Origin of the sequence: Yokenella regensburgei ATCC 49455 (assembly GCF_000735455.1) — a bacterium.
Classification (GTDB): domain Bacteria; phylum Pseudomonadota; class Gammaproteobacteria; order Enterobacterales; family Enterobacteriaceae; genus Yokenella; species Yokenella regensburgei.
This window is the reverse complement of record NZ_JMPS01000023.1, coordinates 56,584-113,331: the sequence shown is the minus strand read 5'-3', so window position 1 is coordinate 113,331 and position 56,748 is coordinate 56,584. Positions and strand designations below refer to the sequence as shown.

56 protein-coding genes (2 of these 56 cut by a window edge) are annotated in these 56,748 nt (G+C 55.7%); 25 read left to right on the top strand and 31 right to left on the bottom strand.

Going from position 1 to position 56,748, the window contains the following annotated elements; translation table 11 throughout:
• The 5 genes in view from secF to queA are tightly spaced (at most 56 nt apart) and all read right to left on the bottom strand, a layout consistent with a single transcriptional unit that may run on beyond the window.
• A protein-coding gene (gene secF, locus GYRE_RS07395) for a protein translocase subunit SecF (protein WP_006818752.1) crosses the window boundary here: on the bottom strand, positions 1-649 show its 5' portion. The gene continues 323 nt to the left of window position 1, outside the view; only the first 649 of its 972 coding nucleotides appear in the window; its start codon is at positions 647-649; the stop codon falls past the left edge of the window.
• 10 nt (positions 650-659) lie between these two features.
• Positions 660-2,507, bottom strand: coding sequence for a protein translocase subunit SecD (secD, locus tag GYRE_RS07390; protein ID WP_071777516.1), 1,848 nt, complete (start codon positions 2,505-2,507; stop codon positions 660-662).
• Between the two features lie 27 nt (positions 2,508-2,534).
• Entirely contained in the window at positions 2,535-2,867 is a 333-nt protein-coding gene (yajC, locus tag GYRE_RS07385) for a preprotein translocase subunit YajC (protein WP_006818750.1), read from the bottom strand.
• Positions 2,868-2,889: 22 nt separating this feature from the next.
• A complete protein-coding gene (tgt, locus tag GYRE_RS07380) occupies positions 2,890-4,017 on the bottom strand; it encodes a tRNA guanosine(34) transglycosylase Tgt (protein ID WP_006818749.1) in 1,128 nt (375 codons plus the stop codon).
• Positions 4,018-4,073: 56 nt separating this feature from the next.
• On the bottom strand, positions 4,074-5,144 hold the full coding sequence (queA, locus tag GYRE_RS07375; protein ID WP_038254217.1) for a tRNA preQ1(34) S-adenosylmethionine ribosyltransferase-isomerase QueA: 1,071 nt from the start codon (positions 5,142-5,144) through the stop codon (positions 4,074-4,076).
• Between the two features lie 91 nt (positions 5,145-5,235).
• Between queA and acpH the strand changes: the two genes are divergently transcribed.
• Together acpH and GYRE_RS07365 are read left to right on the top strand one after the other, a co-directional pair.
• Positions 5,236-5,817, top strand: a complete 582-nt coding sequence (acpH, locus tag GYRE_RS07370; RefSeq protein WP_038254215.1) for an ACP phosphodiesterase — start codon at positions 5,236-5,238, stop codon at positions 5,815-5,817.
• A 168-nt stretch (positions 5,818-5,985) separates the two neighbouring features.
• The gene (locus GYRE_RS07365; RefSeq protein ID WP_006818745.1) at positions 5,986-6,588 is read left to right on the top strand and encodes a peroxiredoxin C; all 603 of its coding nucleotides are present in this window, start codon (positions 5,986-5,988) and stop codon (positions 6,586-6,588) included.
• Between the two features lie 102 nt (positions 6,589-6,690).
• Here the strand turns inward: GYRE_RS07365 and GYRE_RS07360 are convergent, their stop codons facing one another.
• From GYRE_RS07360 to GYRE_RS07350, 3 genes are read right to left on the bottom strand one after another with little or no spacing between them, the layout of a single operon-like run.
• Positions 6,691-8,559 carry an amidohydrolase gene (locus GYRE_RS07360; RefSeq protein ID WP_038254214.1) on the bottom strand — a complete coding sequence of 623 codons (1,869 nt, stop codon included), beginning with the start codon at positions 8,557-8,559 and terminating at the stop codon, positions 6,691-6,693.
• A 21-nt stretch (positions 8,560-8,580) separates the two neighbouring features.
• Complete coding sequence (locus GYRE_RS07355) at positions 8,581-9,126, bottom strand: antibiotic biosynthesis monooxygenase (protein ID WP_038254212.1); 546 nt, start codon at positions 9,124-9,126, stop codon at positions 8,581-8,583.
• A 58-nt stretch (positions 9,127-9,184) separates the two neighbouring features.
• Entirely contained in the window at positions 9,185-9,826 is a 642-nt protein-coding gene (locus tag GYRE_RS07350) for a hydrolase (protein ID WP_006818742.1), read from the bottom strand.
• A gap of 260 nt (positions 9,827-10,086) precedes the next feature.
• On the opposite strand from GYRE_RS07350, the gene GYRE_RS07345 reads away from it, so the two are divergent.
• Positions 10,087-10,989 carry a LysR substrate-binding domain-containing protein gene (locus GYRE_RS07345; protein WP_006818741.1) on the top strand — a complete coding sequence of 301 codons (903 nt, stop codon included), beginning with the start codon at positions 10,087-10,089 and terminating at the stop codon, positions 10,987-10,989.
• On the opposite strand, the gene malZ is transcribed toward GYRE_RS07345, so the two are convergent.
• The 5 genes from malZ to phoB all read right to left on the bottom strand — a co-directional run bounded on the left by malZ (position 10,980) and on the right by phoB (position 17,935).
• A complete protein-coding gene (gene malZ, locus GYRE_RS07340; protein WP_038254210.1) occupies positions 10,980-12,590 on the bottom strand; it encodes a maltodextrin glucosidase in 1,611 nt (536 codons plus the stop codon). The genes GYRE_RS07345 and malZ overlap by 10 nt on opposite strands.
• Positions 12,591-12,735: 145 nt before the next feature.
• Positions 12,736-14,121, bottom strand: a complete 1,386-nt coding sequence (gene proY / locus GYRE_RS07335) for a proline-specific permease ProY (protein ID WP_006818739.1) — start codon at positions 14,119-14,121, stop codon at positions 12,736-12,738.
• A 77-nt stretch (positions 14,122-14,198) separates the two neighbouring features.
• Positions 14,199-15,518 (bottom strand): branched-chain amino acid transporter carrier protein BrnQ, encoded by a 1,320-nt coding sequence (brnQ, locus tag GYRE_RS07330; protein WP_006818738.1) that lies wholly within the window; start codon positions 15,516-15,518, stop codon positions 14,199-14,201.
• A 410-nt stretch (positions 15,519-15,928) separates the two neighbouring features.
• The gene (gene phoR, locus GYRE_RS07325) at positions 15,929-17,224 is read right to left on the bottom strand and encodes a phosphate regulon sensor histidine kinase PhoR (RefSeq protein ID WP_038254208.1); all 1,296 of its coding nucleotides are present in this window, start codon (positions 17,222-17,224) and stop codon (positions 15,929-15,931) included.
• A 21-nt stretch (positions 17,225-17,245) separates the two neighbouring features.
• On the bottom strand, positions 17,246-17,935 hold the full coding sequence (phoB, locus tag GYRE_RS07320; protein ID WP_006818736.1) for a phosphate response regulator transcription factor PhoB: 690 nt from the start codon (positions 17,933-17,935) through the stop codon (positions 17,246-17,248).
• A 186-nt stretch (positions 17,936-18,121) separates the two neighbouring features.
• Here phoB and sbcD point away from each other — a divergent pair, with 186 nt between their 5' ends.
• On the top strand, positions 18,122-19,321 hold the full coding sequence (sbcD, locus tag GYRE_RS07315; protein WP_038254206.1) for an exonuclease subunit SbcD: 1,200 nt from the start codon (positions 18,122-18,124) through the stop codon (positions 19,319-19,321).
• On the top strand, positions 19,318-22,458 hold the full coding sequence (sbcC, locus tag GYRE_RS07310; protein WP_038254204.1) for an exonuclease subunit SbcC: 3,141 nt from the start codon (positions 19,318-19,320) through the stop codon (positions 22,456-22,458). Before sbcD ends, sbcC begins: the two co-directional genes overlap by 4 nt.
• A 96-nt stretch (positions 22,459-22,554) precedes the next feature.
• Here the strand turns inward: sbcC and mak are convergent, their stop codons facing one another.
• The gene (gene mak, locus GYRE_RS07305; RefSeq protein ID WP_038254201.1) at positions 22,555-23,460 is read right to left on the bottom strand and encodes a fructokinase; all 906 of its coding nucleotides are present in this window, start codon (positions 23,458-23,460) and stop codon (positions 22,555-22,557) included.
• A 94-nt stretch (positions 23,461-23,554) separates the two neighbouring features.
• Between mak and rdgC the strand changes: the two genes are divergently transcribed.
• Positions 23,555-24,466, top strand: a complete 912-nt coding sequence (gene rdgC / locus GYRE_RS07300; protein ID WP_006818732.1) for a recombination-associated protein RdgC — start codon at positions 23,555-23,557, stop codon at positions 24,464-24,466.
• Positions 24,467-24,504: 38 nt separating this feature from the next.
• Here the strand turns inward: rdgC and ppnP are convergent, their stop codons facing one another.
• The 3 genes from ppnP to aroL all read right to left on the bottom strand — a co-directional run bounded on the left by ppnP (position 24,505) and on the right by aroL (position 26,349).
• The gene (gene ppnP / locus GYRE_RS07295; protein WP_006818731.1) at positions 24,505-24,792 is read right to left on the bottom strand and encodes a pyrimidine/purine nucleoside phosphorylase; all 288 of its coding nucleotides are present in this window, start codon (positions 24,790-24,792) and stop codon (positions 24,505-24,507) included.
• 76 nt (positions 24,793-24,868) lie between these two features.
• Positions 24,869-25,546, bottom strand: a complete 678-nt coding sequence (locus GYRE_RS07290; protein WP_006818730.1) for an AroM family protein — start codon at positions 25,544-25,546, stop codon at positions 24,869-24,871.
• A 278-nt stretch (positions 25,547-25,824) separates the two neighbouring features.
• Entirely contained in the window at positions 25,825-26,349 is a 525-nt protein-coding gene (gene aroL / locus GYRE_RS07285; protein ID WP_038254300.1) for a shikimate kinase AroL, read from the bottom strand.
• A 348-nt stretch (positions 26,350-26,697) separates the two neighbouring features.
• Between aroL and GYRE_RS07280 the strand changes: the two genes are divergently transcribed.
• Positions 26,698-27,399, top strand: coding sequence for a DUF2076 domain-containing protein (locus GYRE_RS07280; RefSeq protein WP_038254198.1), 702 nt, complete (start codon positions 26,698-26,700; stop codon positions 27,397-27,399).
• Here the strand turns inward: GYRE_RS07280 and GYRE_RS07275 are convergent.
• Positions 27,396-27,854 (bottom strand): YaiI/YqxD family protein, encoded by a 459-nt coding sequence (locus GYRE_RS07275; protein ID WP_038254196.1) that lies wholly within the window; start codon positions 27,852-27,854, stop codon positions 27,396-27,398. The two genes, GYRE_RS07280 and GYRE_RS07275, sit on opposite strands and share 4 nt — an antisense overlap.
• A 76-nt stretch (positions 27,855-27,930) precedes the next feature.
• Here GYRE_RS07275 and proC point away from each other — a divergent pair, with 76 nt between their 5' ends.
• Entirely contained in the window at positions 27,931-28,740 is an 810-nt protein-coding gene (gene proC / locus GYRE_RS07270) for a pyrroline-5-carboxylate reductase (protein WP_006818726.1), read from the top strand.
• 60 nt (positions 28,741-28,800) lie between these two features.
• Here proC and GYRE_RS07265 read toward each other — a convergent pair whose 3' ends face one another.
• From GYRE_RS07265 to GYRE_RS07250, 4 genes are all read right to left on the bottom strand, one after another.
• Entirely contained in the window at positions 28,801-29,148 is a 348-nt protein-coding gene (locus GYRE_RS07265) for a PsiF family protein (RefSeq protein ID WP_006818725.1), read from the bottom strand.
• Positions 29,149-29,242: 94 nt separating this feature from the next.
• Positions 29,243-30,673 (bottom strand): alkaline phosphatase, encoded by a 1,431-nt coding sequence (gene phoA, locus GYRE_RS07260; protein ID WP_006818724.1) that lies wholly within the window; start codon positions 30,671-30,673, stop codon positions 29,243-29,245.
• Between the two features lie 73 nt (positions 30,674-30,746).
• Positions 30,747-31,007 carry an anti-adapter protein IraP gene (iraP, locus tag GYRE_RS07255; RefSeq protein ID WP_006818723.1) on the bottom strand — a complete coding sequence of 87 codons (261 nt, stop codon included), beginning with the start codon at positions 31,005-31,007 and terminating at the stop codon, positions 30,747-30,749.
• Between the two features lie 234 nt (positions 31,008-31,241).
• Entirely contained in the window at positions 31,242-32,441 is a 1,200-nt protein-coding gene (locus tag GYRE_RS07250) for a multidrug efflux MFS transporter (protein WP_006818722.1), read from the bottom strand.
• A gap of 143 nt (positions 32,442-32,584) precedes the next feature.
• Here GYRE_RS07250 and ddlA point away from each other — a divergent pair, with 143 nt between their 5' ends.
• Positions 32,585-33,679 carry a D-alanine--D-alanine ligase gene (ddlA, locus tag GYRE_RS07245; protein ID WP_038254192.1) on the top strand — a complete coding sequence of 365 codons (1,095 nt, stop codon included), beginning with the start codon at positions 32,585-32,587 and terminating at the stop codon, positions 33,677-33,679.
• Positions 33,680-33,696: 17 nt separating this feature from the next.
• On the opposite strand, the gene GYRE_RS07240 is transcribed toward ddlA, so the two are convergent.
• Positions 33,697-33,909: a DUF2754 domain-containing protein gene (locus GYRE_RS07240; protein ID WP_038254190.1), complete on the bottom strand. Its 213-nt coding sequence runs from the start codon at positions 33,907-33,909 to the stop codon at positions 33,697-33,699.
• 221 nt (positions 33,910-34,130) lie between these two features.
• Between GYRE_RS07240 and GYRE_RS07235 the strand changes: the two genes are divergently transcribed.
• Positions 34,131-34,433 carry a DUF2755 family protein gene (locus GYRE_RS07235; protein WP_006818719.1) on the top strand — a complete coding sequence of 101 codons (303 nt, stop codon included), beginning with the start codon at positions 34,131-34,133 and terminating at the stop codon, positions 34,431-34,433.
• Here the strand turns inward: GYRE_RS07235 and GYRE_RS07230 are convergent.
• A complete protein-coding gene (locus tag GYRE_RS07230; protein ID WP_006818718.1) occupies positions 34,430-35,527 on the bottom strand; it encodes a DUF1615 domain-containing protein in 1,098 nt (365 codons plus the stop codon). The two genes, GYRE_RS07235 and GYRE_RS07230, sit on opposite strands and share 4 nt — an antisense overlap.
• A gap of 12 nt (positions 35,528-35,539) precedes the next feature.
• Positions 35,540-36,769, bottom strand: coding sequence for a peptide antibiotic transporter SbmA (gene sbmA / locus GYRE_RS07225; protein ID WP_038254188.1), 1,230 nt, complete (start codon positions 36,767-36,769; stop codon positions 35,540-35,542).
• A gap of 369 nt (positions 36,770-37,138) precedes the next feature.
• Here sbmA and ampH point away from each other — a divergent pair, with 369 nt between their 5' ends.
• Entirely contained in the window at positions 37,139-38,296 is a 1,158-nt protein-coding gene (gene ampH, locus GYRE_RS07220; RefSeq protein WP_038254185.1) for a D-alanyl-D-alanine-carboxypeptidase/endopeptidase AmpH, read from the top strand.
• Positions 38,297-38,309: 13 nt separating this feature from the next.
• On the opposite strand, the gene GYRE_RS07215 is transcribed toward ampH, so the two are convergent.
• Together GYRE_RS07215 and GYRE_RS07210 are read right to left on the bottom strand one after the other, a co-directional pair.
• Positions 38,310-38,936: a helix-turn-helix domain-containing protein gene (locus GYRE_RS07215; protein WP_038254182.1), complete on the bottom strand. Its 627-nt coding sequence runs from the start codon at positions 38,934-38,936 to the stop codon at positions 38,310-38,312.
• A gap of 70 nt (positions 38,937-39,006) precedes the next feature.
• Positions 39,007-41,814, bottom strand: coding sequence for an autotransporter outer membrane beta-barrel domain-containing protein (locus GYRE_RS07210; RefSeq protein ID WP_038254180.1), 2,808 nt, complete (start codon positions 41,812-41,814; stop codon positions 39,007-39,009).
• 404 nt (positions 41,815-42,218) lie between these two features.
• Between GYRE_RS07210 and hemB the strand changes: the two genes are divergently transcribed.
• Together hemB and olsF are read left to right on the top strand one after the other, a co-directional pair.
• Positions 42,219-43,193: a porphobilinogen synthase gene (gene hemB / locus GYRE_RS07205; RefSeq protein ID WP_038254178.1), complete on the top strand. Its 975-nt coding sequence runs from the start codon at positions 42,219-42,221 to the stop codon at positions 43,191-43,193.
• A gap of 113 nt (positions 43,194-43,306) precedes the next feature.
• Positions 43,307-45,007, top strand: coding sequence for a bifunctional ornithine lipid synthase OlsF (gene olsF / locus GYRE_RS07200; RefSeq protein WP_038254177.1), 1,701 nt, complete (start codon positions 43,307-43,309; stop codon positions 45,005-45,007).
• On the opposite strand, the gene tauD is transcribed toward olsF, so the two are convergent.
• The 4 genes from tauD to tauA are packed head-to-tail and all read right to left on the bottom strand — an operon-like array spanning position 45,004 to position 48,413.
• A complete protein-coding gene (tauD, locus tag GYRE_RS07195; protein WP_038254175.1) occupies positions 45,004-45,852 on the bottom strand; it encodes a taurine dioxygenase in 849 nt (282 codons plus the stop codon). The two genes, olsF and tauD, sit on opposite strands and share 4 nt — an antisense overlap.
• Positions 45,849-46,676, bottom strand: a complete 828-nt coding sequence (gene tauC / locus GYRE_RS07190; RefSeq protein WP_038254174.1) for a taurine ABC transporter permease TauC — start codon at positions 46,674-46,676, stop codon at positions 45,849-45,851. Before tauC ends, tauD begins: the two co-directional genes overlap by 4 nt.
• Complete coding sequence (gene tauB / locus GYRE_RS07185; RefSeq protein WP_038254172.1) at positions 46,673-47,440, bottom strand: taurine ABC transporter ATP-binding subunit; 768 nt, start codon at positions 47,438-47,440, stop codon at positions 46,673-46,675. Before tauB ends, tauC begins: the two co-directional genes overlap by 4 nt.
• 10 nt (positions 47,441-47,450) lie before the next feature.
• Entirely contained in the window at positions 47,451-48,413 is a 963-nt protein-coding gene (gene tauA / locus GYRE_RS07180; RefSeq protein ID WP_038254171.1) for a taurine ABC transporter substrate-binding protein, read from the bottom strand.
• A 492-nt stretch (positions 48,414-48,905) separates the two neighbouring features.
• Here tauA and GYRE_RS07175 point away from each other — a divergent pair, with 492 nt between their 5' ends.
• The 12 genes from GYRE_RS07175 to GYRE_RS07120 all read left to right on the top strand — a co-directional run.
• Positions 48,906-49,274 (top strand): DUF3302 domain-containing protein, encoded by a 369-nt coding sequence (locus GYRE_RS07175; protein ID WP_006818706.1) that lies wholly within the window; start codon positions 48,906-48,908, stop codon positions 49,272-49,274.
• A complete protein-coding gene (locus GYRE_RS07170; RefSeq protein ID WP_006818705.1) occupies positions 49,274-50,416 on the top strand; it encodes an HlyD family secretion protein in 1,143 nt (380 codons plus the stop codon). Before GYRE_RS07175 ends, GYRE_RS07170 begins: the two co-directional genes overlap by 1 nt.
• Positions 50,417-50,674: 258 nt before the next feature.
• Positions 50,675-51,064: a lipoprotein gene (locus GYRE_RS07165; protein WP_006818704.1), complete on the top strand. Its 390-nt coding sequence runs from the start codon at positions 50,675-50,677 to the stop codon at positions 51,062-51,064.
• A 66-nt stretch (positions 51,065-51,130) separates the two neighbouring features.
• Positions 51,131-52,189: a methyltransferase gene (locus GYRE_RS07160; protein ID WP_038254170.1), complete on the top strand. Its 1,059-nt coding sequence runs from the start codon at positions 51,131-51,133 to the stop codon at positions 52,187-52,189.
• A gap of 20 nt (positions 52,190-52,209) precedes the next feature.
• On the top strand, positions 52,210-52,935 hold the full coding sequence (locus GYRE_RS07155; RefSeq protein ID WP_038254168.1) for a beta-ketoacyl synthase chain length factor: 726 nt from the start codon (positions 52,210-52,212) through the stop codon (positions 52,933-52,935).
• The gene (locus GYRE_RS07150) at positions 52,932-53,744 is read left to right on the top strand and encodes a lysophospholipid acyltransferase family protein (RefSeq protein ID WP_038254163.1); all 813 of its coding nucleotides are present in this window, start codon (positions 52,932-52,934) and stop codon (positions 53,742-53,744) included. Before GYRE_RS07155 ends, GYRE_RS07150 begins: the two co-directional genes overlap by 4 nt.
• Complete coding sequence (locus GYRE_RS07145; protein ID WP_023245908.1) at positions 53,725-53,982, top strand: phosphopantetheine-binding protein; 258 nt, start codon at positions 53,725-53,727, stop codon at positions 53,980-53,982. Before GYRE_RS07150 ends, GYRE_RS07145 begins: the two co-directional genes overlap by 20 nt.
• Positions 53,983-53,995: 13 nt before the next feature.
• Positions 53,996-54,247 (top strand): acyl carrier protein, encoded by a 252-nt coding sequence (locus tag GYRE_RS07140; protein WP_006818699.1) that lies wholly within the window; start codon positions 53,996-53,998, stop codon positions 54,245-54,247.
• 4 nt (positions 54,248-54,251) lie between these two features.
• Entirely contained in the window at positions 54,252-54,833 is a 582-nt protein-coding gene (locus GYRE_RS07135; protein WP_006818698.1) for a COG4648 family protein, read from the top strand.
• The gene (locus GYRE_RS07130; RefSeq protein WP_038254155.1) at positions 54,830-56,188 is read left to right on the top strand and encodes an AMP-binding protein; all 1,359 of its coding nucleotides are present in this window, start codon (positions 54,830-54,832) and stop codon (positions 56,186-56,188) included. Before GYRE_RS07135 ends, GYRE_RS07130 begins: the two co-directional genes overlap by 4 nt.
• On the top strand, positions 56,178-56,531 hold the full coding sequence (locus tag GYRE_RS07125) for an ApeI family dehydratase (protein WP_038254153.1): 354 nt from the start codon (positions 56,178-56,180) through the stop codon (positions 56,529-56,531). The genes GYRE_RS07130 and GYRE_RS07125 overlap by 11 nt, the downstream gene beginning before the upstream one ends.
• Positions 56,522-56,748, top strand: partial view of a glycosyltransferase family 2 protein gene (locus tag GYRE_RS07120; RefSeq protein ID WP_038254151.1) — the start only. 1,465 nt of this gene lie beyond the right edge of the window; the window shows 227 of its 1,692 coding nt (coding positions 1-227); its start codon is at positions 56,522-56,524; its stop codon lies off the right edge, out of view. Before GYRE_RS07125 ends, GYRE_RS07120 begins: the two co-directional genes overlap by 10 nt.

The following is a 56,748-nucleotide window of genomic DNA, read 5'->3' as shown; positions in this document are numbered from 1 at the left end:
CCACGATGCTGTCGTTCAGCGAGTAACCGATGACCGACATCAGGGATGCCACAATCGTCAGGTCAATCTCAATATGGAACAGCGACAGTACGCCGAGCGTGATGATAACGTCGTGCAGCAGCGAGATAACAACACCTGCCGCCAGACGCCACTCAAAGCGGAAACCGACGTAGACCAGGATAGACAACAGCGCTGCCATCAGCGCCATCGCACCGGTCTGAGCCAGGTCTGCCCCAACGCTCGGGCCGACAAACTCAATACGCTTAACGACAGCGTTCTGGCTGGTAGACTCGTTAATGACGCTCACCACTTTGCTGCCAAGAACCTGGCTGCCGTTTGCATCATGCTCCGGAGGCATACGAACCATGATGTCGCGGCTGCTGCCAAAGTTCTGCAGCTGCGGCTCAGCAAAGCCCGCTTTCTGCAGGGCTTCACGCATCTGGTCCATATCCGCTGGTTTTTCCAGCGTAATTTCGATAACCGTACCACCGGTGAAATCGAGACCCCAGTTAAAACCGCGTACGCCCATCACGATGATAGCCAGTACCAGCAGCAAACCTGAGATGCCGAAAGCCCAGTAGTCCCAGCGCATAAAGTCCCAGACTTTACGGCCGTGGTTCAATTGTTCAACAGTATATTCCTGTGCCACAACGCACTCCTCAGATAGACAGCTTTTTAACGCGCTTGCCGCCGTACACCAGGTTCACGATGGCACGGGTACCCACGATTGCGGTAAACATCGACGTCGCCACACCGATACCGGTGGTGATAGCGAAGCCTTTGATAGCCCCGGTACCCACAGCGTACAGGATGATGACTTTAATCAACGTGGTGATGTTCGCATCGAAAATCGAGCTGAACGCACCGCGATACCCTTCGTCGATAGCCTGCTGTACCGTACGCCCGTTGCTCAATTCTTCTTTGATACGTTCGTTTATCAGTACGTTAGCATCGACCGCTACCGCAAGGGTTAGCACGATACCCGCGATCCCAGGCATACTGAGCGTCGCACCAGGCAACAGCGACATGATGCCAACAATCAGGACCAGGTTAGCGATAAGCGCACTGGTAGCGATGAGACCAAACTTCTTGTAGAAGAAGATCATGAACAGAATTGAGACCACCAGACCCGCCAGACAAGCTTCGAGGCCCTGCTCAATGTTCTGCAGACCCAGGGTCGGGCCAATGGTGCGTTCTTCAACAATCTGAATCGGCGCAATCAGCGCACCGGCACGCAGCAGCAGAGAGAGCTGACGCGCTTCGGTCGGGTTGCTGATCCCAGTGATACGGAAGCTGTTACCCAGACGAGACTGGATATTGGCGATGTTAATCACCTCTTCTTCTTTCACCAGCACCGCACGGCCGTTGGCGTCTTTCTTACCGCTGTCTTTGTACTCCACGAACAGGGTCGCCATCGGTTTACCGATGTTGTCCTTGGTGAAGTTAGACATCATGTTACCACCGGCGCTATCGAGCGAGATGTTAACCTGCGGCTGGTTGTACTCGTCCTGGCTTGAGGTTGAGTCGGTGATGTGGTCACCGGTCAGGATCACACGCTTGTACAGCACAACCGGCTGGCCTTCACGAGTGTATTTGACCTCAGAGTCGCCCGGTACGCGGCCAGACGTGGCAGCGGACTGATCGACGTTGGTGTTCACCAGACGGAATTCCAGGGTCGCAGTAGCGCCCAGAATCTCTTTCGCACGCGCGGTATCCTGGATACCCGGCAGCTCAACCACGATGCGGTCAGCACCCTGACGCTGCACCACCGGCTCGGCAACGCCCAGCTGGTTCACACGGTTACGCAGAATGTTGATGTTCTGCTGAACGGCGTATTCACGGGCTTCTTTCAGACGTTCGTCGGTCATCACCGCGCGCAGCTGGTTGCTGCCCTGGCTTGAAATCACCAGGTCACGGTGACGCGGGGCCAGGTAATCAATCGCCTGGGTACGCGCATCGCCGTCGCGGAAAGTGATGCTCAGGCCGTAGTTAGCCTCTTTGCGAACGGTAGTATATGGAATGCCTTTTTCGCGCAGTTCACTGCGCAGGCTATCGATATTTTGTTCCTGCAGCTTACCGAGCGCGGTATCCATGTCGACTTCCATCAGGAAGTGAACGCCACCACGCAGGTCGAGACCGAGTTTCATCGGTTCGGCGTGCAGCGCGGCGAGCCAGCGCGGGGTCGCAGGAGCAAGGTTCAGCGCCACGACGTATTTATCACCCAGTACGCCCACCAGCGCTTCACGAGCACGGAGCTGGACGTCAGTGGAGTCGAAGCGCGCAAGAATAGCGCCCTCTTCCAGTGCCACAGACTTAGCGGTAATTTTTTCTGCGTTTAAGGTGTTCTGGACCTGGATCAGCGTTTGCTCACTGGCGGCGACACCGCGCGCGCCAGTGATTTGAACAGCCGGATCCTCACCATACAGGTTGGGAAGTGCGTAAAGCAGGCCGACGAGAATAACGACGACCAGCATGATGTACTTCCACAAAGGATAACGGTTTAACACGGCAGTTCCCTTTGGGAAAACGAAAGATTACAGTGCCTTCATGGTGCCTTTCGGCAGAACGGCAGCTACGAAGTCACGTTTGATAACCACTTCAGTGGTGTCGTTCAGTGCGATAACAACATAGCCGGTTTCAGCGACTTTAGTTACGCGACCGACCAGGCCACCGTTGGTCAGCACTTCGTCACCTTTAGCGATGGAGTCCATCAGCTTCTTGTGCTCTTTAGTGCGTTTCTGCTGTGGGCGCAGGATCATGAAGTAGAAAATCAGACCGAACACCACCAGCATCAGGATCAGAGACATCGGGCTGCCCTGGCCCGGGGCACCGGTTGCTGCTACCGCATCAGAAATAAAAAAGCTCATTCAAATTCCCTCATTATTAAAATTAATCAACGTTCAAAGGTGGAACCGGTCGACCCTGACGTTGGTAAAAGTCCGTCACGAAGCTCTCTAATTTACCCTCTTCGATAGCCTTACGTAAACCAGCCATTAAACGCTGATAATAGCGTAGGTTATGAATGGTATTGAGACGCGCGCCCAATATTTCGTTGCAACGGTCAAGATGATGCAAGTAGGCACGTGAATAATTGCGACAAGTGTAGCAATCACACTCCGCATCCAGCGGGCTGGTGTCGCTCTTATACTTCGCATTACGGATTTTTACGACGCCGTCGGTCACAAACAGGTGGCCATTACGGGCATTTCGCGTCGGCATGACGCAGTCAAACATATCGATACCGCGACGCACGCCTTCCACCAGATCTTCCGGCTTACCGACGCCCATCAGGTAACGCGGTTTGTCCGTTGGGATCTGCGGGCAGACGTGCTCAAGGATGCGATGCATATCTTCTTTCGGCTCGCCGACAGCCAAACCGCCGACAGCGTAGCCATCAAAGCCTATCTCTACCAGACCTTTAACAGAGATATCACGTAAATCTTCGTAAACGCTGCCCTGGATGATACCGAACAGCGCATTTTTGTTACCCAGGCCGTCAAAACGGTCACGGCTGCGCTTCGCCCAGCGCAGGGACATTTCCATTGAGCGCTTGGCGTAATCCCAGTCCGCCGGATACGGCGTACATTCATCGAAGATCATCACGATATCGGAGCCGAGATCGTACTGAATCTCCATGGATTTTTCTGGATCGAGGAAAATCGGATCGCCGTTGATCGGGTTACGGAAGTGCACACCCTGCTCGGTGATCTTACGAATATCACCGAGGCTGAACACCTGGAAGCCGCCGGAATCGGTCAGGATCGGACCTTTCCACTGCATGAAATCATGCAGATCGCCGTGCAGTTTCATGATCTCCTGACCCGGGCGCAGCCACAGGTGGAAGGTGTTGCCGAGAATGATTTGCGCGCCGGTCGCTTCAACTTCTTCCGGCGTCATACCTTTAACGGTGCCGTAGGTACCGACAGGCATAAAGGCTGGCGTTTCCACTACGCCACGATCAAACACCAGGCGGCCGCGGCGCGCGCGTCCATCGGTGGTATCCAGTTCAAATTTCATCTAAAACTCCTGCGTCAGAAAAACAGTCCGACGTTTTAAACACTCATGCCAGGGATTTACTCCCCGACACGCTCAGAAATAGCCTGCGGATTGTACGTGATAAACATGGCATCACCGTAACTAAAAAAGCGATATTGTTGTTCTACCGCAGCCTTGTAGGCATTCATGGTGTGCTGATACCCCGCGAAAGCGGAGACCAGCATAATCAGTGTTGATTCAGGCAGATGGAAGTTGGTCACCAGCGCATCAATCACCTGATACTGATAGCCCGGAAAAATAAAGATCTGCGTGTCGCCAAAGAATGGAGCAATCAGCGCGTCTTTGGCGGCCTGCGCGGCGCTCTCAAGCGAACGCACTGAGGTGGTTCCTACCGCAATAACCCGACTTCCGCGCGCTTTCGCCGCCAGCACCGCATCAACCACGTCCTGCGGCACTTCGGCATATTCAGAGTGCATGATGTGGTCTTCGATAGTATCAACGCGCACCGGCTGGAAGGTTCCCGCCCCCACGTGCAGCGTCACGAACGCCATCTCAATGCCTTTTTCACGAAGCTTCGCCAGCAGCGGTTCATCAAAGTGCAGCCCGGCGGTTGGCGCCGCAACGGCACCCGGTTTCTGGCTGTAGACGGTCTGGTACAGCTCGCGGTCGGCGTCTTCGTCCGGGCGGTCGATGTACGGCGGCAGCGGCATATGGCCGATGGCATTCAGGATGTCCAGCACCGGACGCTCGTCATTAAACTCGACTTCAAACAGCGCGTCGTGACGGGCAACCATTGTTGCGTTGATGCTTTCGTCATCCCCGAGCAGCAGTTCAGCGCCCGGCTTCGGCGCTTTAGATGCGCGAATATGTGCCAGAATACGTTTATCATCGAGCATACGTTCGACCAGGACTTCAATCTTGCCGCCGCTGGCTTTACGGCCAAACAGGCGCGCCGGGATCACGCGAGTATTATTAAAGACCAGCAGATCGCCAGGGTTGAGCTTGTCGAGCAGATCGGTGAAAGTACCGTGCGTCAGCGCGCCCGTTGGCCCATCCAGCGACAGCAAGCGGCAACCGCTGCGTTCTGGCTGTGGATAGTGGGCAATCAGGGAATCTGGCAATTCAAAAGAGAAATCGGCAACGCGCATGACTTATACTCGTGACTTAAAAACAGGCGGCTTAGTCTAGTGCCCGCGCCCCTTCGCTGCAACACTTAGCCACCACCGGACCGATGAACACATGAATTTTCTTGCTCATTTACACCTCGCTCACCTGGCTGACAGCTCCCTGTCAGGAAATTTGCTGGCCGACTTCGTGCGCGGGAATCCTGATGCGCTGTACCCGCCAGCCATCGTAGACGGCATTCATATGCATCGGCGCATCGACGTGCTCACCGATAATCTTCCGGAAGTGAAAGAAGCGCGAGAGTGGTTCCGCCCGCAAACTCGCCGGGTGGCGCCTATCACGCTTGATGTCATGTGGGATCACTTCCTCTCCCGTCACTGGGAAAGTATTTCCCCCGACCTGCCGCTTGATGAGTTCGTGCGCTACGCCCACGCCCAGGTCAGTGAGATCCTGCCGGATTCTCCGCCGCGCTTTGTCAATTTAAACGACTATTTATGGTCTGAACGCTGGCTTGAGCGCTACCGGGAGATGGCGTTTATTCAGCGCGTGTTGAACGGTATGGCAAGCCGCCGACCGCGCCTGGAAGCCCTTGGCGACTCGTGGCACGATCTCGATGCCCACTACGAACAGCTGGAAATTCGCTTCTGGCAGTTTTACCCGCGGATGATGGATCAAGCGCAAAAGAGAGCACTATAAGACTTGCGGTTTATCACAGAATCGCTATCTTAGGAGGGCTTTTTAAAAGCTATTGATAGGTGAAAACTATCTCATTGATTGTCAGCATCACGTTGAGCTTAGCCGTACCACTCCCTATACTGGCCCGCGTTGCGTTCCATTAACCTTATAAATGTAAAGGAGAACCCCATGGTTCTGGTTACTCGTCAGGCTCCAGACTTTACCGCTGCAGCAGTTCTGGGCAACGGTGAAATCGTTGAAAAATTCAACTTCAAACAGCACACCAACGGTAAAGCAACCGTTCTGTTCTTCTGGCCGATGGACTTTACCTTCGTTTGCCCGTCTGAACTGATCGCGTTCGACAAACGTTACGAAGAATTCCAGAAACGTGGCGTTGAAGTTGTCGGTGTTTCTTTTGACTCCGAATTCGTCCACAACGCATGGCGTAACACCTCCGTCGACAAAGGCGGCATCGGTGCGGTGAAATACGCAATGGTTGCTGACGTTAAGCGTGAAATCCAGAAAGCATACGGTATCGAGCATCCGGAAGAAGGCGTTGCACTGCGCGGTTCCTTCCTGATCGACAAAAACGGCGTTGTGCGCCACCAGGTTGTGAACGACCTGCCGCTGGGCCGTAACATCGACGAAATGCTGCGTATGGTTGACGCGCTGCAGTTCCACGAAGAGCACGGCGAAGTGTGCCCGGCTCAGTGGGAAAAAGGGAAAGAAGGCATGAACGCGTCTCCGGACGGCGTTGCTAAGTACCTGAGCGAAAACGTTTCCAGCCTGTAATCTACGGCAAGCAAGAATGCAAAACGGCAACCTTATGGTTGCCGTTTTTTGTTTGCCTCTCTCCCTGTGGCAAGGGCAGTGCTCACAACACGCACTGTCTGTTTAAAACGAGAAGCACGAGCACCCGAGTACGCCCCAGAAGGCCCGATCGTCTGATACCGGGATCCCTGACTGACGCGCGATATCGTGGGCGTGTCCGTGAACCCCGCAGCTACCAATGCACTGGTGCATCTGCACCACCGCGCCCACTTTACTGGCAACCGGCGGTGCGGAGCGGTAATGTCCAGGCACTTTCACCACCGGCGACCAGTCTGGTAATACCGGAATCGGCGGCGGTGCCAGCGGACTGAAGTGCCCGGCGGCATACACGACCTTGCCATCAACCACCGTCAGCACAGACTCAATGCCTTTGATTTCTTCTTCCGGTACGCTGAAGTAATCCTTCGACAACACCACCAGATCGGCAAGCTGGTCCTTCACGATGCGCCCCTTCTTGCCCTGCTCGCTGGAGAACCATGCGCTACCGGCGGTCCACAGCTCAAGGGCGACGTCACGCGGCAGGCGGTTATTGTCGTCATACATCGACAACCCACCGACGGTACGCCCGGACACCAGCCAGTACAGCGCCGTCCACGGGTTGTAGCTCGCGACACGGGTGGCATCGGTACCTAAGCCGACCGGCACGTCCAGCTCCAGCATCTTAGCCACCGGCGGCGTATGTTTAACCGCGTCTTTGCCATAGCGGTCGACAAAGTACTCGCCCTGGAACGCCATACGGTGCTGTACCGCAATACCGCCGCCCAGTGCCTTCACGCGCTCAATATTGCGCTCGGTGATGGTCTCAGCGTGGTCGAAGAACCAGTGCAGGCCGTTAAACGGAATATCGCGGTTTACCTTCTCAAAGACGTCGAGCATCCGGCTGATGGATTCATCGTAGGTCGCATGCAGACGGAACGGCCAGCGATGCTCGACCAGGTGGCGTACTACGCGCTCAAGTTCGTCCTCCATCCCTTTCGGCAGGTCCGGGCGCGGCTGGAGGAAATCCTCAAAGTCAGCCGCCGAGAAGACCAGCATCTCCCCCGCCCCGTTGGCGCGGTAGAAATCGGTACCCTGGCCCGGCTTCAGCATATCGGTCCAGCGTTCGAAGTCGGCGAGTTCCTGCTGTGGTCGCTGGGTAAACAGGTTGTAGGCAATGCGCACCGTCATCTGCTTATTGGCGTGAAGCTGCTCAATGATTTCGTAATCTTCCGGGTAGTTCTGGAAGCCGCCGCCGGCATCGATGGCGCTGGTTAAGCCCAGACGGTTCAGCTCACGCATAAACTGACGGGTGGAGTTCACCTGCAGCTCCAGCGGCAGCTTCGGCCCTTTCGCCAGCGTTGAGTAGAGGATCATGGCATTCGGTTTTGCCACCAGCATCCCGGTTGGGTTGCCGTTCGCATCGCGGACTATCTCACCGCCTGCAGGATCCGGCGTTTCTTTGGTGTAGCCAACCGCTTTCAGCGCCGCGCGGTTGAGCAGCGCACGATCGTAGAGGTGCAGCACAAACACCGGCGTATCCGGTGCGGCTTCATTCAGCTCTTCAATCGTCGGCATCCGGCGTTCGGCAAACTGGAATTCGCTCCAGCCACCGACCACCCGCACCCACTGCGGTGACGGCGTTCGCGCCGCCTGGTCTTTCAGCATTCGCAGCGCATCGGCAAGTGACGGAACACCTTCCCAGCGCAGTTCCAGATTGTAGTTGAGCCCCCCGCGGATCAAATGCAGGTGGGAATCGTTGAGCCCCGGGATCACCGTGTGACCTTTGAGATCGACGATCTGTGTGCCGTCGGCGGCATAGCTCATTATCCGATCGTGAGTCCCGGTGGCGATAATTTTTCCGTTGGCGATAGCGACCGCTTCCGCCAGCGGAGTCGTACGGTCCAGCGTGTGGATCTGACCGTGAGTGAGGATCAGAGAAGCAGTTTGAGACATAGCAATCTCCTGATAGCCGGATCAGGCCTTCTTCAGCCATCCGGCAAATAGACGGGTTACGATGGGCATCCAGAGCCAGACGACCAGCGCAACCACACAGGCATCGTTAATCAGATGCAGCAGCAGGGAACCTTTGAGCGAAGGCAACAGCATTCCGGTTACCCACGGCACCAGATTGGTGCTGGGGAAAATCACCAGCAAGGTGATGAGGAACTGCTTCCAGCGCTTCGGCTGGCGCACATGCGCCGTCGGAGGAGTGAACCAGAATGCCGCTTCGGTGCGCACTTCGGTATGGTCGCCCTCGGTCAGCAGCGGCGTAATTTCATCAACCAGCTGTTTGCGGGTTTCCGACTGCGTCCAGGCGTATAAATGATCAAGCGTGTCGAAGCGGATAATTATGTTCCACAGGTTCTGCCCCACCCCCGGGCGAATCACGTTCGCGCCAAGGTGCCCAGGAAATTCCGCCGCAATGGGCATGATTTTTCCGAGCCACGCCTCATAGCGGTCTGCATCTTCTGGATTCAGGGCATGGGTGATAACCAACGTGACATGTTTCTGTTGCGTCATGATGAGGGGTTCCTTGCGCCAGGCATCAGGCGGGATTGCTCCCGCCTGCACTTCATCTTCAGGCTTTACGCTCTGGCGCGCCGTGCACCATGGTGTAGGCGTAGTCCACACCCATACCGTAAGCGCCGCTATGTTCACGCACCAGATCCATCACCGCGTCATAGGTCTCTTTACGCGACCAGTCACGCTGGTACTCAAGCAGCACCTGCTGCCAGGTCACCGGTACGGCACCCGCCTGCACCATCCGGTCGATGGCACGTTCATGAGCGTCAACGGAAGTACCACCAGAGGTATCAGTGACCACGTAAACCTCGTAACCGGCTTCCAGCGCCATCAGGGCCGGGAAAGTCAGGCAGACTTCAGTCCACAGTGCTGAGATAATCAGTTTTTTACGCCCGGTCGCTTTTACGGCATTCACAAACCCGGCATCTTCCCAGGAATTCATGGAAGTACGTTCGATAGGCTTGACCTGCGGATGTACTGCCAGCAATTCCGGCCAGATATAGCCACTAAAACTTTTGGTTTCTACCGAGGTATAAATAACCGGTACGTTGAAAATCTTCCCGGCTTTCGCCAGCGCAACGGTATTATTTTTCAGGGTCTGGCGGTCAATATTGGCAACACCAAAGGCCATTTGCGGCTGATGGTCAATAAAGATAAGCGCCGAGTTAGATGGGTCAATTAATTCCCGAATAGACATAATACACTTTCCTAATCAACAGGTTAAATGGCAACGGTCGATGACTGTTGTGAACAATTGGATCCTGACGGAGAAAGCCTGTTGAGTATAGCCAGAAATTTCTAACGAGTTATTAAAGAAATTTTTCCATTTAAAGACAGCCGTGCATCATTTTTATTTCTGTCAAAAAATCAGGTCTAAGCGTTCTGAATTATTCACTGGCATTGAATGAAGGCATTGGTTAAAAAAGAGTATAAATTTCCCGATGATACGCAGGCACTATGCGAATTAATCTTGATGTATTACTGATCCTCGACGCGCTGGAAAAGCACGGTTCTTTTGCCACCGCGGCAGAATCGCTGTTTAAAACCCCGGCCGCGCTCAGCTACATGATCCAGAAAATGGAAAGCGATCTGAATATCACCCTTCTCGATCGTTCCGGACACCGGGCAAAGTTTACCGATACCGGCCGAATCGTGCTGGAAAAAGGCCGTCTGCTGCTGAGTGCAGCGAAAGATCTTGAGAAACAGGCGGTGCAGCTCAGCTCCGGCTGGGAAAAAGAGCTCGCCATCGCCCTTGATGACTCTTTCCCGTTCGCCGCGCTACTACCCACGATTAACGCCTTTTATGCGCTGAACAAACAGACGCGGCTCAATTTTACGCACCACACGCTGGCGGGTTCATGGGAGGAGCTTACCCACAACGGCGCAGACATTATTCTTGGAGCCATCAACGAACCGCCAACCTCTGCCGCCTGGTCCTACAATATGCTTGGCACGCTGGATAACGTGTTCGTCGTCGCCCCTTCACACCCGCTGGCGCTGGTGGAGCAACCGCTCAGTAACGAACAGCTATGCCTGCATCTGGCGGTGGTGATTAGCGACAGCGCGCGCAGCTGTCACCCGATCAATAGCAACCTGATGGATGAACAGCCGCAGCTGCGAGTGGATGATTTTCACAGCAAGCTGACGCTGCTGCGCGCCGGAATGGGCTGCGGATTTCTGCCACGCCACATCGCCCGCCCCTGGCTTGAAAACGGCGAACTGGTGGAGAAAGAGGTGGTTTCGTTTCGCCAGAAAGATGTCGCCTATATGGCGTGGCGCAACAGCGATGACGGCCTGGCGCAGCGCTGGTGGCGCCAGGCGTTGCTCGAAAGCGAAGCCATTCGCGATATCTACCGCTGACGGCCGCTCCACACCGTGGCCGAAATCGCCGGTAGCGTCAGGACACCGTCGTGCAGGCTGCCGTGCCCCTCAACGCACTGGAGCGACGCTACCGTCAGCAGCGGCGAATCGTCGAGCACCACTTCGCAGGCTTCGCCGCGGTTAATAGCGACCAGCACGCGCTGCTGCTGCCAGACACGGACAAACACCACCACGTTATCTTCGGCATAAACCACCTGGCAGCCGCCGTGACGCAGCGCCTGCTGGCGCTGACGCAGGTGCGCCATCCGCTGATACAGCGCCAGCAGCGCCGTATCCTGTTGGCTGCTCTCCCACGGGAACGGCTTACGACAGAACGGATCGTTGTTCCCGTCGAGCCCCACTTCATCACCGTAATAAATGCAGGGGACACCGGGCCAGCTGAACAACCAGACCACTGCCAGCGGCAAACGCGCCACGTCTTTACCCAGTAAAGATTTAAAGCGCGCAGTATCGTGGCTGTCGAGCTGGTTAAACATCCGCAGCTGCTGCTGATGGGAAAGGCCGGCGCGATAGTTCTCCATCCACGCCATGCAGGTGCGGGCATCAATATGCTGCGGATCGTAAGAGATATCGGTATTAGCCAGGAATCCCCACAGCGGGAAGGTAAAACCGCGATAGTTCATCGCCGCATCTTCGGCATCAACCTGCAGCCACTGACGTGCGTCGCCAAAGTGTTCACCAACCACATAGGCCTCGGGCAGAGTCTCTTTTGCCGCGCGGGTAATGCCGGTGACGTGCTCGAGGTTATGCTTCGCCCCGCCGCTCTCACCGAGCATATGCACCACATCGAGTCGCCAGCCGTCCATGTTCCACGGTGCTTTCAACCAGTGGCGCACAATACTGTCTTCACCACGGTAAATCTCATCGACCAGCCCTTCAGCACGGTAGTCCAGCTTCGGCAGGCTGGAATACCCCAGCCAGTCCAGCGCCTGACCTTCAGCCGAGAAGCTGTACCACTCTCTCGAAGGCGAGGCGGGATGATGGCAGGCTCCCTGCCCACTCTGGTTGTGCCGGTCAAACCACGGATGGGTATCGCCGCTGTGATTGAAGACTCCGTCGAGGATCATGCGCATCCCCAGCCGCTGGGTATTGTGCCGCAGACGCAGCAGCGCAGCATCGCCGCCAAACTGCGGGTCGACGTGGCGGTAATCTTCGGTATCGTACTTATGTACGCTGGGGGCAAAACGATCGGGGAAAATCTGGTAGAACACCTGATCCGCCACCCACTGCGGTCCGCTGTCCGGAAAATCTACGGCAAACTGCTCAAGCTTTGCGGGGGGAAAGCGGTTAAAGCCCTGCGGGGTGAACCACAGCTGGCGGTTATCCCACAGCAGCTTAAAGCTGTAGCGACGGCGCGGCTGGCCCTCAGCGAGCGGAATATCCCCGCGCCAGACCGTCACATCGCCTGTGCCGGTGTTGCGCTGGCGCTTCATGGCAATGCCCAGCTCTTCGTTGTCCTGCTCGATACGCAGCACGACTCGCTGCGGCAGCACATCGCCGCGCAGCCACAGGGTGACCGACAGTTTGTCTTGACGGTGTTTAATAAATGGGGCAACCGGAAGGTGCCAGGCATTCAGCATAACGCATCCCTCAGAACATAATGACGACACCTTGCCATAGCAGGGCACAGTATGACTCATCATCAGAACATTTATTGGGGGAGGATAACGGGGGAGGAGCGATTCCCCCCTCTCCTGTCAGGAGAAGGGGTATACTCGTCATACTTCAAGCTGCAGGCGCGTTGGCGCTTGCCAGTTGGCGGTCGCGACGGCGCTTAAACGCCCAGCCAATCAGCAGCAGCACGATCCACGCGAAGCCGACGTACAGCGAAATACGGGTATCCGGGTGGTAGCCGATAAGCGCAATGATAAATACCAGGAACACCACGCCTACGCTTGTCGTCACCACGCCGCCCGGGACTTTAAACTTCAACGCTTTGGCTTCTTCCGGCGACAGACGACGGCGGAAGGCAATCTGCGAAACCAGGATCATTATCCACACCCACACCGTCGCGAACGTCGCCAGCGATGCAATCACCAGGAAGACGTTCTCCGGCATGATGTAGTTGAGGTACACCGCCAGCAGCAGCGCCACCGTCATCACCGCAACGGTCACCCACGGCACACCACGGCTCGAGGTTTTAGCGAATACCTTCGGTGCACTGCCCTGCTCTGCCATACCGTGCAGCATACGCCCGACGCCGAAAACATCGCTGTTGATCGCCGAAAGCGACGCGGTCAGTACAACGAAGTTCAGGATACTGGCGGCAAACGTAATGCCTAAATGCTGGAAGGTCAGGACGAACGGACTCCCCTCGGTACCCACCTGGTTCCACGGGTAAATCGACATGATGACGAACAGCGTGCCCACATAGAACACCAGAATACGCATCGGCACAGAGTTGATGGCGCGCGGAATGGATTTCTCCGGGTCTTTTGCTTCCCCGGCGGTAATACCAATAATCTCGATACCGCCGTAGGCAAACATCACCATCTGCAGCGACATCACCATGCCTATCCAGCCGTTACTAAAGAACCCGCCGTTGCTCCACAAATTATGAATACCGGTAGGCTCGCCGCCGTTGCCAATCCCCCAGATGATGATACCGAAACCGGCAACGATCATGATGATGATGGTGGCGACTTTAAAGAACGAGAACCAGAACTCCAGTTCACCGAATACCTTCACGCTCATCAGGTTGATGGCGCAGATGAGCAGCACCACGCTCAGCACCCACACCCAGTGCGGTACCGTCGGGAACCAGACGCCCATGTAAATACCAAAGGCGGTCACGTCGGCAATGGCAACGATCAGAATTTCAAAACAGTAGGTCCAGCCGGTGATGTAACCCGCGAGCGGGCCAAGGTTGTCCTGCGCATAGCGCGAGAAAGAACTGGCGGAAGGGTTATGGACTGACATCTCGCCGAGGGCGCGCATAATAATGTATGCCGCCACGCCGCCGATGATATAGGCCAGCAGCACGCTGGGGCCAGCCATCTTAATTGCATCGGCTGAACCATAAAAGAGGCCGGTGCCGATAGCCGAACCGAGCGCCATAAAGCGGATGTGTCGGGCGGTAAGCCCGCGCTTTAGCTTGTTATTACTTTCCATCGTTCTCTGCCAAATTGTACAAAAACAAAAACCACGGGGTTCGTCACCCCGTGGTTAAATTTGTCACCGCGCACTAATTAATGTGCGTTCGATGCAACCTGACGACCGGCAGCGCGATCCCAGATAATAGCCAGAACCGCCATCACAATCGTCGGCATCAGCCAGGCAAGGCCCTGCTCCGCCATTGGCAGACGAGCCGTCCAGCCCGGCAGAATATCCGCAAACGCTGATGCTTTAACGCCGTCAAGGATACCAAAAATCAGGCTGATAAACATCGCCGGTGCAATAACGCGGGAAGAATTATGCCACCAGCCGCGGGTGAAGCTTAATACCACCAGTACGATACATGGCGGGTAAATAGCGGTCAGCACCGGGATGGAGATTTGAATCAGGTGGCTCAGGCCCAGGTTCGACACCGCCATCGAGAACAGGCCGAGAACGAAGACCAGCGTGCGGTAGGAGAACGGCAGATACTGCGCAAAGAACTCCGCACAGGCACAGGTCAGACCCACCGCTGTAACCAGACAAGCAATGAAGATCAGCGCCGCTAACAGGAAGCTACCCGCGCCACCAAAGGTATGCTGAACATAAGCATGCAGAATAGCAGCACCGTTGGCAGATTGATCCACAAGCGTCGCGCTATCGGAGCCCAGACGGAACAACGCCAGGTACAGCAGCGTCAGACCCACGCCCGCCATCAGGCCAGCAAGAACGGTGTAGCGAGTCAGCAGACGCGCTTCGGTTACGCCACGAGAACGCGCGGCGTTGACGATTACAATACCGAACACCATTGCACCCAGCGTATCCATGGTCAGATAGCCGTTGACGAAGCCGTTAGAGAACGGAGCTGTCTGGTAAGCCTCCAGCGCGTGGCTGATAGGGCCAGCAGGCCAGACAACCGCAGCAACAGACAGGATCACCAGCGCAATAATTTTCAGCGGTGCCAGGAAGTTACCCACGGTATCCAGCAGTTTGCCCGGATAGAGAGAAACCAGCATCACCAGCGCAAAGTAGATAACGCTATAGATGAACAGCGGCATCGCGCCATCACCGGTCAGCGGCGCAATCCCCACTTCAAAAGAAACGGTCGCGGTACGCGGCGTCGCGAACAGCGGGCCAACGGCCAGGTAGCAGACGGTCGCTAACAGAATACCGGCCACTTTACCGATAGGCGTGCTCAGGCTGTCGACACCACCACCCACTTTTGCCAGGGCGACAACGGTCAGCACCGGTAGGCCTACGGCGGTGATCAGGAAGCCGAACGCAGCGGTCCAGACGTGTTCGCCGGCCTGCAAGCCAACCATTGGAGGGAAAATGATGTTACCGGCGCCAACAAACAACGCAAAGGTCATAAAGCCCAGTGCGATGATGTCGCGAGATTTTAACTGATGGGTCATATCGTTCTAACTGCCTGTGGATGTGGTGTTGTCATTCGAATAAATTCGCGTTCACCCTGACGGGATGATACAGCGGTAAGGTCAGCTGACTCAGCGGGATATTCTCCCGGATACGCGTAGCGAAGCATTGTTTTTGGTATTACTACGCGAATGCAGTTGGGATAAACCAGCATGAGGCGCAATTTAAACGCTTATAACGTTTTAAAGCAAGGAGGGATCGTAAAACCAGATGATTATGCTAATACTAATTTTCGCAATGGGATTATCTACCAGTTTTACAAAAAACATGTGGCTAATCATGCGAACAAAAAACAATCAGACGTTCATAAATACAGCGCTAAAAAATGAACTGCAAAGCAAACAGACCAGCCGAAGCTGGTCTGTGGAAAGTTAACCTGACAAGCATCGATTCAAGCGCTGTTTTTGGCAATTAAACGTTCCGGAAGCAGGAAGCTAAAACGCGTCCCCTTGCCCAGGGTACTTTCAATTTCCAGGCGACTGTCGTGATGATTTACCGCATGTTTCACTATCGCCAGCCCCAGACCGCTGCCCCCGGTTTGCCGCGAACGCGCCTTATCAACCCGGTAGAAGCGCTCGGTCAGGCGCGGAATGTGCTCCGGCGCAATCCCCGGGCCGTTGTCCTCCACGCTAAACAGCGCGCCGTGCGGTGCCCGCTGCCAGCGCACGGTTATCTCCGTGCCCGGAGGCGTGTGATTGATAGCGTTATACACCAGGTTGGATACCGCGCTACGCAGCTGCTCGTCGTTGCCCATCACCCGCAGGGAATCATCAATCTCAAAATGCAGCGTATGCTTTTTCTGACTGAGGGTCTGGGCTTCACGCTCCACCACCCGCAGCATCATCGGCATATCAATACGATCGCTCAGCGCCATCATCGGTGCCGCTTCAATTTTTGACAGAGTCAGCAGTTGTTTAACCAACCCTTCCATCCGGTGAGTCTGTTCACGCATGGTATGCAGCGCTTTTTCACGCGTTGCACCTTCCAGCGTTTGCTCCTGCATCATCTCCAGATAGCCCTGTAATACGGTCAACGGCGTACGCAGCTCATGGCTGACGTTGGCAAAGAAGTTGCGCCGCGCACCTTCCAGCTGGTGCATCTGGGTCACGTCACGCGCCACCATCAGCCACTGATGCTCGCTGTACGGCATCACGCGAATTTCCAGATGACGACCATTATTCAGAACCAGATTCAACGGCTTTGAGAAATCACGATGTTTGAGGTGCTGAGCAAATTCCGGATAGCGCAGCAGGTTGAGGATATTTTGTCCGTTATCGTCCGGCCAGCGCAGCCCCAGCAGCTGCTGGGCCAGTCCGTTACACCAGAAGATAGCGCCTTCTCCGTTAGTCAGTACCACCGCATCCGGCAGCGACTCGGCGCCGCTACGAAAGCGCTTGATCAGACTCCCCAGCTCGCGGCGACGTTTTTTGTTACGCATCTGCATCTGATGCAGACCGTACAGCAGTGGCTCCCAGCTGCCTAGTCCCGGCGGCGGCGTCATGCTGCGATCAACCCATAACCACCAGGAAAGACGTAATAAATTCCAGAAATGCCAGATAAGCAGCCCGGTTACCGCCGCCAGTAAAAACCACGGCAAATAACCAAAAAATGCCCCGAGAATAAAGGCTGGGATACAACATAAGCAAAGCTCAAGCGCCAGCCTTCTCCATGACAGCCGTTCCAGCACGGGTCATACTCCTGTCAAATTTTAGAAACGGGCAGAAAAACGATATCCCGTACCGCGTACAGTTTGCACCATACGGTCGTGGCCGCTGTGCTCCAGCGCCTTACGCAGGCGGCGAATATGCACATCAACCGTTCTGTCTTCGACATACACGTTCGTTCCCCAGACGTGGTTCAGCAGTTGTTCGCGGCTATAAACACGCTCGGGATGCGTCATAAAGAAGTGTAATAACTTAAATTCTGTCGGCCCCATGTCCAGCGGATTTTCACCGGTCATGACGCGATGCGAAGTGGGATCGAGGCTCAGCCCCTGCATCTCAATTACCTCTTCCACCGCCATCGGTGAAATGCGGCGCATCACGGCTTTAATTCGGGCGACTAACTCTTTCGGCGAGAACGGTTTGGTAATGTAGTCATCCGCTCCGGTTTCCAGCCCCCGCACACGATCCTCTTCTTCTCCGCGCGCGGTCAGCATCATCACCGGAATATCACGCGTCATGGCTTCACGCTTGATATGTTTGATGAACTGTAACCCCGAACCACCCGGCAACATCCAGTCGAGCAGAATCAGATCTGGCCAGGGCTCATTGAGTTGATTCACGGCACTGTCATAATCTTCTGCTTCAACGGGTTGAAAGCCATTTTGCTCCAGAACGAAGCACACCATTTCGCGGATTGGAGCCTCATCTTCAACGACCAGAATTCGTCTCGCCATTATTTACCCTGTGATTTTTTAGTAGCAATTATAGAGTGCGGCGCCATTATGCGTCAGATTTGTGACAGATTTATGAAAAAGATGACCGACAGATGATACCTCTGCGGAGGCTTTATGACAGCCATCGACCCCACCGTATCTGAATGTTTATAATCTCCTTTATGCTTTTTTTGCTACGGAACCGCTATGCGCATCATTCATACCTCTGACTGGCATCTGGGCCAGAACTTTTACAGCAAGAGCCGGGCTCCAGAACACGAGGCCTTCCTCGACTGGCTGCTGCAAACGGCCGAAGCCCGTGAGGTGGATGCCATTATTGTGGCAGGTGACATCTTTGATACCGGTTCGCCGCCAAGCTACGCCCGCGAGCTGTACAACCGTTTTGTCGTCAAGCTGCAGCAAACCGGCTGTCACCTGGTGGTGCTGGCGGGTAACCATGATTCCGTCGCCACGCTCAATGAATCACGCGATATTCTCGCCTTCCTTAATACGACCGTTGTCGCAAGCGCGGGCTGTCCACCCTGTGAGCTTATCCGCCGCGACGGCAGCGTGGGGGCCATTCTCTGCCCGGTGCCGTTCCTGCGCCCGCGCGATGTGGTCGTGAGCCAGGCCGGGCATTCTGCCCAGGAAAAACAGCACACGTTGCTTGCCGCAATCACCGATTACTACCAGCAACAATATGAGGCTGCGGTTGTGCTGCGCGGCGACCGCACGCTGCCGATTATTGCCAGCGGCCACCTGACCACCGTCGGTGCCAGCAAAAGTGACGCGGTACGCGACATCTATATAGGCACTCTCGATGCCTTCCCGGCGCAGAACTTCCCGCCGGCGGACTACATCGCCCTCGGGCATATTCACCGGGCGCAGAAAATTGGCGGCAGCGAGCACATTCGCTACTGCGGCTCACCGATTGCGCTGAGCTTCGACGAAACCGGCAAAAGCAAAAGCGTGCATCTGGTGAACTTCGACGCGGGTAAACTTGCCAGCGTCGAGACCCTTGACGTGCCGGTCACCCAACCGCTGGCGGTGCTGAAAGGTGATTTCGCCAGCGTCAGCGATCAGCTCGCCCGCTGGCCAGAAACGTCGGGAGCCGTCACCTGGCTTGATATCGAAATCAACAGCGAAGAGTACCTGCACGACCTGCAGCGCAAAATTCAGGCCCAGACGGAGGCACGTGCGGTTGAGGTCCTGCTGATCCGCCGCAGCCGCGAGCAGCGGGAGCGCATTATCGCAGGCGAACAGCGCGAAACCCTGAGTGAACTCAAAGTTGAAGAGGTCTTTGCCCGCCGCCTCGCACTGGAAGAATTTGACGACGGTCAGCAGGGTCGCCTGCACCAGCTTTTCGACGATACCCTGCAAAGCCTCTCCGGGGAGGAAAACGTATGAAAATCCTCAGCCTGCGCTTAAAAAACCTCAACTCGCTGAAAGGCGAATGGAAAATTGATTTCACCGCCGAGCCGTTCGCCAGCAACGGTCTGTTTGCTATCACCGGCCCGACCGGGGCCGGAAAAACCACATTGCTCGATGCTATCTGCCTCGCGCTGTACCATGAAACACCGCGTCTTAATACCGTCTCACAGTCGCAAAACGATCTGATGACCCGCGATACCGCCGAGTGTCTGGCCGAGGTGGAATTTGAGGTGAAAGGCACCGGCTATCGCGCCTTCTGGAGCCAGAACCGGGCGCGTAACCAGCCCGACGGCAACCTGCAGGCACCGCGCGTTGAGCTGGCGCGTACTGAAGACGGCAAGATCCTTGCGGATAAAGTGAAAGACAAGCTGGAGCTTACCGCCACGCTCACCGGGCTCGACTACGGTCGCTTTACCCGCTCGATGCTGCTGTCGCAGGGGCAGTTTGCCGCTTTCCTCAATGCCAAACCGAAAGAGCGCGCCGAGCTGCTCGAAGAGCTCACCGGAACCGAAATCTACGGACAAATTTCGGCGATGGTGTTTGAAAAGCACAAAACCGCCAAAACCGAGCTGGAGAAGCTGGAGGCGCAGGCCTCCGGGGTGATGCTTCTGAGTGAAGAGCAGAAACAGGCGCTTGTGCAACGTTTGCAGGTACTTACTGACGAAGAAAAAGCGTACCTGGCGCAGCAGCAGCGTCTGCAAAGCTGGCTGCAGTGGCTGGAGCGTGAACAGGAGCGCCAGCAGGGGCAACGACAGGCCCAGCAAATGCTTGATCAGGCGCAGCAGGCGCTCGACGAAGCCAGACCGCAGCTTGAAACCCTGGCGCTGGCGCAGCCTGCCGAACAGCTGCGTCCGTTATGGCAGCGGGTACAGGATCACCACAGTGAAGTGACCCAGGTTCAGCAGCAGAGTGAAGAAGTAAATACTCGCTTACAAGCCAGCCTGCGCCAGCGTGAACAGATCCGCACAGCCGCGGATGCCCGCCATGCTGCTCTCACTCAGGAACTGAGTACCCTCAGCGCATGGTTGAAAACCCATGACCACCTGCGTCAGTGGCCGCAGGCACTTGGCGGCTGGCGTGCTGACTTTGCCCAACAGGCGCAGAACGCCAGCCGGCTACAGACGCTCACACAGCGTGAGCAGGCGCTTAGCCAGCAGTTGAACGCGCTCCCTGCCAGCACACTGACGCTTGAAAGCGACGACGTGACCGCAGCGCTGGCCCGGCATACGGCGGCCAGACCGCAGCGCCAGCAATTACACAGCCTGTACAGCAGCGCTGCCCCGCTGGAAAAACGCCGCCGGCAGTTGCAAACGGCACTCGACCAGCGTCAGCAGGATGTCGCCAGACAGCGCGCCGAACTTGACCTGCGCCGCCAGCAGTATAAAGAGAAGCAGCAGCAGTTGACCGACGTCCGGGCGCTGTGCGAAATGGAAGCGACCATCGTGCGCCTTGAGGCCGAACGCGCCCGCCTGCAGCCCGGTGCGCCCTGTCCGCTATGCGGTGCCACCGATCATCCGGCGGTCGCCGAGTATCAGGCGCTGCAGCCCGGAGTCAACCAGACCCGCCGGGATGCCCTCGAGCTGGAGGTGAAAAAGCTGGCGGAAGATGGTGCCAGCCTGCGCGGCCAGCTTGAAGCGCTGGATAAGCAACTGGCAAATGAACAACGCGAGCTGCAGAGCATCCTTGAGCAAGAGCAGGCGCTTACTCTGCAATGGCAAACGCTGACCGCCGGGCTACAGATCTCGCTGACCCCGAACGACGACATCCCCGGCTGGCTGAGTGCCCAGGACGAGCACGAGCAGCAGCTCTACCGCCACAGCCAGCGCCTGAGTCTGACCCAGCAAATAGCAGAAGTAGCCCGCGAGCGCAGCGCGTTGATGCAGGAAAGCGAAGAACGGCGCACTCGCCTCGAAACGGCGCTCACCGCTTTCGGCCTGACGTTACCGGCAAGCGGTGAAGAAAACGCCTGGCTTGCCGGACGTGAACAGGAGAGCCAGCAGTGGCAGCGTCAGGGCGAAGTGCACCATCAGCTGGAGCAGCAGCTCGCCCAGCTTCAACCATTGCTGGATACCCTGCCGGCGGCACAATCGGATGAGGCGGCAGCATCGACAGACCTGAGCCGATGGCAGCACGTGCACAGCGAGTGCGTCTCCCTGCAAAGCCAGTGGCAAACTCTGCAGCAGCAGGCGCAGCAGATCCAGCAGCGCCTTGGACAGGCGCAAGAGAGCTTTGATAACGCGCTGGTGGCAAGCCAGTTCCGCGATCGCGAAGCGTTCCTCGCCGCCCTGCTGGATGACGCCGAACGCCAGCGTTTACAGACGCTTTCGCAGACGCTTGAAAGTCAGTTACAGCAGGCTCAGGCGCTGGCTAACCAGGCCCGGCAGGCGTTGAAAACCCATCTGGAACAGCGCCCGACAGACCAGGAAATGCCTGCCGATCGCCTGGTGGTGCAAACGCAGCTTCAGCAACTGGCGCAGCAGATCCGCGATAACAGTGCCAGCCAGGGCGAACAACGTCTGCAGTTAAAACAGGATGAGGAGCATCGCCAGAAACAGCAGGCGCTACACGAAGCGATCGCCCGCGCCGCCGAGACGCTGGAAGACTGGAGCACCCTGAACGCACTGATTGGCTCCAAAGAGGGTGATAAATTCCGCAAATTCGCCCAGGGGCTCACCCTCGACAACCTGGTGTGGCTGGCAAACCACCAGTTAACTCGCCTTCACGGGCGCTATCTGCTGCAACGCAAAGCCAGCGAAGCGCTGGAGCTGGAAGTGGTCGATACCTGGCAGGCCGACGCCGTGCGCGATACCCGCACCCTTTCCGGCGGCGAAAGCTTCCTGGTGAGCCTCGCGCTGGCGCTGGCGCTCTCCGATCTCGTCAGCCATAAGACACGAATTGACTCGCTGTTCCTTGACGAAGGTTTTGGCACCCTGGATAGCGAAACGCTGGATACGGCGCTGGATGCGCTGGATGCACTGAACGCCAGTGGCAAAATTATTGGCGTGATAAGCCACGTGGAAGCGATGAAAGAGCGCATCCCGGTGCAGATCAAGGTGAAGAAAATTAACGGACTGGGCTACAGTCGCCTGGATAAGGCGTTTGCCGTCGAGTGACAGGCGCTACGCTTTTCCAGGCCCGATAAGCAATGCGCATCGGGCACAAGCCGGATGCGGCTGCGCCTTATCCGGCCTACAATACAGCCCCGAATACTACAGCGGCCACAACCATGCGGCGCCGCGCACGCCGCTGGAATCGCCATGCATGGCTTTGCGAATCGGGGTTTCGCACTCGCCGCCAAACACCCAGTTTTTCACAAGCTCTGGCACCGTCTGGTACAAACGATCGACGTTGCTCATCCCACCGCCGAGCACGATAACGTCCGGATCGAGAATATTCACCACGTGCGCCAGCGACTTCGCCAGTCGCTGCTCGTAACGGCTCATGGCCTGCTCTGCCAGCAAGTCTTTCGCCTCGACCAGGCGCATAATCTCACTCCCGGCAAGCGGCTGGCCGCTAAGACGCTGATAGTCCGTCGCAAACCCGGTACCGGAGATAAAAGTTTCAATACACCCTTGCTTACCGCAGTAACAGGGAACCTCTGCGCGATAGCGCAGTTCATCTTCATCCATCCACGGCAGCGGGTTGTGCCCCCACTCACCGGCGGTGCCGTTACCACCGATATGCGCGCGACCGCCAAGCGCCACGCCCGCTCCGCAGCCGGTACCAATAATGACCGCAAACACCGTCTGTGCCCCGGCGGCAGCGCCGTCAACGGCTTCAGATACCGCAAGACAGTTGGCGTCGTTCGCCAACCGCACTTCCCGGTTCAGACGACGGCTCAAATCCTTGTCGAACGGCTGACCGTTAAGCCACGTAGAGTTGGCATTTTTAATCACCCCGGTATAGGGAGAAAGCGACCCGGGGATCCCCACGCCGACCGTCGCGCGCTCGCCTACGGTGGTTTCTGCCATTTCGACAAGCGTTGCAATCGTTTCGATGGTGTTGTGGTAGTCCTCACGCGGCGTCGGCAGACGGTGCCGGTAAAGCTGTACGCCTGCGTTGCTGAGCGCAATCACCTCAGTTTTCGTGCCGCCTAAATCAATCCCAATTCGCACAGATAGCCCCTCTGAACCTGATTAACAATGCAAGCATACCGACAATTCGCTATCATGCCCGCAGGATTTAACGACAAAGCCGTGGAAAAATATCATGCTGTGGTTCAAAAATTTAATGGTTTACCGTCTCAGCCGCGACATCACCCTGCGCGTTGAAGAGATGGAAAAACAGTTAGCCGGGCTGACATTCACCCCGTGCGGTAGTCAGGATATGGCGAAAACCGGTTGGGTACCGCCGATGGGCTCACACAGCGATGCGCTGACCCACGAAGCCAACGGGCAAATCATCATTTGCGCACGCAAAGAAGAGAAAATTCTGCCTTCTCCGGTCGTTAAGCAGGCGCTGGAAGCCAAAATTTTCAAGCTGGAAGGCGAACAGGGCCGTAAACTGAAAAAGACCGAAAAAGACGCCCTGAAAGACGAAGTGCTGCACTCTCTGCTACCGCGCGCGTTCAGCCGCTTCAGCCAGACCATGATGTGGATTGACACCGTCAATGGCCTCATCATGGTGGACTGTGCGAGCGCCAAAAAAGCGGAAGACACCCTGGCGCTGCTGCGTAAAACGCTCGGCTCACTGCCGGTCGTGCCGCTGGCGATGGAGAACCCAATTGAGCTGACGCTGACCGAATGGGTACGCTCTGGCGACGTTGCCCAGGGCTTCCAGCTGCTGGATGAAGCCGAACTGAAGGCGATTCTTGAAGACGGCGGCGTTATCCGCGCCAAGAAACAGGATCTGGTCAGCGACGAAATTGCGGTGCACATTGAGGCCGGGAAAGTGGTCACCAAGCTTGCTCTCGACTGGCAGCAGCGCATTCAGTTTATGCTTTGCGACGACGGTTCCCTGAAGCGCCTGAAGTTCAGCGACGAACTGCGCGATCAGAACGAAGATATTGACCGCGAAGACTTTGCCCAACGCTTTGATGCCGATTTCATCCTGATGACCGGTGAACTGGCAGCGTTGATTAAGAGTCTGGTTGAAGGGCTGGGCGGCGAAGCCCAGCGCTAAGCAGCTTAGAATAAAAAGCCCGGCGATTGCCGGGTTTTTTATTTCAGATAACGGCAGAGATAAGAGGTCGGCTCTGCAACCTGCAGATGAAACTCGCTGCTGCCAGGTACGTTAAAGCTCTGACCCGCGTTATACACCTTCCACTCCGTTTCCCCCGGCAGTAAAACGTTTAACGCGCCGCTGACCACCGTCATCTCTTCCGGTTGTGCGGTACTGAAGGTGTATTCACCCTCTTCCATAACCCCTACGCTGGCTTTGCCCGTGCTGCTGCTGGTAAACCCGATAGACTTCACTTTACCGGAAAAGTATTCGTTACTCTGAAGCATAGACTGGCCCTTTTTTTCATATGGTTAGCCTTCAATATAGGGGGCAGTGACGACCGCTGTCACGCAATATTATTGCTTAAACCAGCAGCTCAGAGGCCAGCCGGGCCACCAGCATGTTCGACAGTAAAACCGGGACATCCAGCGTCTTTTGCAATAGATCACGATGCTTTTGGCTATAGCCCATACAGTCGAGCATTAAGACGTCAGCACCGCGCGCAATCAACTCGCGACCAGCCGCAACAAAATGCGCATCGCTGTCCTCCCGTGGGTTGGCAAGCGCATAGTGCGGCGTATGCTCAAGGGTCTGCCATTTTTGCTGTTGCGAAGGGATAAGTTCCTCTGCCGGCACCATGACCCCCACCTGATGTCCGTCAACAATAGAGGCCACCAGCGGTGGGATAATCCGTAAAGGTTCCAGAAGTATGGCGTTGTGTGCCACCAGCCCGCGGATAGGGGCGGTGCTCATGAACAGGATCACGTCGTAATCCTGGTTGTCGAGGACCTCAATCACGGCCTGCAGATCGCGTTCGACCTTCATTCTTGAGACCTGGGCAAGGTCGTTGTCATTGAGAAGCGTCAGAATCGTCTCCTCACCGGGTTCTACCGCGTAATCTTCCATAACGTCGTCACGCGCCATCTTCCCCAACAGACTAATATGGGTGATTTGGTCTTCCCTGATATGCTCAGTTAAAAACGGCATTGATTCACTGACTGGCACCACGCCAATCGTCAGGATCGCCAGACTTGCACTCATGTTATGTACCTTCTCACTACGACTGCTTCAACAACAGGCTACCGCTGACTCCCGCCCCCCTGATGGCAAAAATACAACCGTTCAAAAGCGTAGCAGCTGCATCGTCCTCCGATATGTAAAGATTCCAAATGCTTCCCAAACGCCCATGATATATCTTCATATTAACCTTTCATTAACACTTTAATTAAGTCAAAAGTGTGATGAAGGTAGAAAGTTTGCCGAAGCGAAGGAAAAAACAGCCTGAAGGCCCCACAAAGCCTGCGGGGCATAGAAAGGTATTAACTGGCGCGGGCGACCTGCAGTGCGGTCAGGATCTCATTCACCACCTGCTCTGGCGAGCCGGAGGCATCAACAATATGGTGCGCCGTTTCGCGGTACAGCGCATCGCGCTGCGCCAGCACTTCACGCACCTCTTCACTGATCGGCTTGCCGGTGAGCGTTGGGCGTTGCGCATCTTCTGGAAACGCCTCCAGCCTTCCGGAAAGCACAGAAACCGCCGCTTTCAGGTAAATGACAACCCCGTGACTGCGCATAAACTCCCGATTACAGGCCGCCAGAATAATTCCGCCGCCGGTCGCAATCACGGTGGAAGGATGAGTGACCGACTGTAAGGTTGCCGTTTCCCGTGCCCGGAAACCCTCCCAGCCCTCCTGCGTCACGATATCCGCCACGGACATCTGCGCACGTGCCTGTAAAACCTGATCGGTATCGACAAAGGCAAAACCGCAGGCGCGAGTGAGCGCTTCGCCAACGGTCGTTTTCCCGCAACCGCGGGCGCCAATAAGAAAAATAGGTTGAGTCATAACCATAACCTGGGGATCCCCCTGGTACCGCAATGTGCGGAACATACGTTCAAAGAATAGTGTACCATCAAGCGAGTACATCGCAACGTGTCAATAAACGGTTACAACACTGCTTCATTGCTGATTAAAGTGGTTCACAAATAGCGCTATGAGCGCCAGAAAGAGTGTAAAGTTTTTATGTCACTCAGTGTTGCGCCAACCTTACATTAAACAATTACCTTTTGACAAGCTTCTGTCTGCTGCAATCGGTAACACATTTATGCGTAGCTTTACGCTCAACACATTTACACGGCGAATAATTCAGACAAACTACAAAGGTAGATTCACACTGTTACAGAGGGATGTACCATGCAATCTGAAGAGCAACGCCTTATTGATGGGCTGTTTTCACGACTGAAACAAGCCGAGGCTAACAGCGCACCGCGCGATGCTACAGCCGAGGGCGTTATTGCGCAACATGTGAATGCGCAACCTGCGGCGCCGTACTATATGGCGCAGACTATCCTGATTCAGGAAGCTGCCATTAAGCAGCTCAACGATCGTATTCAGGCGCTGGAAAGCGAAGTCTCGCAGCTTCAGTCCGCAAAACAGAGTAGCGGTGGCTTCCTGGCCGGTCTTTTTGGCGGCAGTAATGCCAGCCCGCAGCCTCGCGCAGCGGATCCGATCCCAGGAGCAGATCAATACGCACAGCAATATGGCCAGCGTGCGCAAAACGCCGCGCCAATGGGCCAGAACTATGCCCCTGCGCGCGGTGGCAGCGGTTTTATGGCGGGTGCTCTGCAAACCGCAGCCGGTGTGGCCGGCGGGGTGGTGCTGGGTAACGTGCTGATGAATATGTTCGGCGGCTCGCATCCGCAGGAGATAGTCAACATCATCGAAGAACCGCAGCAAACGCCGCAGACCGATACCGCGCAAGCGGCGGATAACAACTTCCAGAACGACGACAGTCAGACCTGGGCGCAAAACGATAACGGCCAGGACGACTCGTTCTTCGACAACAATGATTTTGGTGGTGACGACTACAGCAACGATGACGACAGCTGGGTTTAACCCTGCTGGCGTTTCACCTGCAGCAGCCACTTTTCCAGCTCGGCAGCAAACTGTTGTCTGTCGCGCTGGGACAAACTGTCCGGGCCACCGGTCTGAATACCGCTGGCCCGCAGCGTATCCATGAAATCACGCATCGTCAGCCGCTCACGAATGGTCGCTTCGCTGTAGCGCTCACCCCGCGGATTCAGCGCAACGCCTCCCTTAGCCAGTACTTCTGCCGCCAGCGGTATATCCGCGGTGATCACCAGATCGCCCGCTTCGCAAAGGCGCACAATTTCGTTATCGGCAACGTCAAACCCGGCAGGTACGCGCATTGAACGGATAAATCGTGAAGGAGGAACGCGTATATTCTGGTTAGCGACCAGCGTCATCGGTATCTGCGCCCTGTCGGCGGCGCGAAAGAGAATTTCTTTAATGACGTTCGGACACGCGTCCGCATCTACCCAGATTGACATGGTAACCTCTGATTTCTGCACAACATGATAAGCTATATCCTGAATAATACAGAACAACGAGCTGAGGGAGAACGAGATGGACAAGAAGATCGGTTTTATCGGCTGCGGGAATATGGGGAAAGCGATTCTCGGCGGGCTCATTGCCAGCGGTCAGGTGCTGCCGGGTCAGATCTGGGTCTATACCCCATCACCGGATAAGGTCGCAGCGCTCCAGCAGGAATACGGTATCAACCCGGCGGAAAGCGCGCAGGAAGTCGCACAGGTAGCCGACATCGTCTTCGGTGCGGTAAAGCCGGGTATTATGGTTAAAGTGCTGAGCGACATCGCCTCCAGCCTGAATAAAGACTCTCTGGTGGTCTCCATTGCCGCCGGGGTTACACTGGAACAGCTGGCACGTGCGTTGGGACACGATCGTAAAATCGTACGCGCCATGCCGAACACCCCATCTTTAGTGAACGCCGGGATGACCTCGGTGACGCCGAACGCACTGGTCACTACGGAAGACATCGCTGACGTGCTGAACATTTTCCGCTGCTTTGGTGAAGCCGAAGTCATTGCCGAGCCGATGATCCACCCAGTGGTGGGCGTCAGTGGTTCAGCGCCAGCCTACGTATTTATGTTTATTGAAGCGATGGCAGACGCGGCGGTGCTGGGCGGAATGCCGCGGGCGCAGGCCTATAAATTTGCCGCTCAGGCGGTGATGGGATCGGCCAAAATGGTGCTGGAAACCGGTAAGCATCCGGGTGAGCTGAAGGATATGGTCTGCTCCCCTGCCGGTACCACGATTGAAGCCGTGCGCGTGCTGGAAGAGAGAGGATTCCGTTCTGCGGTTATCGAAGCGATGACCAAATGTATGGAAAAATCGGAAAAGCTCAGCAAGTCCTGATTCGTGCCCCAAAAAAAAAACGGGTGAAGTCAGCTAGCTTCACCCGTTTTAGCGTCTGGCTTATTTTTTCTTCAGACAGTCGCTCATAAAGGTCTTACGCGCATCACCTTTCAGAGCTTTTTTGGAAGCTTCTGCGTTACAGGTGCCCATCTTTTGCTGCTGCGGGGTCAGGCTTTTTTCGTTAGACGGAGAGGAGCCATTTTTCAGGCAGTTGCTCATATACGTCTTACGCTCATCACCCTTCATGCTTTTCGCCGTCGCCTGCTGGTTACAGCTGGTCATGCGCTGCTGCTGCGGGGTCATCGTCTTCTCTGCCGCCGCAGGTGCCGCAGCGGTGGTTTGCGCCGCTTGCGCGGTAGCCATACCTGTCATCCCAACCAACAGAGCTGCCAGTAACATCATTTTCATAGCACAATCCTTTTATAAGTTATTCCCGTTAATTCTGGACGTTTATGGGAAAAAAACCACCCGACAGGCACGATTTTCCTGTCGGGTCAGAGGATTATTTCAAACCCAGCGCATTTTTCATGGTGAAGAACAGATCGGTCTGATCGGTTAATCCCACTACGTTTGCCGCCTGCGGGCCGTAAGCCGCAATGCGCAGCTGCGTGCCGGTATGCTCCATGGACTCTTCTTCCGAGTTACCGTAGCTCATCACCATGACCGCGCCGTCTTTGGTGTTCAGCGCCTGGGTCAGGCCCGGAGCTTTAGTTTCCGGCGGAATAATCTGGCTGGCGTGGGCGTGGTCAGCGGTCACGATAACCAGCGTGTTGCCATCTTTTTTGGCAAATTCCAGCGCTTTCTGTACCGCCTCATCGAGGTCGACAGTTTCGCCAATCTGGCCACATGGGTTTGCCGCGTGGTCTTGTTTATCAATAGACGCGCCTTCTACCTGCAGGAAGAAACCTTTCTCGCCGTTACTAAGCAGTGAGATAGCCTTCTCGGTCATCTGGGCAAGCGTCGGTACGCTGGCATCGCGTTTCGGGTTTGGCGTACAGGTGACGGCAGCTTTATCGATATTGCCGTGGTAAGAGGCTTTTGGCCCTTCCCAGCGGACCGGCATGTTGCCGTCAGAAAACAGCCCGAGCAGCGGTTTGTCCTGGTTAGCATCGGTGATGGCCGCCAGCGTCTGGGCGTTATCAACCAGCTGATAGCCGCGAGCCTGCGCCTGCTCACGCAGGGTTTTCCCCGCCCAGTCACCTGCCGTCGCCGTTTCGGCGAAGGTTTTCGCGCCGCCACCTAACGTGACATCAGGACGCGCATTCAGCAGTTGCTCGGTAATCGAGCCTTTACCGCCCTTCTCCAGCGCATTGCTCGGGCATTTTTCACTGGTTACGCTCGGGCCATAGCATTTACGTGAGGTCACATGAGAGACCAGCGCCGCCGGGGTGGCATCCTGCAGTTCGGCGGTTGAAACGTTACCGGTTTTCAGCCCCGCCGCCTTCGCCATTTCGAGGATGGTCACGTGGTCTTTTTCGTGAATATCAACGCCCAGCGCGCCGTTATAAGTTTTTACCCCGGTACTCCAGGCGGTTGCCGAGGCGGCAGAATCCGTCACGTAATCCGGCTTACCGGTTTTTTTATCCAGCGCATAGTGGGTGTACTGACCGGTGAGCGGCAGTGCATCAATCCCTTTAAAATATCCGCCCGCCCCTTCAGCATAATTTCGCGCCGCCGTTATTTCCGAATCCCCCATTCCGTCGCCAATCAGCAGAATAATATTTTTGGCTGGACGCTCGCTAATTGAAGCGCGCAATGCTTCAGTCTGGTCACCAGATAAACGACGGGCACCACCAGGCGCGGTGATATCGCCCTGGGCGGCACGACTTTCCAGCCCCACGGAAACCGGGGCATCAGCGCTGAATACAGGGGCAGAAAACAGAGGTAATAAGGCAATAAATAAGGCGGAATGTTTCACTTTTATCTTCTCCATGTAATAAACAGAGAGACTTTATAAAAGCCAGATGACACTCTTATGACAGCACCCGCGATGGCGGGGTAAGCGTTTAGCTACGCGGATGCCGTAATAGCTTTTTTATATATTGCTGCAGCAATTCACTATCGCGGTCAGAGACCTGAGTCTGCGGCTTCACCTGATCCATAGCAGATTCAATATCACTAATCAGCGTCTGCTGTTCATCCTGACGCATATGCCGGAGCAGCGCCGTCACCACAATTTCCAGAGCCTCAACCTGTGCCACCAGCTCCTTTGACTCTTCTTCCTTTTCGGCAAGCTTTAACAGCAATTCCGCGATCAGATTTTTCATGGCGCTATATCCTTATCAGACGTTCATTGACGTAAGCGGTATGGCCCGATAATTCCTGGCGTGAACCGGTATTATTTTTATAAAAAATAAAAAAATGCAAATAAAAAAGTCAGCGAAACGTTTTTATGATACTTCGCAGGCAATACTGTGCTAATTGTCGGGTAAACACAAAGCTCCGATAATTACGATATAGTATATATCTGGCAGCAATTAATTTATTGCTGCCAGTAAGCATCAGGCTTTTGTGAGCCGCTGCTGGCGTAATGCAAAGCTCAGCTGAATGACATTTATCAGCACCACGATAGCCGTAGCGACAAATACCCAACGGAAACCGGCCATAGCGGATACCGAGGCACCAATAAGCGGTCCAGCGACATTTCCGAGGTACATAAACGACTGGTTATAACCAAAGATCCGCCCGGTGACCTGATCGCTGGAATATTTAAGCAATAACGTTTGTACCGCCGGCAGCATCGCGCCATCGGCAAAGCCAAGCAGAAACCGCAGGATACCCAGCTGCAGCGGCGAAGTGACAAACGACATGGCAAAGAACATCACCACCGCGCAGCACAGCGTCGCCAGCAGGATCCTGGCAGTACCGATGCGATCGCCCAGTTTGCCCAGTTTTGGCGCAGAGATAAGTGCCGAGATACCCGGTACCGCGGCAATCATGCCGCTTAAAAAGGCGATATTGTTGCTGTCTGGCGCCATTGATTTAATAAACAACGCCAGAATCGGGCCAATAGAGCCGTTGCACATTTGAATGACCATGGTGGTCACGAAAAGGCTAATCACCAGGCCTGGATACGGCAGGGAAGCAAATACCGCTTTACCGCTAAGCCGTTCCGCCTTCGAAACCTTAGGCCGCCCGCCCTCTTTAATCAGAAACAGCGTCACCAGGAAGCTCACGGTCAGCAGAAATGCAGTAATGAAGAAAACCGCCCTGAGCCCGACGTGGTCGGCGAGGAAACCGCCGAGCAGCGGCCCACCGATAACGCCGCTAATTTGTGCCGTCGATAACGTGCTGAGCGCCCAGCCGCTGCGCTCACGCGGCACCTGCGAGGCCACCAGCGCCATGGCGTTTGGAATATACCCAGAGGTCAGCCCCATCACCGCCCGCAGAATAAACAGCTGCCAGACGTTGGTGGCAAAGGCCTGCAGCAGAATGGCAATAGCCATGCCGAGGGACGCGCGCAGCAGCATCAGCTTGCGGCCTTTGCGGTCTGCCAGGCTGCCCCACATCGGCGAAACGATCGCGGAAACCAGGAACGTGACGCTGAAGGTCAGCCCCGACCACATCGACAACGCTTCATGCGAAGTCACGCCAAGCTGTGAGACATAGAGTGGGAGAAACGGCAAAATTTGGCTGATAGCAAGCCCGGTGAAGAAACAACCAAACCAGACCGAGATGAGATTAACCTTCCAGGATTCCATAACTGCGCAATTTATTCAGATGCTAAATTTGTTAGCCAGCTTATCAAATTTCAACGTGGCCAGAAGTAAAAGATTATGGCAGATACACTGAAATTGACGTGGTATGTTATGTGTTTTGGAATTTTAGACGGATGGTAGTTGAGATGGCTAAGTTGCGGGTGGGCATTGTTTTTGGCGGTAAATCAGCAGAACACGAGGTGTCGTTGCAGTCGGCGAAAAACATCGTTGAAGCAATCGATAAAACAAAGTTTGACGTGACCCTGTTGGGAATTGATAAGCAGGGCCAGTGGCACATTAACGATGCCAGCAGCTACCTGCTCAACGCCAATGACCCGGCACGTATCGCGCTGCGCCCTTCCGACGTAACGCTGGCTCAGGTGCCAGGTAAAGTGTCCCAACAGCTGATCGATGCCGGTAACGGCCAGCCGCTGCCGGGCATTGATGTTATCTTCCCGATCGTCCACGGTACGCTTGGCGAAGATGGTTCCCTGCAGGGCATGCTGCGCATGGCCAACCTGCCATACGTCGGCTCCGACGTGCTGGGCTCCGCCGCCTGCATGGACAAAGACGTGACTAAACGTCTGCTGCGCGACGCCGGTCTGGCGATTGCGCCGTTTGTCACGCTGACCCGCGCCAACCGCGATAAAATCAGCTTTGCCGATATCGAATCCCGCCTCGGCCTGCCGCTGTTTGTGAAACCGGCAAACCAGGGGTCTTCCGTTGGCGTCAGCAAAGTCACCAGCGAAGCGCAGTATCATACCGCCGTGGCGCTGGCGTTCGAGTTTGACCACAAAGTGGTGGTTGAGAAAGGAATTAAGGGCCGTGAAATTGAGTGTGCGGTACTGGGTAATGACTTCCCGGAAGCCAGCACCTGCGGTGAGATTGTGCTGAACAGCGAATTCTACGCCTACGACACCAAGTACATTGATGACAACGGTGCTCGCGTGGTGATCCCGGCGGATATCGATAGCGCGGTGAATGACAAAGTGCGCGCCATCGCCATACAGGCCTATCAGACGCTGGGCTGCAGCGGTATGGCGCGCGTTGACGTGTTCTTAACCGAAGACAACGACGTTATCATCAACGAAATCAACACGCTGCCTGGTTTTACTAACATCAGCATGTATCCCAAACTGTGGCAGGCGAGCGGTCTGGATTACACCTCGCTCATCACCCGTCTGATTGAGCTGGCGCTCGAGCGCCACCGCGCTGACAACGCGCTGAAAACCTCGATGTAGCCGTTCAGGTATAAGATTTACTTTTCCGCCGTCTCAGCCTCGGGACGGCGGCGAATGATAAACCCCGCCAGCCAAAAGCTAATCACCCAGGTCACCAGCCCTACCGCGTAGGTTTGCCACCCTTTGGCTTCAAAACCGAGCAGTCCGACCACGCCGTTAAGAATGAAGATAAGCCCAATCGCAAAGGCATAGTAATGCCAGTCACGGCGTATTTTTAAAGGCAGATTCATGACCACTCCAGAAGCAGGAAAACCCTATCATCACACATCCGCGTGCCGCCGCAACGTCCGTTTACACTAAGGCAACGCAATTGTGATGCTATGCAAGTTTCGCAAAATTAGGAGCAATCCTTAACGGAAATTACCACTATTCCGATATTGACATTCGCCTTGCACTGCCACACTACAGCCATCTTCAGCAGGCAGGAAGCCAGAATGTCCGGGAGGCTTTTATGACAGATTTTACGATGTCGAAACCCATTATCAGTGGGAAGAAAAGGACCTCTTCTGCGCCAGGTAATATTGCCTATGCGCTCTTCGTTCTATTCTGCTTTTGGGCCGGCGCGCAGCTGCTGAACCTGTTGGTTCACGCACCTGGCGTCTATGAGCATCTGATGCAGATGCAGGACAGCGGTCGCCCACGCATTGAAATGGGCCCCGGGGTCAGCACCTTGTTTGGCCTGGTGCCGTTTCTTGCAGGATGCGCAGTGCTGGCGTTAGTGATGCTCATCGCGCGCTGGCGCCGTCATCACTAATTCTGCGCCATACAGCGAGCCCGACGCTCGTCAACCCGTTTTGCGAACCACGCGGTGGTGAGGTTACGGGTGATCTTCGGGCTCTCTAACTGAATTCCCGGTAAGATCTGTCGCGGCAACGCTTTACCACTTTTCGCCTCGGCGAGCGCATACACCTTCTGATACACCGCCGTCTTCTCAAACTCCAGACTGTCACCCTTCGCCAGTTGGCGATGAATGTCGCTATCGCTTATTCCGAGCTTCGGCGCGAGCTTGCGCACCGCCATTTCGGTAGTGCCGGGTTCATCGCTGTCGTAACGAATCAGGTCACCATCAAGCGCCAGCTTTACGCCGCTCGCCCGACTCACCGCACTCTGGAATGCGGCATTTCGGCTGGCGTACCAGCCAGCGTTAAAATCAGCAAAGCGGTACAGCGGCTCCGGGTAGTTTGCCGGGTAATTCAGCAGATGACGGGTCCCGAACCACACGCCCCCGCGCAGGGTAAAGACTTCCTGGCGCACCGTCCCGGTCATTTTCCACGGGTAACCGTCTTTATGCGCTTGTGCAAAGGCGATACTCACCTGCATTGGCCCACCGGTATGCACCGGGTTCAGTGAACCAAACAGGGTTTGCCCCATCGGCACCATCCCGATGAAATCGTCAAAAATGGCGCTCAGCTGTTTCTCCGTTTTCACGGTATCCAGCCGTTCGCTGTAGGTTTTGCCGTTCGGAGATTTGAGCTTCAGCGCGGTATGCACGAGGAAAACCGGGACGTGCATCCGCTCTGCGCGCTTGTCTATCTCCTGCCAGGCAATTTTACTGAGCCCCGGCACCGCCGGATCGGCCTGATAGTTCGACTCCTGCTGCGCCACCGCCAGCACCGAACAGACGTTCTCTTCGGTCGGCGCAATTTTCTGGCTGGCAAAGGTTTCGGCAATGCTCTGTGCCCAGAGCTCGCGGTCTTTAACGGTCGAAGGCATTTTCTGGCGCACCACGCTCGCCACGTCGATAGCCTTCTCCCCTTCTTTCAGAGCGGGAGTTTTACTGCTACAGGCGCTAAGCACCAACCCCGCGAGCACCGTCAGCGAGGGGATCAACAAACGTGGTACGGCCATTCTGCTTCCCTGTTATTGAGAGGTTTGGGTGACTTCCTGCAAATCCTGATTATCCAGTTCACGCTCAAAGCTGCGCAGACGTTTGTAAATCGACATCAGCTCAACCAGCGTCGTCCAGGAGCTAATCAGGTACTGGAACGAACCGCGAACCTGCCCGAAGGCATTGGTTATCTGCTGCATCAGTCCCAGCGTAATAGTACCTGCTGCAATCGACGGGAAAAGCAAGAAAACGCCGAAAACGTTGTCTACCTGCAGATAGAGAATGCGGGCAATGTTGAAGTACATGTAGTGGAAGTAGAGACGGAAATAGTTCTGACGAACGGCGCTGAACAGCTCGCGCACCGTCGGCGGCGTAGCGCGAGCCGCATCGTCTTCACCATAAACCAGCTCTTTACGATAGGCGGCTTCTACGCGCTGATTTTTAAAGGCCAGACCCGGCAGCTTGATCCCAACCACCGCCAGCATCCCGGTCCCCATCAGAGACCAGACGATAGCCGCAATGACCAGGCCATAAGGGACATGTCCGACAATCGGCAGTTCCGGTACGTGCGGCGACAGCGCCACCAGTACCGGAAGGAAAGCAATCAGGGTCATGACCGCCTGAATAAAGCTCACACCCATATCTTCAAGGGTAGAAGCAAAGCGCATGGTATCTTCCTGCACACGCTGCGCGGCCCCTTCGATATGGCGCAGCTTCTGCCAGTGTTCCATGTAGTGTTCGTTCATCGCCGTGCGCCAGCGGAACACGTAGTGGCTGATGAAAAAGTTGTTCAGTACCCCAACGACCACCGCGATAAGCGCGATAAGCGCGATCCCAAGGAAGACGCCCACCTCGGAATAAAAACGATCGATAGGGATTTTATTCGGGGAGCTCAGTGCGGTCTGAATGAGGTCAAAAAACGGGGCGTACCACGCGTTGACCGCGACGCCGACTTCCACCAGAAACCAGGTGACGAAGATAATCAGCGAGGAGCCGAGAATTGACCAGTACTGCCAGCGATGCGGACTGCGGATAAACCAGAACAGCGCAAAGGCGCCAACGCAGATGAGGTAATAAGCGTAAAACAGCAGATAACTTGCTGACCAGAAGCGCGCGGCGCTGATAGGAACTTTATCACTGGCGTGGAAAAGTCGTTCAAAAAACGCGCTTCCTCCGGCCTGCCAGAACACCACGGCGATGAGTGCCCAAATAAACGCCGAAAGAAAAAACGGCCCCGGCTTTGGGAAAAAAGACTTGAACATGGTTCTCTCCTGCTAACTTCTTATTTTTGGCTATTGCTGTGGACTAAACGTCCGTCCAGACCGTTCAATCAGACTGGATCTTAACGACATAGTTCGCCGGTTGTTTCTGGATAATTGTTTCGTTGAATGTTTATTTCATTGTTTAATTTATAAACAAATACTACGAAAGCGCCTTTCCAGAAGGAGTTTAATGCTTCCCTTATAATAAGCGCTCGATCACAAAATGGATAACACGCCGCAGTAAAAACAGACATATTTACCCATCGTTACGTTTTTCCCTCATGGTTTAGCGCGAAAGGCCCTTTGCAACATGCCGGTTAGTAGTATAAATACACATTATCTTTTTATTTAGATTCATGGATACTCCCGTTGAAACGTCGTCTGTTATTAAGCGTTGCGCTGTTAACGTCAGCCCTGTCCGTGGCTCATGCCGCCCAGACATCGCCTTCCCCGGTTTTTGCAGCTGATATCGTCGACCGATACGCGAACCTGATATATTACGGCAGCGGCGCTACGGGAATGGCAATCGTGGTGATTGATGGCAATCAGCGCGTATTCCGAAGCTTCGGAGAAACCCGTCCCGGGAGCGACGTCCGCCCACAGCTCGATTCGGTTATCCGTATCGCTTCTCTTAGCAAGCTGATGACCAGTGAAATGCTGGTGAAGCTTCTGGATCAGGGCACGGTCAAGCTCAACGATCCGCTCAGCAAATATGCTCCGCCGGGCACACGCGTACCAACCTATAACGGTGCGCCTATTACCCTGGTAAATCTTGCGACCCATACCAGTTCTCTGCCCCGCGAGCAGCCAGGCGGCGCGGCGCACCGTCCGGTGTTTGTCTGGCCAACCTATTCGCAGCGCTGGAACTGGCTCACCACCGCCAGCCTGAAGGCCGCCCCGGGATCGCAGGCCGCCTACTCAAACCTGGCGTTTGATCTGCTGGCCGACGCGCTCTCCAGCGCCGCAGGTAAACCCTATACGCAGCTGTTCGAAGAGAAAATTACCCGTCCGCTTGGGATGAAAGACACCACTTTCACGCCTTCACCGGATCAGTGCCGACGTCTGATGGTGGCGGAGAAAGGCGCCAGTCCGTGTAATAACACCCTGGCGGCTATCGGCAGCGGCGGCGTTTACTCCACGCCTGGCGATATGATGCGCTGGATGCAGCAGTTCCTCTCTTCCGATTTCTACTCCCGTTCGCCACAGGCGGATCGGATGCAAACCCTCATCTACCAGCGTCATCAACTGACGCGGGTTATCGGCATGGACGTGCCGGGCAAAGCCGACGCGCTGGGTATGGGCTGGGTCTATATGGGGCCGAAAGAGGGGCACCCAGGCATCATTCAAAAGACCGGCGGTGGCGGCGGGTTTATCACGTATATGGCGATGATCCCGCAGCACAACGTCGGCGCCTTCGTGGTAGTGACCCGCTCGGCACAGACCCGTTTCGTCAATATGAGCGACGGCATCAACAACCTGGTCAGTGAGCTGAGCTCGAACAAAAACGTCGTGGTACCGGCTTCCTGAGAAACCGTGGCGGTTAATAATCCGAAGGCAAGCGGTTGACCGCAACCAGCTTGCCTTTGTGCATCTGGATATATTCCCCCTCCCGTAGTGCCGCAAGCACTTCGGCAATCACTGAACGTGAAATGTGGGTGCTGCGCTGAATGTAGTTCATCACCCCGACCCTCGCGCGTAGCGACTCCTCCCAGCCCGTCATGCTGAGCAAGGTGGCACGAATTTGGTTGTAGCTGTTACTCCCTACCAGCTGGCACTCGCGTTTTTGCAACACCCTCACCTGCCAGGCCAGCCACTGAAAGGCCTCACGCCAGAGTTGATGTTGTTCAAGAAGACTTGCCGCAGCCTCCGCAGGCAGGTAATAACCGCGGCAGACACTTTCCGTCACCATCAGGTACTCTTCCTGATTTTCTATTATCCCGGCGGCGAGCCCCGTCACGAACGGAGCCTGAACGTAGCCAAGCAATAGATTGTTGGTTTTTCGCGTCAGGGAAACGCAGCCCTGGAGTAAAAAAATAGTATGCCCACCGACCTGCTTCCCCGCGGATAACACCGCCTCGCCTCGTCGGGTGTCAAAGGAGGTGCCATGGATGTGAAAACGTTGGTTCAGGACTTCAAATGCTTGCAGAGGTTTTAATTGATTTGGCATAAACGACAGTCCGTATAAAAATGCCCACCATAGTCATGGTGGGCATTCAAAGATGAAGGCTACGGGCAGATTACCAGGTGTACTTCACGCCAGCATTGGCAGCCCAGTCTTGATCAACATCGCCGCCGCCCAGGTAGTTCACACCGGTATAGGCGCTGAAGTTTTTGGTGAAGCTGAACTGGCTCCCCACACCGACGCGCACCGCCGATCCTTCAACACCGTTATCAATGGAATCACCGTTGATGTTGGCATCGTTGCTGGAGTCGTCATAGACGTACGCCAGCTTGAAGTACGGCGTCATCGCCTGATCGCCGAAGTTGAAGGTATAACCAGCATCCATACCAAGCTCATAGCGCAGGCTGTCATAATCCTGGCCATTAACACGCATATTATTGCTCAGACGATAGCTGTCGCCAGACTGGAACAGGCCAGAAATGCTGCCGTAGGGCGTCACGTAGCCGTTATTGTCGAACTTGTAGTCGTAGCCCAGTTTCAGACCAAAGCCCCACGCATCGGTCGTGGTGTTACCATCCACATAGTCGCCGTTGCTCATGTTGGCAGACAAATCGTTATTGAAGCGGGAATAGCTCAGGTTGCTGTCAAAGAACACGTTGTTGGCAAAGTGCGCCGAGGAGTACAGATAAGCAGACTGGCTATCCTGATCGACCTGACCGGTACGATCGTTCATATCACCTTTCGCAAGACCGGCAGCGGCACCGACGATCCACTGTGCGTTGTTGCCCTCAACTTTAGTATCGAGGCCAACCATAATGCCGTTAACGTCCTGATCGTAGTGGATAGTGCCATTATCGCCGTCAAAGTTACCGCCGAAGTAGCTCACCCATACGCCGCCGTTATCGTCGAAGCCATGACGAGCGCTGTTCAGGCGGTTGGTTAGCGTATCCTGCTGCAGATTCCAGATATTGGTGTTAGCGGAAAGAATGCTCAGCGCCATGTTAGCGTAATCCGTCAGACGATCCTGACGCAGAACGACGGTGTCGCCCTCCTGCTGCGCTTTATAGGTGTAAGCCCCAAGATCGGCGAGGTTCGCCGCGCTGAAGGTTGCGGTGGTCGCTGCGTTATCGTCATAAACCCGAATCAGCTCGTTGCCGTTGTAATCAGCCACCGCGCCTTCGCCGGTCGCGTTATCAATACGCACCTTGTAATTACCGGAAACATCACCGTTGACCGCCAGATGACCATCGGAATTCAGCGCCACTACGCCGTAGCCATAATTGCTCTGGGTCGTGTCGTTGGTATGGCCATTGATCATGCTACCGTTCAGCACATAATCGCGACTTGCGACGTCAAACGTACCGCCGTTGGTCAAGGTCAGTTGCGCAGTATCGATCTGGCCCAGGCCCAGGTTGAGCGAAGCGCCACCGTCAACGGTGATGGTATTCGCATAGAGCTCGGCGGTTTCTTCCGTCAACGTGGCGGAGCTGTAGCTGTTGAGGTTAACGCTGTCTGTCGCGACATAGCCGGTATCACCAATATTCAGCGATGACGCATTGTTCAGCGTGATGCTGTCTGCCACCAGCGTTGAGTTTTCAACGTTCACCTGCGAGGCGTTACTGACGGTTAATGTGTCGATGAGAGAAGATTTGCGCGTATCCCACTCTGAACCGTGGTCCAGCGTTACATTGAACAGGCCGCTCTGATACACCTCATTGCCGACAACGTGGCTGCCTTCGCTCCACGCGGTGTTATCGTTATCAACACCATAGGTCGAGGTTGGCCACAGGCTGTTGGCGGAGATATCGTACAGCGTTGCGGTGGCTTCAGTTCCGGCGGCGAAGCTGTCATAGACACCGTCTCCGTCACTGTCGACCTGATGGACGGAGACCGCCGCGCCGACCCACTTGCTTGCGTTATCCAGCGTCAGATCCAGACGATCGGTGCCGTCCCAGCCGTTGGTGTCATTATCGCCGTCGGTGTCGCGATAGCTGTCGGCACCGTTCGGGAAGAAGTTTTCGTCGAAGTTGCTCGAGAACACCACGTCGCCGGTCAGGGTCGAATTGCTGAAGAGCGCGGTGGTTTGCATCGCGTTATCCGCATTCGGGTCAGCGATCGCCGCCAGCGCGACGTCGTCAGCGGTCCAGGATTTGCCATCGTAGTCACTGGCGCTGTCGGAACGTCCGAACCAGCCTTCGGTCCCTTCATCGGACCAGGAGCCCGACGTCACTACCGAGTCACTGACGGTAATGGTGTTATTAAACACTTCACCGCTATTCACGCCGGTGCTAACGGTATTATCGTCAACATCCTGCCACTCATAGCCCTGGGTTAGCGTAATCCCTGCCACGTGCGAGTTATTCTGGATATTCAGGTCAACTTCCTGATCCAGGGTAATCGCGGTACCGAGATTATAAACATCAACAACGTGGGTATCCGGTGCATCATTCCAGGTACCGTTATAGGTATAGTGTTCGTAATTATCGTCGATCGTGGAATTATCAACCGTCAGCGCCAGACGGTCGTAATAATAATCCGTACCGCTGCGGTTGGTGCAGTCAGTGGTCATACATTGTGACGTAATCATTCCGTGAATGGTGCTATTGCTGATACTCAGACTGTTAGCATTACTATTTGTAGAAAGACCGTCATCAAGATAATAGGTTGAGATAACGCCATTCACCACAGAATTATTAATAACGGGGTAAATATCACCATTATAAATACTATCGGTCGCGTAGTTATTCCAGCCAACATAACCGTCATAGTAGACACCATCAGCGTAGCTGGCATCATTGTAGTGAACAAAAGTCGTGTAGTCAGTACCGGAGATATCCGTGCTCGCATTTGCCTGAGAAGCGATTGCCAGCGCACAGGCCATTGCTAATTGAGATACCGCTAGTTTCTTTTTCCAGGAGTGCATTAGTCATCCCTCCTCAGGGACTTATTATAAGTTGGTCCATCAATTAATATTTTATTGCGGAGGGAATTATGCGTTCCGGTTACAAAACAGTTCAATAAATCTTTAGCATAAGTTTGAATCCGGACGAATACTGAAAAAAGAACATAATCAGCCAGCGCCTCATTCAATTTAAAATTCAACAAATTAAAATGAAAATATCACTACCAAATATATAACCACGTAGTTCCAATACAATATAAAATACATTCAACAATGTAATGAATAATAAAACCTCATCCTTATAAATAATAATTCACGCGATGTTTCGGCCGTCACCCACGTTCAGAAAACGCCCCACTTTGATAAACATTCGTCGCACAAATGGAGTAGACTAGCGTCAATGTTCCACAAACATCAGGCAAACCATGACTGTGCTAATTAATCGCCCTCGTCGCCTGCGCAAATCTGCTGCGCTGCGCGCTATGTTTGAAGAGACAACACTGACCTTAAACGATCTGGTGTTGCCGATCTTTGTTGAAGAAGAAATTGACGACTACAAGCCCATTGAGGCTATGCCGGGCGTGATGCGCATTCCGGAGAAGCATCTGGCGCGTGAAATTGAGCGTATTGCCAATGCCGGGATCCGCTCGATCATGACCTTCGGTATCTCTCACCACACCGATGCAACCGGCAGCGATGCCTGGAAAGAAGATGGCCTGGTGGCGCGGATGTCGCGTATCGCCAAGCAAACCGTGCCGGAAATGATCGTCATGTCCGATACCTGCTTCTGCGAGTACACCTCCCACGGTCACTGTGGCGTACTGTGCGATCACGGAGTGGATAACGACCAGACTCTCGCCAACCTCGGCAAGCAGGCGGTCGTTGCCGCCGCCGCCGGTGCCGATTTCATCGCGCCTTCTGCTGCGATGGACGGTCAGGTGCAGGCCATTCGCGAGGCGCTGGATGCCGCCGGTTTCACCGATACCGCCATCATGTCCTACTCGACGAAATTTGCTTCCTCTTTCTACGGCCCGTTCCGTGAAGCGGCGGGTACTGCGCTGAAAGGCGATCGTAAAACCTATCAGATGAACCCGTTGAACCGCCGCGAAGCAATTCGCGAATCCCTGCTCGACGAAGCTCAGGGGGCGGATTGCCTGATGGTGAAACCCGCGGGCGCGTATCTCGATATCCTGCGTGATATCCGCGAGCGCACCGAGCTGCCGATTGGCGCTTATCAGGTCAGCGGCGAATACGCGATGATCAAGTTTGCCGCTATGGCAGGCGCCATTGATGAGGAGAAAGTCGTGCTGGAAAGCCTGGGGGCCATTAAGCGCGCCGGTGCCGACCTCATCTTCAGCTATTTCGCCCTCGATCTGGCTTTGAAGAAAATCCTGCGTTAATCCTCCGGCCCGGTGACACACCGCCGGGCCTGACCCCGAATCTTCATCCCCTTGCCACAAAAACGTCACGCTGGCCTTCTACTGTCTGCTCAGGACCGGGAGGAGGAACCGCCATGTTTAGTCTCGACAACGTACTTGAAGATCTCTGGCCGCAGGCAAAACCGGCCCCCTGGCAAAAAAGCCTGCTGCGAAAACTGCTTCACGAGGAAGAGTTTCAGCAGTTTGCCGACCGCCACCGGCACCTCAAAGGGCTGGATATGGTGGAACAAGTCCTCGAACATCTGCAAATACGCTGTGAAATCCCGCCAAAATCCCTGGAAAACATCCCCGAAAGCGGCCCTCTGGTCATCATCGCTAACCACCCTACCGGTACCCTCGACGGGCTGGCGCTGCTGTATGCCGTCTCCCGCGTGCGCCGCGATGTGAAAGTCGTCACCAACCGAATGCTGAGCCACCTTGAGCCGCTAAGCTCACTGTTTATTCCGGTCGATAACATCAACGGCCGCACGCGCAAGAGCGCCTTTACGTTGATGGAACAGCAGCTCCAGCAGGGCGGCGTGCTGATTTTCTTCCCGGCAGGTGAAGTCTCACGCCTGACGCGTCGGGGTATCAGCGACAGCTACTGGCACTCCGGTTTTATCAAGCTTGCGGCAAAATACCGCACCCCGCTGTTGCCGGTGTTTATTCACGCCCGCAACAGCGCCCTGTTCTATGCCAGCACGCTGATTTCTTCAACGCTGCCGTTATTGTTACTGGTGCAGCAGATGTTCCGCCGCCGCAACTCGAGCCTGCCGGTGACCGTGGGCCAGCGTATTCCCTGGGAAAGCTGGTACAACACGCAAACGCCATCGCGCGAGCTCGCCAAAAAATGCCGCCAGCACGTCGCGCTGCTGGGTAAAGGTCTTGCAGGGAAATTCAAAACCGAAAGCGCCATCGCCCGCCCGGAAGACCGCACCGTACTGCGCCGCGAACTGGCGCAGGCGGAATGCCTGGGCAGTACCGCCGACGGTAAACGGATCTACCTGTGGCAGCGAAACGGCCAGGAAGAAGCACCGCTGCTGCGCGAACTGGGACGACTGCGCGAGATTGCGTTTCGCGCCGTGGGCGAAGGCAGCGGCAAGCGTCGCGATGTCGACAGCTACGACGACAGCTACCTGCACCTGATCCTCTGGGATGATGACGATCTCGAGATTGTCGGCGCTTACCGCTTTATGCCAGGTGCCATGCTGCAACAAAAACAACGCGTAGAAGATCTCTACAGCCACAGCCTGTTCCACTACGACGCCTCGATGGACGGCATTTTGCAGGAGGGGATCGAGCTTGGGCGCAGCTTTATTCAGCCGCGCTACTGGGGCCGCCGCGGTCTGGATTATCTGTGGTTCGGCATCGGCGCTTATCTGGCGCGCTATCCGCAGTATCGCTATCTGTTTGGCCCGGTCTCAATTTCAGGCGGTATGCCGCCCGCAGCGCGCGATCTGCTGGTAGCGTTTTACCGTCAGTGGTTCCCGGCGACCTGCCAGCTTGCGGTCTCACGCCGTCCCTACCCCACCAATCTGACCGAGGCGCTGGGGCAGTTTACCGGTGAGGATTACAACGAAGATCTGACCCGGCTTAAATCCCTGCTCGGCAACCTTGGCTGCGGTATTCCGCCGCTGTACAAGCAGTATTCAGAGCTTTGCGAGCCAGGCGGCGTACAGTTTATGGATTTTGGCAGCGACCCGGATTTCAATGACTGCGTGGATGGCCTGGTCATGGTTGACCTCACCCGACTTAAGGCCAACCGCTACCAGCGTTATATCGGCGCCCATCTCTAACCCCGATAAAACGGCTTATCCCCCAGAATGGTCGCCCGGTGCATAATGCGCCGCTGCGGCAGATAATCGGCGTTGGCGTAATGCTGCGTCACCCGATTATCCCAGATGGCCAGGTCGTTCGGCTGCCAGCGCCAGCGCACCTGAAACTCCGGTTTGGTGACGTGGGCGAAGAGAAAGTTCAGCAGCGCATCGCTCTCTTTTGCCGTCAGTCCGCCAATGCGGGTCGTAAAACCTTCGTTGACGAACAGCGCCTGCTTGCCGCTGACCGGATGGGTACGCACCACCGGGTGCAGCAGCGGCGGATGCTTAGCCACCGCTTCACGCCAGCGCTGATGCTCGCCTTCGCTTCTAAGGTGCTTATATTCCGGGAACGACTTTCTGAAATCATGCTCCGCCTGCAATCCGCTCAACAGCGTCTGTAGCGGCGGTGAAAGCGCTTCAAAAGCGGCAATTCCGCTGGTCCACAGCGTATCGCCACCGGTGGAGGGCAGTTCCTTCGCCGCCAGAATGGCGCCAGCAGGCGGCGTGTCAATAAAGGTCACATCGGTGTGCCAGTTGTCGTTATCCGGTGGATTGTCGTGATGGGTATCGAGCAGGATTATCTCCTCCACCCCGTCGGCATGCGGATACACCGGATGAATATGCAGGTCGCCAAAGCGCTGCGCCAGAGCCCGCTGCTGCAGGGGGGTAACCGGCTGTTCGCGCAGGAAAATCACCTGATGGCGCAGCAGCGCATGATAGAGCTGCTCGAACTGGTTATCGCTCAGCGGACGGCTGAGATTCAGGCCTGAAACCTGCGCGCCAATATACGGGCCAAGGGGAATTATCGTCAGACGTTCACTCATTGTGTTTCTCCATGCCAGGGCGTCAGGCGGCGTTGCAACGCGCGCAGTCCCAGTTCTAAAACGAAGGCGATCGCCGCGATCACCGCGATCCCGGCCAGTACCACATCGGTCGCCAGAAATTCACCGGCCGACTGCACCATAAAACCTAAACCCCGGGTGGCGGCGATAAGCTCCGCGGCGACAAGCGTTGACCAGCCGACGCCAAGGCCAATACGCAGCCCGGTTAACATCTCCGGTAACGCGCCGGGCAAAATCACGAACCACAGCACCTGCAGCCTGCTGGCTCCCAGCGACTGCGCCGCCCTCACCCGCACCTGCTGAGTACTCTTCACCCCGGCCAGCGCCGACATGGCCACCGGTGCGAATATCGCGAGGTAAATCAGTAGGATCTTCGAGGTTTCACCGATACCAAACCAGATAACCATCAGCGGTAAATAGGCGAGCGGCGGCACCGGGCGATACAGTTCAATCAGCGGATCGAGGATCCCGCGCAGCGTTGGGCTCAGGCCCATCGCAATCCCTACCGGGATACCGATAATCGTGGCAGCCAGCAGGGCGATAAGGATCCGCGTCAGGCTGGCAGCCAGATGCTGCCAGAGGGTTGCATCCATAAACCCCTGTGCGCCAGCGATGGTCACCAGCTTGTGCAGTACCTGTCCCGGCGGCGGCAGGAACAACGGGCTAATCAGCTGTAACGCCGCGACTGCCCACCACACCGCGAGCACCACCAGCAGCGTTGCCGCGCTCAGGGTCAGCTGACGTGAGAACGGCCAGCGCCAGGCGGCACGGCGACGAGCCGGTTTATCATTAATGACGATGCTCATGAGAAGGCCTCCCGCTCGTCAAAGACCCGGCTTAAGATGTATTCCCGCTTTGCGATAAACTGCGGGTCAGACTTGATGCTGCGGCAGGATTCCCCGGCGATAAAACGGTGGGCAAAATTCAGCGACAGCCGTTCCACCACCCGGCCAGGGCCCGGAGAAAGCAGAACAAGGTCGGTCGCCATAAACACCGCTTCTTCGATATCGTGAGTGATCAGCAGTACCTGTTTGCCGGTATCGTGCCACAGGCGCAGCAGCAGGGTTTGCATCTGCTCGCGGGTAAAAGCATCCAGCGCGCCGAAGGGCTCGTCGAGCAACAAAAGCTGTGGATCCGCCGCCAGCGCCCGCGCAATCCCGACCCGCTGACGTTGGCCGCCGGAAAGCTGCCAGATAAAGCGCTTTTCAGCCCCTTCCAGCCCGACTTTTTTCAGCAGCTGCTGCGCAACGGCCCGGCGTTCTTCACGACCCACGCCCGCCAGCTGCAGACCAAACGCCACGTTGTCCTGCACGTTGCGCCACGGCAGCAGACCTTCATTCTGGAACACCACGCCACGTTCAGCCGCAGGCCCGTTAACCTTCTGCCCGTTCAGCAGAATGTTGCCCGAGTCGTACGGCTGAAACCCGGCAATCAGGTTTAGCAACGTTGTCTTACCGCTGCCAGAAGGGCCGAGCACAACCAGCAGCTCGCCGCGCTCAACGCTGAGGTTAATGTCCTCGAGCACCGTTTTACCGCCGTAGCGCGCCGATAAATGAGAAACCTGCAGCATCATGCCCTCCTTATTTCACAAAGCGGTCGGTCACATACTGGCTGTAATCGCTGGCCACAGCCGGAACTTTGCCCTGCGCTTTCAGGAACTCAGCGGTGTCGACGATGGCTTTATTCACCGGTCCGGAGAGCTGTTGCACCTGCTGTTCACGGGTGAGATAGGTGTTACCTTTCACCAGCCCCGGCACGTCGGCCTCCGGTACCCCGCTCAGGCGCGCCAGACTCTGTATATTCTGCGGCTGCCCGAGCCAGGCTTCCGGGTTGTCGATATAGGGGCGCTGTGCCGCAATCGCGCTGTTGGCAAATGCTTTCACAACTTCAGGATATTTTTGCGCAAAGTCTTTACGTACCACCCAGACGTCGAGCGTTGGCGCTCCCCAGCTTGCCACGGTCGAGGAATCGGTCAGCACCGTGCCGTCTTTCTCCAGCGCGTTCACCGCGGGCGCCCAGACGTAGGCACCGTCAATGTCTCCCCGTTGCCAGGCCGCAATAATCGCCGGTGGTTGTAAATTGAGGATCTGCACCTGGCCGGGCTTGATGCCCCAGTGCTTGAGTGCCGAAAGCAGGCTGTAGTGCGTGGTTGAAATAAACGGTACGGCAATGCGTTTTCCAATCAGGTCTTCTGGCTTGGTAATCCCCTTTTTCACCACCAGCGCTTCAGAGTTGCCGAGCTGCGAGGCCAGCAGGAAAACCTCAATGGGTACCTGTTGGCTGGCGGCCACCGCCAGCGGACTGGATCCGATATTGCCAATCTGCACATCGCCCGAGGCAAGTGCGCGCACTACGCTCGCACCGCTGTCGAATTTGCGCCAGTCGACGGTCGCCCCGCTCTCTTTCGCAAAGGTGTTCTCTGCCTGAGCGACTTTCGCCGGTTCAGCTGACGTTTGATATGCCACGGTCACGTTAACGGCCTGAGCCTGAAATGCCAGCAGCGCCAGCGCCGCAAGCCATGTAATACGCGATGTCTTTGCCATATTGACTGCCCCTCATTTTGTTATGAGAGGCAGTATTTCCGTCATCGCGGAGTTGATAAAGGAATAAAAACGTCTGGTTCATTCCAAATCGTTTTTAGAAAAAAACCAGTAATCGATAGTGAAAAAACCGCTAAGCCACCAGGTGCAGGCGGGCGCGCCGTGGGCTGAGCCGGGGATGTTGGGTGATGATAATATAGAGGAAGGGTCGCCAGGCCATTGCAGTATCTCCCAGGCAGTACTTTATTTAAGCCTTAACTTATTCTGGGAAATAACCTTCAACCGAAGGTATGAACATTAATTACACAACTCATGAAAAAGCACGAGAGATTATTTCAATCGCTTTAATATTTAATTTTAAACTTATCGTAAATATACAAATTTAAATTTTACACTATCCTTCTCACCTGTTTTTTAAAACCTAATTAGAATAGCCCCCATTGTTCTGGCTCACCTTCGGGTAGAGCCTTTTTACTTTTATCCCCTGGAGTCAATATGGTTCTGGACTATGTGGCTTTAGCCGTCCTGGTGGCGGTAAGCCTGATCCTGTTTTACGGTATCATCGCTATCCACGATATTCCGTATGAGCTGTCAAAAAAACGCAACCACCCCCATCAGGATGCTATTCATTACGCGGGCTGGGTTAGCCTCTTCACCCTGCACGCCTTGTGGCCTTTCCTGTGGATCTGGGCCACCCTCTGGCGTGAAGATCGCGGTTGGGGACTAAAACATCTGACCGATGAGCACCGGGATATTAGTCAGCAGATGGTGGTTCTGCATAATCAGGTTCTGGTACTGACTCAAGAACTCGGACAATTAAAAGAGAAGCTGGATAAAAAAACTACCGCTGAGGGTAATAAGTAATGGATGCTTTATTACTGCTGACCTATGCCGCTCTGTGCATTGCTGCATTTAAAATTTTCAAAATTCCATTAAATAAATGGACGGTGCCAACTGCGGTACTCGGCGGTGTCGTATTGGTGGGGTCATTAATCCTGCTGATGAACTACAACTTCCCGTACAGCGATATTGGTAAACAAGCCTACCGTACCATTCCGATTGTGTCTCAGGTTCGCGGTCGGGTGATGGAAGTGCCGGTCAAAGCCAACGTGATGCTGAAAAAAGGCGACGTGCTGTTTACCCTCGACCCGACGCCGTTCCAGGCGCGCGTTGACGATCTGCGTGCGCAGGTCAAAGCCGCCAGCCAGGATGCGTTGTCGCTTGATTCCGGCCTGAGTGAAGCCAAAGCCCAGCTCAATAAAGCCATCGCCGAGCGCGATCAGGCCCAGCGTGAATATGCCCGTTATAACGAAGGGCACGCAAAAGGCGCGTTCTCCGATCAAATGGTCGATACCCGCCGTCAGACCTATAAAGCTGCGGAAGCTACCGTCGTTGCCGCCCGGGCGAACGTCGCCTATGCGCAAAACAGCCTCGATTCCGTTGTGAATGGGCAGAACACCAAAGTCGCATCACTGTTGGCTCAGTTGCGCAAAGCCGAATTTGATCTGGAAAATACCGTCATTCGTGCCCCCTCTGCGGGCTACGTCAGCATGGTTGGTCTGCGTCCTGGTACAATGTCAACGGCGCTCGGTCTGCTGCCGCTGATGACGTTTGTACCGACCGACGATAACACCGAGCTGACCTTCGTTGCGGCCTTCCGCCAGAACTCAATGCAGCGTCTGAGCGAAGGTTACAAAGCCGAACTGCTGTTCCCGGGAATTCCGGGTACGGTCTTCAGCGGTGAGGTGGTCGAAGTGCTGCCTGCCATTGGTGAAAGCCAGTTCCAGGGCCAGGGCACGCTGTTAACTACCAACACGCTGAGCCAGCAAGGGCGAGTGATGGTCAAAGTGAACGCCACCGACGAACGCCTGAAAAACTACAAGCTGCCGCAGGGTACAGAGGTGCACATCGCCATCTATTCTGACCACTTTAAACACGTGTCGATCATCCGAAAAATATTGATCCGCATGAAGAGCTGGGAAAGCTATCTGTACCTCGATCACTAATCCTCTGAAGCCGGTCTGCCATGACCGGCTTTTTTTTTGCCTGCCCCACCAATTCACGCGGCTATCCGAAAAAGCGTTATTAGGCTACTTATATAGCCCCTCAGATCCCCCTTCTGAAAATACGGTCAGAAAGTCCTCAAATTCGACGGATTGAACTGCGCCGTACCTGCAACAATGTGTAAAGTTGTGTGTGTTTTTATTTGCATCAACCTGATGGGATCTGCAGTCTTTGTCTTTCTCTTGTGAAATGGAGTGTTTATGAAAAAGTGGATGAAGTGGTTAGCCGCCTTTGCGGTTGTGGGTGCGCTGGCTGGCTGTGCGCGTACTGCACCAATTGATAACGTGCAATCAACCGTGAGCGCCGGTCATACCGAAGCACAGGTTAAAAATGCCATTCTGAAAGCGGGCGCACAGCGCCAGTGGATCATGAACGACGCGGGCCCGGGCGTGATTAAAGCGCGTCAGCAGAACCGCGACCACGTTGCTGAAGTTCGCATCACTTACTCAGCTACTGGCTACAGCATCAAATACGACAGCAGCCTCAATCTGCTGGCTTCCGGCGGTAAAATTCACAAAAACTACAACCGTTGGGTACGTAACCTCGATAAAGACATCCAGATCAATCTGGCCTCCGGCGCGGCACAATAAATCGCGCTAAAGTCGGGCCAGTTTTGGCCCGATAACTCTTTTTTGCCCAGGACAGGTCGCCCACGCATGTACGAAAAGGACTCCCTCAGCGCGCTTGATGCCATCACCGAAGCTCAGCGTATTGCATTTGCCCCTATGCTCTTTCAAACCGCACTCAGCCTGCGTAACGCGGGCGTGCTGGCCTATCTTGATAAGCAGGGAAAACAAGGAGCAACGCTCGACGAGATCGTTGCTCACGGCGCGCTCAATGAGTATGCCGTGAGTGTTCTGCTCGACATGGGGCTCAGCGGTCGCATCGTCACCTGTAAAGATGAGCGCTACTGTCTGTCGAAGGTGGGGCATTTTCTGCTCCACGACGCGATGACCCGCGTGAACATGGATTTCACCCAGGACGTGTGTTACCAGGGGCTTTATTTCCTCGACGATGCGTTAAAGGCAGCGAAGCCTGCCGGGCTGAAAGTCTTCAGCGACGCCGAGACCATTTATCCCGTACTGTCGCAGCTGCCGTCCCCGGCGCGGGAGAGCTGGTTTGCCTTCGATCACTACTATTCTGACGCCGCCTTTAACGCCGCACTGCCGCATATTTTCGCAAGCTTGCCCGGAGTCCTGTACGATGTCGGCGGAAATACCGGTAAATGGGCGCTGCGTTGCTGCAAATTCGATGAAAATGTCGCGATAACGATCTTTGATTTGCCACAACAAATTGCGCTGGCCCGCCAGAATGTCGAAAATGCAGGATTATCTCATCGCATCAGCTTCCATGCGGCGGATATGCTAAGCGATGCGCCGCTACCCGGCGAAGCCGATATCTGGTGGATGAGCCAGTTCCTCGACTGTTTTTCACCCGAGCAGATTGTCGCCATGCTGACACGCATTGCTGCGGTGATGAAACCCGGTGCCCGGCTGTGCATCATGGAACTGTTCTGGGATGCGCAGAAATTTGAAGCGGCTTCGTTCAGCCTGAACGCCTCGTCGCTCTATTTCACCTGTATGGCCAATGGCAATAGCCGTTTTTACAGCATTGAAAAGTTTTACCGCTATCTGGAAATGGCAGGTTTCCGGGTGGAACAACGCCTCGATAATCTCGGCGTTGGGCATACTTTATTGATATGCGAGAAGTTTTAATATCCAACGGACACACGTTGATGAAATTTGCATTAAACCTTATCGACTGGCAGGCACGAGCGCCTGGACTGAGTGAAACGTCACAGTGGCAGCAATGGTCACGGCAGCCCTTTGCCATCGATCCCAGCGCCGCGCAGGCAAAACTGACCGAATTGCCAATGATGACCGCCCGACGTCTTAACTCGGGCAGCAAACTCGCCGTTGAGTGCGGGCTGGCCATGCTGCGCCAGCATGCCATCGACGCCGTGCTCTACACCAGCCGCCACGGCGAACTGGAGCGCAACTACCGCATCCTGCAGGCGCTGGCGACCGAACAGGCGGTCTCACCCACCGACTTCGCGATGTCGGTACACAACTCCGCCGTCGGTAACCTGACCATCGCGGCAAAACAACCGGTGGTCTCTTCATCGTTGTCTGCCGGACGTGACACCTTCCAGCAGGGGTTATGTGAAGTTATCTGCCTGCTGCAGGCGGGCTATAAGCGTGTGCTGATGGTCGATTTTGACGGCAGTTTGCCGGAGTTTTATCATCCGGGTCTGCCGCCGCAAATGCCCACCTGGGCCTACGCCGTCGCGCTGGTGTTTGAAGCCGGAGAGGCGCTGCAGTGCACCTCAACGCCGGCAGACGAAAGCGCAGAAACATCGTTGCCGCAGAGCCTGCAATTTTTACAGCACGTTCTTAGTGATACCCCGGACTTTACCCTTGCGGGCGATAACCTGCAGTGGCGCTGGAGCCGCACGCAATGAGCCTGGCCACCCGTCTCAATCAGTTCTGGCGTCTGCTGATGACCGGAATGTGTTTCGCGCTGTTTGGCGTGGGCGGGTTGCTGCTGTCGCTGGTCTGGTTTAACCTTCTGTTACTCACGGTGCGTAATAATAACCGCCGTCGACGCATCGCCCGGTGCAGCATCTCTTTCAGCTTCCGCCTCTTCCTGCGGGTCGCCAAACTGACCGGCGCGCTGGATTACCGCATCGAGGGCGCTGAAATTTTGCGTCAGGAGCGAGGATGTCTGGTGGTGGCGAATCATCCCACGCTGATTGATTACGTGCTGATTGCGTCCGTGATGCCGGAAACTGACTGTCTGGTTAAGAGTGCCCTGCTGAAGAACCCCTTCATGAGTGGCGTTATCCGCGCCGCAGATTACCTGGTCAACAGCCAGGCCGATGCCCTGTTGCCGCAAAGCCAGCAACGACTGGCGCAAGGTGACACTATCCTGATTTTTCCGGAGGGCACACGTACCCGTCCGGGAGAAAAAATGTCGCTTCAGCGCGGCGCGGCCAATATCGCCGTGCGCTGTGAGAGCGACCTGCGCATTGTAGCGATTCGCTGCAGTGAACACCTGCTCGATAAACAGAGCAAATGGTATAACGTGCCGCCCGCCAAACCGCTATTTACCGTCACGGTGGGTGAACGGGTACGCATTACCGATTATTATGATGCTAAAACACAAGAACCGGCGCTGGCGGCAAGGCAGCTTAACCGGCATCTTTTAGAGCAATTACAATTAGTTGAAACTCCTTTTTCAGGACTTAATGATGCAAGCGCTTTATCTTGAAATTAAAAATCTTATTATTGAAACCTTAAATCTGGACGAACTGACCGCGGACGACATCGATGCCGATGCTGCGCTGTTCGGGGATGGATTAGGTCTGGACTCTATCGACGCATTAGAGCTTGGTCTGGCGGTGAAAAATCAGTACGGCATCGTCCTGTCCGCAGAGAGTGAAGAGATGCGTCAGCACTTCTACTCCGTGGCAACCCTGGCCGCTTTTATTCACTCACAACGCGCCTGATAACGAGTCCGATATGACAGAACAACACGCTATCTACCAGGAAGTCTCTGCGCTTCTGTGCAAACTTTTTGAACTCGCCCCGGAAGACATTACCCCCGAGGCACGCCTGTACGAAGATCTCGAGCTGGACAGCATTGATGCCGTCGACATGATCGTGCATCTGCAGAAGAAAACGGGCATCAAGATCAAACCGGAAGAGTTTAAAGCCGTGCGTACGGTGCAGGATGTCGTCGACGCCGTAGAACGTCTGATGCAAGACGCCTGATCCCATGCGAGGCTTCAGAACGCTGCCTGTCGTTCAGGTAGCGACCGGGGCGCTGCTGCTGGCCTGGCCGTTTGTCATCTGGTTTGGTCTGGCACACAACAGTTTGCACTGGCTGCTGCCGCTGATGGCACTGCTGCTGGTTTTACGCTTACGCCAGGCGCGGAAAAATGCCGGGCCGATGCGCTTTGTCATGCAGAGCGTGGCGCTGGCGGGCATCGCGCTGTGCGTGGCAAGCGTACTGCTGAAAACCCACCAGTTGCTGCTGTTTTATCCGGTCGTGGTTAATGCGGTGATGCTCAGCGTCTTTGGTGGGTCGCTGTGGAGCGCCATGCCGCTGGTCGAAAGACTGGCGCGTTTGCGCACCCCCGATCTCCCCCCGCAGGGCGTACGCTACACCCGTCGTGTGACGCAAATCTGGTGCCTCTTCTTCATTTTTAACGGAACTATCGCGCTCTTTACCGCCCTGCACGGCGATATGCGAATGTGGACCACCTGGAACGGGATGCTGTCCTATTTGCTGATGGGCGCACTGATGGCGGGCGAATGGCTGATTCGCCGCCAGGTCATGAAAAGAGACACACCATGAATCAGACGCTTCCCCTGTCGCAGTGGCTTTGCGCCCCGCGCAGTGATGAAACCGTCATCGCCTGGCTTGGCGATCACAGCTGGACTCTGGCTCAGCTGCGCTACGACGTCGCGATGCTGCTCGCAGACCTGAATAAACAGGAAGGCTCCCGCTGGGCGCTGTGCTTTGAGAACAGCTATCTGTTTATCGTCGCGCTGCTGGCGACGTTGCATGCGGGTAAAACACCGGTTATCCCCGGCCACTGCCGCGCTTCGCTGCTGGACGAGCAGCGCGCGCTGTTCGACGGCGTATTGAGCGACAGCCCGCTGGCGTGGCACGGCCCGCAGCTGCTGGTTGATTCCGCGAAATGCGCTAAGGCACCAGCAACCGCGCTGCCAGCCATAGCCACCGATGCTTTTGTCGAGCTGTTCACCTCTGGCTCAACCGGGCAACCGAAACGGGTGGTAAAAACCATCGCCATCCTCGATGCGGAAGCCGCCCTGCTTGGCACGCGTTTCGCTGAACGTCTGGTGGGTTGCCGGGTGGTGGCCTCCGTGGTGCCGCAGCACCTCTATGGCCTGACCTTCCGTATTTTCCTGCCGATGGCGCTGGGGCTACCGCTGCACGCAGCCATGCTCTACTACGCCGAACAGCTGGCAGCGATTAGCCCGCAGCACCGCTATCTGTTTGTCAGCAGTCCGGCGTTCCTGAAACGCCTTGACCACCAGCTTGCGCCGCCGCCGATAGAAATGATCCTCTCCGCGGGCGGTATGCTGCCCTGGCAGGACGTAACCGATTCGCAGTCCTGGTCTGGTATCTGGCCGGACGAAATTTACGGCAGCACCGAAACCGGGATCCTCGCCTGGCGTTACCGTCAGCAGGACGACATTCCGTGGCTCCCCTTCCCCGGCGTGCAGATAACCCCGGAAGGCGATGCCTTTCGCGCACGATCTTCGCTTATCGCCGATGCCGACGGCCTGCTGCTTGACGACGTGCTGCACTTCAACGACGACGGGCGTTTCCGCCTTGCCGGACGTCGCGGGCGGGTCGTGAAAATTGAAGAGAAACGTATTTCACTGAGCGAGGTGGAACGGCGTTTGACCGATCTCGAAGGGATCCGTGAAGCGGCGGCTATCCCTGTCGCCCGCGGAGGTCGTCAGGGCATTGGCGTGCTGCTGGTGCTGGATGACGCTCTCCACCACCGCTGGCAGGAGACGCACAGCAAAGCGCTGGAGCTGTCCTGGCGCCGGGCGCTGCTGCCGTGGCTTGAGCCGGTAGCCATCCCCCGCTACTGGCGGGTGCTGGACGAGATCCCGGTCAACAGCATGAACAAGCGCGTTTATGCTCAGTTACAGGAGTTATTTGATGAAACCTAATGAAATTCAGCGCCAGCAGGTGCCGGGCGGGGAGACGGAGATTGTGCTGCATCTCGATCCAGCCCTTTTCTGGTTTCAGGGCCATTTCGCCGTACAGCCGCTGCTGCCCGGCGTCGCCCAGCTGGAGTGGGTGATGCACTATGCCACCACCCTGCTGGCGCCCGGTTTTCGTTTTCACAGCATTCAGAACGTCAAGTTTCAGGCGCCGCTGCTGCCTGACACCACCGTCACCCTGACGCTGAAGTGGCTGGAAGCGAAGCAAATGCTGACCTTCAGCTTCCAGCGCCACGAAGGCGACGCCCGTCACACCGCCAGCAGCGGGAAGATCCGTCTATGTCAGTAGCGTTCTCTCCCTGCATTCTGATCCCCTGCTATAACCACGGCGCAATGATGCCGAAGGTTCTGGCGCGTCTCGCACCGTTCGGCCTGTCGTGCATTATTGTCGATGACGGCAGCGACGAGGCCACCCGCACGGTACTGGAAACGCTGGTCGCAGAGCAGCCCGACGTGACGGTGCTGCGTATGGCGCAAAACGCCGGTAAAGGTGCGGCGGTGATGCA

Excerpts from the sequence above, each read along its gene's own strand:
- GYRE_RS07135 (WP_006818698.1), top strand. The coding sequence starts at position 54,252 with ATGCGAGGCTTCAGAACGCTGCCTGTCGTTCAGGTAGCGACCGGGGCG.
- acpH (WP_038254215.1), top strand. The coding sequence starts at position 5,236 with ATGAATTTTCTTGCTCATTTACACCTCGCTCACCTGGCTGACAGCTCC.
- GYRE_RS07170 (WP_006818705.1), top strand. The coding sequence starts at position 49,274 with ATGGATGCTTTATTACTGCTGACCTATGCCGCTCTGTGCATTGCTGCA.
- GYRE_RS07350 (WP_006818742.1), bottom strand. The coding sequence starts at position 9,826 with ATGTCTATTCGGGAATTAATTGACCCATCTAACTCGGCGCTTATCTTT.
- GYRE_RS07345 (WP_006818741.1), top strand. The coding sequence starts at position 10,087 with ATGCGAATTAATCTTGATGTATTACTGATCCTCGACGCGCTGGAAAAG.
- proY (WP_006818739.1), bottom strand. The coding sequence starts at position 14,121 with ATGGAAAGTAATAACAAGCTAAAGCGCGGGCTTACCGCCCGACACATC.
- phoA (WP_006818724.1), bottom strand. The coding sequence starts at position 30,673 with ATGGAGAAGATAAAAGTGAAACATTCCGCCTTATTTATTGCCTTATTA.
- tgt (WP_006818749.1), bottom strand. The coding sequence starts at position 4,017 with ATGAAATTTGAACTGGATACCACCGATGGACGCGCGCGCCGCGGCCGC.
- hemB (WP_038254178.1), top strand. The coding sequence starts at position 42,219 with ATGACTGTGCTAATTAATCGCCCTCGTCGCCTGCGCAAATCTGCTGCG.
- GYRE_RS07210 (WP_038254180.1), bottom strand. The coding sequence starts at position 41,814 with ATGCACTCCTGGAAAAAGAAACTAGCGGTATCTCAATTAGCAATGGCC.
- tauC (WP_038254174.1), bottom strand. The coding sequence starts at position 46,676 with ATGAGCATCGTCATTAATGATAAACCGGCTCGTCGCCGTGCCGCCTGG.
- proC (WP_006818726.1), top strand. The coding sequence starts at position 27,931 with ATGGACAAGAAGATCGGTTTTATCGGCTGCGGGAATATGGGGAAAGCG.
- GYRE_RS07265 (WP_006818725.1), bottom strand. The coding sequence starts at position 29,148 with ATGAAAATGATGTTACTGGCAGCTCTGTTGGTTGGGATGACAGGTATG.
- GYRE_RS07160 (WP_038254170.1), top strand. The coding sequence starts at position 51,131 with ATGTACGAAAAGGACTCCCTCAGCGCGCTTGATGCCATCACCGAAGCT.
- tauB (WP_038254172.1), bottom strand. The coding sequence starts at position 47,440 with ATGCTGCAGGTTTCTCATTTATCGGCGCGCTACGGCGGTAAAACGGTG.
- GYRE_RS07275 (WP_038254196.1), bottom strand. The coding sequence starts at position 27,854 with ATGTCAATCTGGGTAGATGCGGACGCGTGTCCGAACGTCATTAAAGAA.
- sbcC (WP_038254204.1), top strand. The coding sequence starts at position 19,318 with ATGAAAATCCTCAGCCTGCGCTTAAAAAACCTCAACTCGCTGAAAGGC.
- malZ (WP_038254210.1), bottom strand. The coding sequence starts at position 12,590 with ATGCTGAATGCCTGGCACCTTCCGGTTGCCCCATTTATTAAACACCGT.
- GYRE_RS07280 (WP_038254198.1), top strand. The coding sequence starts at position 26,698 with ATGCAATCTGAAGAGCAACGCCTTATTGATGGGCTGTTTTCACGACTG.
- GYRE_RS07140 (WP_006818699.1), top strand. The coding sequence starts at position 53,996 with ATGACAGAACAACACGCTATCTACCAGGAAGTCTCTGCGCTTCTGTGC.
- GYRE_RS07360 (WP_038254214.1), bottom strand. The coding sequence starts at position 8,559 with ATGTCTCAAACTGCTTCTCTGATCCTCACTCACGGTCAGATCCACACG.
- GYRE_RS07145 (WP_023245908.1), top strand. The coding sequence starts at position 53,725 with ATGCAAGCGCTTTATCTTGAAATTAAAAATCTTATTATTGAAACCTTA.
- GYRE_RS07130 (WP_038254155.1), top strand. The coding sequence starts at position 54,830 with ATGAATCAGACGCTTCCCCTGTCGCAGTGGCTTTGCGCCCCGCGCAGT.
- tauD (WP_038254175.1), bottom strand. The coding sequence starts at position 45,852 with ATGAGTGAACGTCTGACGATAATTCCCCTTGGCCCGTATATTGGCGCG.
- tauA (WP_038254171.1), bottom strand. The coding sequence starts at position 48,413 with ATGGCAAAGACATCGCGTATTACATGGCTTGCGGCGCTGGCGCTGCTG.
- olsF (WP_038254177.1), top strand. The coding sequence starts at position 43,307 with ATGTTTAGTCTCGACAACGTACTTGAAGATCTCTGGCCGCAGGCAAAA.
- GYRE_RS07150 (WP_038254163.1), top strand. The coding sequence starts at position 52,932 with ATGAGCCTGGCCACCCGTCTCAATCAGTTCTGGCGTCTGCTGATGACC.
- yajC (WP_006818750.1), bottom strand. The coding sequence starts at position 2,867 with ATGAGCTTTTTTATTTCTGATGCGGTAGCAGCAACCGGTGCCCCGGGC.
- GYRE_RS07365 (WP_006818745.1), top strand. The coding sequence starts at position 5,986 with ATGGTTCTGGTTACTCGTCAGGCTCCAGACTTTACCGCTGCAGCAGTT.
- ddlA (WP_038254192.1), top strand. The coding sequence starts at position 32,585 with ATGGCTAAGTTGCGGGTGGGCATTGTTTTTGGCGGTAAATCAGCAGAA.
- GYRE_RS07155 (WP_038254168.1), top strand. The coding sequence starts at position 52,210 with ATGAAATTTGCATTAAACCTTATCGACTGGCAGGCACGAGCGCCTGGA.
- GYRE_RS07215 (WP_038254182.1), bottom strand. The coding sequence starts at position 38,936 with ATGCCAAATCAATTAAAACCTCTGCAAGCATTTGAAGTCCTGAACCAA.
- brnQ (WP_006818738.1), bottom strand. The coding sequence starts at position 15,518 with ATGACCCATCAGTTAAAATCTCGCGACATCATCGCACTGGGCTTTATG.
- GYRE_RS07355 (WP_038254212.1), bottom strand. The coding sequence starts at position 9,126 with ATGACGCAACAGAAACATGTCACGTTGGTTATCACCCATGCCCTGAAT.
- rdgC (WP_006818732.1), top strand. The coding sequence starts at position 23,555 with ATGCTGTGGTTCAAAAATTTAATGGTTTACCGTCTCAGCCGCGACATC.
- GYRE_RS07165 (WP_006818704.1), top strand. The coding sequence starts at position 50,675 with ATGAAAAAGTGGATGAAGTGGTTAGCCGCCTTTGCGGTTGTGGGTGCG.
- GYRE_RS07235 (WP_006818719.1), top strand. The coding sequence starts at position 34,131 with ATGACAGATTTTACGATGTCGAAACCCATTATCAGTGGGAAGAAAAGG.
- sbcD (WP_038254206.1), top strand. The coding sequence starts at position 18,122 with ATGCGCATCATTCATACCTCTGACTGGCATCTGGGCCAGAACTTTTAC.
- GYRE_RS07175 (WP_006818706.1), top strand. The coding sequence starts at position 48,906 with ATGGTTCTGGACTATGTGGCTTTAGCCGTCCTGGTGGCGGTAAGCCTG.
- iraP (WP_006818723.1), bottom strand. The coding sequence starts at position 31,007 with ATGAAAAATCTGATCGCGGAATTGCTGTTAAAGCTTGCCGAAAAGGAA.
- sbmA (WP_038254188.1), bottom strand. The coding sequence starts at position 36,769 with ATGTTCAAGTCTTTTTTCCCAAAGCCGGGGCCGTTTTTTCTTTCGGCG.
- GYRE_RS07230 (WP_006818718.1), bottom strand. The coding sequence starts at position 35,527 with ATGGCCGTACCACGTTTGTTGATCCCCTCGCTGACGGTGCTCGCGGGG.
- GYRE_RS07250 (WP_006818722.1), bottom strand. The coding sequence starts at position 32,441 with ATGGAATCCTGGAAGGTTAATCTCATCTCGGTCTGGTTTGGTTGTTTC.
- aroL (WP_038254300.1), bottom strand. The coding sequence starts at position 26,349 with ATGACTCAACCTATTTTTCTTATTGGCGCCCGCGGTTGCGGGAAAACG.
- phoB (WP_006818736.1), bottom strand. The coding sequence starts at position 17,935 with ATGGCGAGACGAATTCTGGTCGTTGAAGATGAGGCTCCAATCCGCGAA.
- GYRE_RS07125 (WP_038254153.1), top strand. The coding sequence starts at position 56,178 with ATGAAACCTAATGAAATTCAGCGCCAGCAGGTGCCGGGCGGGGAGACG.
- GYRE_RS07240 (WP_038254190.1), bottom strand. The coding sequence starts at position 33,909 with ATGAATCTGCCTTTAAAAATACGCCGTGACTGGCATTACTATGCCTTT.
- queA (WP_038254217.1), bottom strand. The coding sequence starts at position 5,144 with ATGCGCGTTGCCGATTTCTCTTTTGAATTGCCAGATTCCCTGATTGCC.
- ppnP (WP_006818731.1), bottom strand. The coding sequence starts at position 24,792 with ATGCTTCAGAGTAACGAATACTTTTCCGGTAAAGTGAAGTCTATCGGG.
- GYRE_RS07290 (WP_006818730.1), bottom strand. The coding sequence starts at position 25,546 with ATGAGTGCAAGTCTGGCGATCCTGACGATTGGCGTGGTGCCAGTCAGT.